The organism is Corynebacterium gallinarum (assembly GCF_014837045.1).
Classification (GTDB): Bacteria; Actinomycetota; Actinomycetes; order Mycobacteriales; family Mycobacteriaceae; genus Corynebacterium; species Corynebacterium gallinarum.
The window spans coordinates 287,194-344,864 of the sequence record NZ_JACSPR010000003.1 but is presented as its reverse complement, the minus strand read 5'-3'; the positions used below and the strand labels follow the sequence as shown (position 1 = coordinate 344,864).

Sequence of the window (57,671 nt, the reverse complement as noted above, 5' to 3'; positions counted from 1 at the left end):
CTCCCCCACGTCACCGTCGGCCTGATCATCTGGAACTTCATCTCCGGATGCATCAAGGAGGGTGCGGACATCTTCATCGACAACGAGGGCCTGATCAAACAGCTGCCCTCCGCCCTGTCGGTGCACGTCTACCGCCTGGTGTGGAAGCAGGCCCTGTTCCTGGGCCACAACCTGGTGATCTGGGTGATCCTCATGCTCGTCTTCCCCCGCCCGCTGGGCTGGGATGTGCTGCTGATCATCCCGGGGATGTTCCTCCTGATCATCAACGGGGTGTGGGTGGCGATGTTCTTCGGGATCATCGCCACGCGCTACCGCGACGTCTCCCCGCTTCTCGAGGCCGGCACCCAGCTGCTGTTCTACGTCACCCCCATCGTGTGGATGACCTCCACCCTCCAGAACCACAGCGAGGAGATCGGCGGCCGTGCGCGCCTGGCGGAACTGAACCCGCTGTACCACTACCTCGAGGTGGTCCGTGCCCCCATGATCGGCTCCGACCTGCCCGCCTACCACTGGTGGATCGTCATCGGCTTCACCGTGGCTGGTCTGGCCCTGGCACTGCTGGCGATGAAACAGTGGCGCTTCCGCGTCAGCTACTGGGTTTAGGAGAGTGTGGACATGGTTTCAATAGATACATACAACGCCTGCGTCGACTTCCCCATCTTCGACGCGAAATCCCGCTCCATGAAGAAGGCCTTCCTCGGCGCGGCCGGCGGGGCGATCGGCCGCAACCAGGACAATGTGGTCGTGGTCGAGGCGCTGAAGAACATCAACCTGCACCTGCGCGAAGGCGACCGCGTCGGCCTCGTCGGCCACAACGGCGCCGGTAAATCCACGCTGCTGCGCCTACTGTCGGGCATCTACGAACCCACCCGCGGCGCAGCGGACATCCGGGGACGGGTGGCGCCGGTGTTCGACCTCGGCATCGGCATGGACCCGGAGATCTCCGGATACGAAAACATTGTCATCCGTGGCCTCTTCCTCGGACAGAGCCGCAAACAGATGAAAGCCAAAATGGAGGAGATCGCCGACTTCACCGAACTCGGCGAATACCTCTCCATGCCCCTGCGCACCTACTCCACCGGCATGCGCATCCGCCTCGCACTCGGCGTGGTCACCTCCATCGAACCGGAAATCCTGCTTCTCGACGAAGGCATCGGCGCCGTCGACGCCGCCTTCATGGCCAAAGCCCGCGACCGCCTCCAGGCCCTGGTGGAACGCTCCGGCATCCTCGTCTTCGCCTCCCACTCCAACGACTTCCTCGCCCAACTCTGCGACACCGCCCTCTGGGTCGACCACGGCGAGATCCGCCAGGCCGGCCTCGTCCCCGACGTGGTGGAAAGCTACGAAGGCAAGGGCGCCGCCGACCATGTCCGCCGCCTGCTCAAGCGCATGGAAGAGGAAAAGCAGGGAATCGAGGCCGCCCCGGAGGGGTAACTGGTCTGTGTGAAAGGGTGCCAACTTCGCCTGGTGTGAAGTTGGTGCCCTTTTTGTTTCGGGTGCTCCCGGGGCGCTGCCGGGGGCATTCTGGGGCCGGGGGCATGCATAACCGCGTCAACTCCCCGCCGGAATCGACCGTTTCGCAGCCAAGCGTGCACCCTTTTGCACCACCGGGGCCAGAATGTGCACAACCGTGCCAACTCGCTGCCCAAACCGACCGTCCCGCAGCCAAGCGTGCACCGTTTTGCACCACCGGGGCCAGAATGTGCATAACCGTGCCAGCTCACCGCCAGAACTGACCGTTTCGCGGGCTAGTGTGCACCGTTTTGCACCACCGGGGCCAGAATGTGCACAACCGTGCCAACTCGCTGCCGGAACCGACCGTCCCGCAGCCGAGCGTGCACCCTTGTGCGCAGCGCTGGCCGCCCCGGAACCACAATCGGCACCTATCATGGCGGCCATGACTACACACCTGGATCACATTGTCATCGCGGCACCGGATCTCAATGAGCTGGTCAGCCGTTTCACCGAACTGACCGGCATCACACCCGTCGAGGGCGGCCGGCACAACACGGGATCGGCAAACGCGCTGGTTCCGCTCTCGCAGCCAGCGGGTTCCTACATTGAGCTGATCGGCCCGGACCCGGAGGCGGAGAAACTCACGGAGGATAATTTCGCTCTCGCCTCGACCACCGCCACCGAGCCCAGGGTGGCCGCGTGGTGTGTCCGCCCGGATGATCTGGATGGCTTCGCGGCCGACAAGCAGGTCGAGGAGATGAGCCGCCAGACCCCGCAGGGCACGACACTCAAGTGGAGGCTCATCAAGCCGACCCCCGGTGTGGATTACGCCCCGGAGCCGTTTGCCATCGACTGGCAGAATTCCGATCATCCCTCCACCGTCGAGGAGCCTCTGGCCAGGGTGGTCAAGCTGACTGTGCAGGGCGCCCAGCTGCCGGGGGATCTGGCGGAGGAGACTGCTGCGGTCGTGGAGGCCCGTGAGGGTGAGCCGTATCTGGAGTTGGTGCTCGATACGCCGATGGGTGAGGTCAATCTGAAGGACATCTAGGGCCGTGGCAAGATGTAGTCCATGGCCAAAACCTCTTCACACCTCCGGGACGGCATTGATGTCGCGGCGGTGATCGTCACGCACAACCGCGTTGAGTTGCTGCGGCACTCGTTGGAGGTCGTCGCTGCGCAGACCTACCCGGTGAAGCACATCATCGTGGTGGATAACGGTGCCGATCCGGCGGTGGAGGCCCTGGTTACGGAGGTCGCCGGGGACAGGGGGGTGTACACGCCGTCGCTGACCAACCTGGGCGGCGGTGGCGGTTTCGCCTATGGGTTCCTCACTGCGCTGGCGCTCGGTGTGGACGCGGTGTGGTGCGCTGATGATGACGGCCGCCCGGAGGGGCCCGAGGTGCTCAAGACGCTTATCGACGCCGCCTCCACCCACCACCTCGAGCAGATCTCCCCCGTGGTGTGCAACGCCGCCGAACCAGACCGGCTCGCCTTCCCGCTGCGCCGGGGTCTGGAGTGGCGCCGTTACCGCAGTGAGCTCATCGATCCCGCCCACCCGGAGGAGACCGTGCTGCCGGGGATCGCCTCCCTGTTCAACGGCGCCCTGATCAGCGCCCATGCCATGGAACGCATCGGGGTGCCGGATTACCGCCTGTTCATCCGGGGTGATGAGGTGGAATACCACCGTCGGCTGGTCCGTTCCGGCCTGCCGTTCGGAACGTGTCTGACCACCGCCTATCTGCATCCGGATGGCTCGGATGAGTTCAAGCCGATCCTGGGCGGCCGGATGCACACCCAGTACCCGGACAATGCGGTCAAGAGGTTTTTCACCTACCGTAACCGCGGGTATCTGATGAACCAGCCGGGGATGCGCCGACTGCTGCCGCAGGAATATGCACGTTTCGGGTGGTTCTTCCTGGTCCAGGAGAAGAGCCCGGGGAAGTTCCTGGAGTGGTTCCGGCTGCACCGCATGGGGCGCCGGGAAGAGTTCGACCGGCCCTAGATCAGTCGCACCAGTTCCTCGTGGTAGCGGCCCGGAAGACACCCGGCCGCCACGATCTGCCGGGCCAGATCCTTGTCCCCCATCTTGGCGCGGAAGGCCATGCCCATGGTGATGCCGTGATCGGGTTCATCCAGGGCCGCAATTTCCGCGCCGGGCATGATGCGCCCCGGTTCGATGACCCGGAAGTAGGACCCCGCCCGGCCGTGTTCGGTGAAGGTCTTCATCCATCCCCGGCGTTCCAACCAGGCGCCGAAGGTGCGGCATGGCCTGCGGGGGACGGAGACCTCCAGCACCGCCCCGCCCACGCGGAAACGCTGGTTGATCAGCACCGTGGAGAGATCGATGCCGGAGGTGGTGAGGTTCTCACCGAAGTAGCCATTGCGGTAGTACGGATCCCAGAAATCGAGTTCCTCGCGTTCGAAGGCGTAGACGGCCTTGTGCATGCCGCCGTGGTGGAGAAAGTCGCCGACGACGTCGTGAAGCACCCCGGAACCGTCACCGTAGTCGGGGCCCGGCGCGAAGACCTCGATGCCCTCAGGCACCGGTCGTTTGTCAATGCCGCTGACGCGGTCGGCTCCGCCCGGGTCGGGTTGTGCGGCACCGACGTTGGTGGTCAGCACGATGCCGGTCATGCGAACACCCGGCGGGTGGCGTGGTAGCGGGAGAAGCCTGCGACCAGGCACATCACGATGCCCACCGGCAGCATGACCAGCATGCCGATGGAGGCGACGGTGGCCAGGGTGTTGGCCAGCGTGAGCAGGCCGCCACCGGTGCCCAGCAGCAGGTTTGCCACCACCGATGACACCCCGGGCAGAGCGATGAGCAGAGCACCGACCAGTCCCACCCAGGTCCGCCAGGTGGAGATGGCTGCTTCGCGGGCGTTGACCACCGCGGTGGCAATCGCCAGCACCGTCAGCGCCATGAATGCAACAAACATCCCGATCGTCAGGTTCATCGGTGCGAACACCAGTGAGATGAGGGCGAAGTAGACGACGCCGGCCAACCCGGTGATCATGGTGATGTTCCAGCTCTTCATGGATGTCACCTTACTTGAAGATCACCATGCGCTGAACAATGAAGTTGATGGTGGTGCCGGTGCCCTGCGCGATGATGAAGGCCACGATAAGTGCAGCCGAGGCGGGCCAGTCCCAGGAGGTGAAGAGGGCGTCGAAAAGCGTCTGCAGGCCGACGTTGACCAGGAACGTCGCCGCGTAGAGCGCCACGACGGCCAGGAAACGGCCGGTGGATTTCTCCGCTTTGAAGGTCCAGCGGCGGTTGATCATGTAGGCGGTGGTGGTGCCGGCGATGAAGGAGATGGTGCGGGCGGCCGGTACGGGGAAGCCGAAGACCAGTTGGAACAGCGCCAGCAGGCCGAGGTCCACGACCGCGGAAATACCACCGGTGACGATGAACCGGAAGGCCTGCGTTCCCAGACCCATCCGCTCGGAAGGGGCGGCACCGGGGACGGAACCGAGGGCGGCAGCCTCGACAGCGGCAGTTTGTTTCTCAGACACGGGCTACACATTAGTCCCGCGGGGATCAAAGCACTAAGCGCGCAGCAGCTCGCGGTAGATGTCGAGACGTTCCACCGGTGCTGCCAGATCGTTGCCGTAGGCACCTTGTTCCGCGAGCACGGCCAGGGAGTCGGCGCAGGCGGCGGTGATTTCGGCGGCGGGTAGGGGGGCACCATCGTCGGCAACCCAGTGGAGGGCGGACATGGTGGAGGTGATCACGTCGTCGAAAAGCTCCCGGTCGCCGAGGCAGGACAGGGCGAGCACGCAGGACCAGAAGGCGTCGCTGCCCTCGGCGCCGCGTTCGCGGGGCAGCGAGCGGCAGAGGCGGACGGTGGGCGCGTCGAGTGGCGTGGGGCAGTGGAGTTCGAGTGCCTGCAGCAGGGGGATGAAATCGAAGACGCCGGTGCGGTCGACGATGTCGATGATCTCCGGGCGGACATGGGTGAGCACCGAGCGGATGGTGTCGGTGCCGGTGAGTTCGGCGTTGATGGCGGCGAGGTCGAAATCGAGGTCGGAATTGTAGGTGAACACCCCGGAACCGCCGATGCACAGGGCACGAGGGGTGCCGCTGTCACGCGGGTAGGTTTCCAGGCAGTGCAGTTCGAACTGCCACAGACCCCAGATGTAGATGATGGTGCCACCGGCATCGAGCATGCGTCCCACGCAGGTGGTGGAATCAAGTTTCCGGCCGCCGGCGTTGGCGAAGAACCACGGCGAATCATCCTCCACACCGAAGGCGATACCGAGGACTTTATGCAGCTCAGTGAGGGTCAGTGCGGCGTCCACCCCGATCTGGCGGTGGACCTCCCGGTCGGCCTGGATGTTGCTCGCCTGGATCAGCAGCGTGCGTTCGGAACCTGTTCCACCGCTCCTCCGCGCACGCGCAGACGCCAGTGAGATGACGTTGTCGTGGGCAAAGTGGGTTGGCATGTGCCCCAGCGTAGTCATGTCCGCGGGGGCTTTTCAGGGCCGGACGTCACCAACGATGCTTGACGACGCCCTATGTCGCCCACATATCTACCTCATAGGTGGCATAGACCGCCGCGGCGTAGAACATGCCAATCACCGTGTACGGCCGGGCGATCCCGCGCCGGCTGAGGAACCGTGCCAGCCGCTTGGTCAGCACCATGTCCAGACGGATGAGCACCGCGAGAAACAGCACGAATAGTCCCACATACAACCAGGTTGTCAGCGGTCCGCGGGCCCCGGAACGATCCGAGGCGGGCCCCGGGGTGATCCCCAGATCACCGAGCTGGTGACGCAGCTGATCATTGAGCAGGGTGGGATCATCGGGGAAGAGATACCGGCCGCCATCCGCCCGGGGAATCATCCCGACCACCCCGACCCCGGCGGCCATGAGCCCCGCATAGGCCAGCGCGCGACGACGGGGACCGTCGAGATAGTCGGTGAGCGCGACCCCGGTGCCCACGAGGAGCGATCCGGTGGCGGCCTGAAGACGTGAAGAGGTGGTGTCCGTGCTGCTGGAATCCATGCCACCAGAGTACCGTTGACACCATGTTCGGCATTTTCAAGAAGAAGCAGGATGCACCCGTCCACATCGCGGCGGAACGCACCCACCTGCCCCTCGATGATTTCATGACCCGTCTCATCGCCCAGGAACTCCCGCTGCTCGACAGCGTGGACCGCTCCCGGGTGTATGAGCTGCTGCGCCTCTACGACGGCCCCACCATCACCTCCCAGGAGGAACTGCCCACCGAGATCCGTGAGATCATGGACCTTTAAGAACGGCCCCTCTAGAACAGCTCCGGTCCACCGGTCCCCCACCTGGAAGGCTTGCGCAGGATGATCACCTTCGACGCGGTATCCAAGCACTATCCCGATGGCTCGGGGGTGTCCGTCGCCGTGGACAATGTCTCCTTCACCGTGGAGGACAATTCCACCGTGGTGCTGGTCGGATCCAGCGGTTCCGGCAAATCCACCCTGCTCAGCCTGGTCAACCGGATGACCGATCCCACCTCGGGCCGGGTACTCATCAACGGGTCAGATGTCGCCGACACCGACCCCGTCCGTCTGCGTCGATCCATCGGGTACGTCCTGCAGTCCGGTGGTCTGCTGCCCCACCGCACCGTGGTGGACAATGTCGCCACCGTACCGATGCTGAAGGGCGAGTCCCGGGGTACGGCGCGTCAGAAGGCCATGGAGTTCATCGAGGTGGTCGGCCTGGATCCGTCGGTGGCGCGCCGCTACCCCGCGCAGCTCTCCGGTGGGCAGCAACAACGAGTGGGAGTGGCCCGGGCCCTGGCCGGCGAATCCGACATCCTGCTCATGGATGAACCCTTCGGCGCCGTCGACCCGATCGTGCGCCTCGACCTGCAGAATGAGGTCAAACGGCTGCAGCGGGAACTGGGCAAGACCATTCTCTTTGTCACCCACGACATCGACGAGGCCTTCAGCCTGGCCGACAAGGTGGTGGTCCTGCGCCCCGGCGGGGTGATCGCCCAGGAGGCCACTCCGGCGGAGCTGATCACCGATCCGGCCGATGAGTTTGTGGCGGATTTCATCGGCCTGCGCTCCGGTTCCCGTGCCCTGCGGGTGGTCGAGGAGGGTGCCGACCGGCTCATCGTCGACGGCACCGGGAGAATCCTGGGGGCGTTGGAGCAGTGAACTGGTTGTCGCAGAACTACCCGTGGGTCATCGAACTGACCTGGATCCACCTGTGGCTGACGCTGCCGGCGGTGTTGCTCAGCCTGGCCATCGCGATCCCACTGGGTTGGACCGCCCACCGGTGGCGCATCGGTGGTGCGCTGCTGCCCCTGGTTGGAGTGCTCTACGCCATTCCCTCCCTGCCGCTGTTCGTGCTGGTCCCGGTGCTGTTCGGTACCGGTCTGCGCTCACCGGTGACCATGGTGGCCGTCCTCACCCTCTACGGCGTGGCGATCCTCACCCGCACGGTGGCCGATGGTTTCTCCTCCGTGCCGCTGCATGTGCGCAAGGCCGCCACCGCCGTCGGTTACTCCACCGCACGTAGGTTCTGGTCTGTGGAGTTCCCGCTGGCGCTGCCGGTGATCATCGCGGGCCTGCGGGTCGTGGTGGTCAGCACCGTCAGTCTGGTCACGGTGGGATCCGTGGTGGGCATCCAGAGCCTGGGCACCCTGTTCACCGACGGTTTCCAGCGCGGGATCATCGCGGAGGTGGTCACCGGGGTGGTGCTCACCATCGCCCTCGCCCTGATCCTGGATGCCTGTTGTGTGCTGGCGCAGCGTCTGCTGCTGCCGTGGTCAACCACCCGGAAAACAACCAGGGCCACCCGACCAGCACGCACTCCCCGACCCGCGGAGGTCGACTGATGGACCTGTTGGCTGCCACCCTTGCCTGGCTGACCGATCCGGGCGAATGGTCCGGTGCCGGGTCGATCCCGCAGCGCCTGGCGGAACACCTCATGGTCACCCTCATCGTGGTGGGGATCGCCGCGGTCATCGCCATCCCGCTCGGGGTGCTCATCGGCCACCACCGGGTGGGTGGGAATATGGTGTCGGCCGTGGTCGGGGCCGGTCGCGCCATCCCCACACTCGGTCTGCTCACCCTCCTGGGGTTGTGGATCGGCATCGGGGTGACCGCCCCCGTGCTCGCATTGATCGTGCTTGCGGCCCCGCCGCTGCTTGCCGGGGCCTATTCTGGGGTGACGAGTGTGGAGGCGGCCACCGTCAAGGCAGCCCGGGCGATCGGGATGTCGAAGCCCCAGATCATCTTCTCCGTGGAGGTGCCCCTGGCATTCCCGCTGATCATGGGTGGGGTGCGGTCCGCGGTGGTGCAGGTGGTGGCCACCGCGACGCTGGCTGCGTACACCGCTGACACCGGTCTCGGCCGCTTCATCTTCTCGGGTCTGAAAACCAGGGATTACGGGGAGATGATCGGCGGTTCGCTGCTGGTGATCGCCCTGGCACTCGTGTTGGAAGCCGTATTCTCGTTCGCCCTCCGCGTGCGGAGATCCCATTTTCTACAAACGACGACCTGATAGCGGGTTACTACTGAAAGGCCAGTCATGAAGACACTGTTACGCACCGGAGTCACCGCCGTGATCGCCAGCGCCCTGCTCGTGGGCTGCGGATCCTCCGACACCCTGGAGGAGACGGACACCACCACGGACACCGCGTCGGAGAGCATCGTGGTCGGATCCCAGGATTACTACTCCAGTGAGATCATCGCCGAGCTCTACGCCCAGGCACTCGAGGCCGCTGATTATGACGTGCAGCGCGATTTCCGCATCGGTCAGCGCGAGGTGTACATGGGTGAGGTGGAAAACGGGTCGGTGGATCTCTTCCCCGAGTACACCGGGCCGCTGCTGCAGTACTGGGAGCCGGACACCGACGCGCGCCTGCCCGACGAGGTCTACAGCGAGCTTGTCGACGCCGCCCCCGACAGCCTCACCATCCTCGACGCGGCACCCGCCACCGACCAGGACGCCTATGTGGTTACCCGCGAACTCGCCGAACAATATGACCTCACCAGCATCCCCGACCTGGCCAACATCCCGGGTCCCTTGGTCCTCGGTGCCAACTCCGAGGCAGAGACCCGACCCAACGGTCCCACCGGTCTGCGGGAGAACTACGGCATCGAGGCCGGTTTCACCCCGATCGAGGACGGCGGTGGCCCCCTGACCATCAAGGCCCTGCGTGACGGTGATGTCCAGTTCGCCATCATCTACACCGCCGACCCCTCCATCACCGACAATGACCTGGTGGTTCTGGAGGATCCGGACGGCATGTTCCTGGCCTCCCAGGTGGTGCCGGTGGCCAGCGATGCACTCGATGAGCAGGCGCAGGACATCATCAATGAGATCAGCGCGGCGCTGACCTCCGAGGAGCTACTGGCCCTGAACTCCCAGAGCGTGAACGATCAGGCACCGGCGGCCACCATCGCCACCCAGTGGTTGGAGGACAAGGGCCTGATCTAGGGACGGGCGCGTGACGGTGTGACAAGCCCGTCCCTCCTGGGGTTTTCGGTAATACCCGTCACGAATCCGTCATGGGAACGGTCATCCGGTTTGAAGGGGGGGTAACCTTGGTACCCGATGAACAGTTCTAACGGCATGTCCAGCACCGGTACTTCGGCCGGTGCCTCCGGGGCCCTTCCACTAGAAGCTCGCACACTGACGGGATGGGGACGCACCGCACCCACCACCGCTGAAGTCCTGACCACCCCGGACCTCGACGTGATCGTCGACGCCGTGCGCCGGGTGGCCGAGCAGAACGAATCCAAACCCGCCTACCTCAGGCGCGGTGTCATCGCCCGCGGCATGGGTCGTTCCTACGGTGACCCGGCGCAGAACGCCGGCGGTCTTGTCATCGACATGCAGCCGCTGAACAAGATCCACTCCATCGATCCGGAGTCCGCCATCGTCGATGTCGACGGCGGTGTGACCCTGGACCAGCTGATGAAGGCGGCCCTGCCCTATGGGCTGTGGGTTCCGGTACTCCCGGGCACCCGTCAGGTCACCATCGGTGGCGCCATCGGTCCGGATATCCACGGCAAGAATCACCACTCCGCCGGTTCCTTCGGTGATCATGTGGTCTCCATGGAACTGCTGGTCGCCGATGGCCGCATCCTGCACCTGGAGCCGGAGGGCACCGCCGAGGACCCGGACGGCACCCTGTTCTGGGCGACCGTGGGTGGCATGGGCCTGACCGGCATCATCGTCCGCGCCCGCATCCGCATGACCAAGACCGAGACCGCGTACTTCATCGCCGACACGGATCGCACCAACAACCTGGATGAGACCGTGGAGTTCCACTCCGACGGTTCCGAGCACAACTACACGTACTCCTCCGCCTGGTTTGATGTGATCTCCCCCGAGCCGAAGCTGGGTCGCTCCACCATCTCCCGTGGTTCCCTGGCCACCCTCGCACAGCTGGAGGAACTCTCCCCCAAGCTGGCGAAGGACCCGTTGAAGTTCAACGCACCACAGCTGCTGACCGTCCCGGACATCTTCCCGTCCTTCACCATCAACAAGTACTCGCTGATGGCCATCGGTGAGGCCTACTACGCCATGGGCTCGCCCGCCCGGAACCAGGTGAAGAACCTCACGCAGTTCTACCAGCCGCTGGATCTCATCGGTGAGTGGAACCGTGGTTACGGTTCCAAGGGTTTCCTGCAGTACCAGTTCGTGGTGCCGATGGATGCCGTCGAGCCGTTCAAGGACATCATCCGCGACATGCAGAAGTCCGGCCACTACTCCGCGCTGAACGTGTTCAAGCTGTTCGGACCGGGCAACCGTGGTCCCCTGTCCTACCCGATGCCGGGCTGGAACGTCTGCGTGGACTTCCCGATCCGTCCGGGCCTGGGCGCCTTCCTCGATGAGTTGGATGAGCGCGTCATGGAATTCGGTGGTCGTCTCTACCTGGCCAAGGAATCCCGCACCAGCGCCGAGAAGTTCCACGCCATGTACCCGGGCATGGAGGGCTGGCTGAAGACCCGCAACGAGATCGACCCCACCGGTGTCTTCGCCTCTGATATGTCCCGCCGCCTCGAGCTGCACTAGTTTTAAGGAACACACCTAAATGCTGAACGCTGTGGGCAAAGCCCAGAACATCCTCCTTCTGGGAGGAACCTCCGAAATCGGAATCTCCATCGTGGAACGTTTCCTCCAGCAGGGCGGCTCCCACGTCACCCTGGCCGCACGCAAGGACTCCCCGCGTATCGACGCCGCCGTGGCCAAGATCAAGGCCGCCGGCGCCGAATCCGTGCGGGTCGTCGACTTCGACGCCCTGGACACCGACTCCCACCCCGCTGCCATCGACGAGGCCTTCGCCGAGGGCGATGTGGATGTGGCCGTGGTCGCCTTCGGTGTCCTCGGTGACAATGAGGTCCAGTGGCGTGACCAGGCCGAGGCCGTGAGTGCTGTCTCTGTGAACTACACCGCCGGTGTGTCCGTGGGTGTGCTCCTGGGCCGTAAATTCGAGGCGCAGGGCCACGGCACCATCGTGGCCATGTCCTCGGTGGCCGGCCAGCGCGTGCGCCGGTCCAACTTCGTCTACGGTTCCGCCAAGGCCGGTTTCGACGGTTTCTACACCCAGCTCGGTGAGGCCCTGCGCGGCTCCGGTGCCAATGTGGTGGTCGTGCGCGCCGGACAGGTCCGCACCAAGATGAGCGCCGATGCCGGTGAGGCACCGTTCACCGTCAACCGTGAGGATGTCGCCGACGCCGTCTACGACGCGGTGGTGAACAAGAAGGACGTCATCTACGTCCACCCCATGTTCCAGTACGTCTCCCTGGCGTTCCAGTTCATCCCGCGGGCGATTTTCCGCAAGTTGCCGTTCTGATCGGAGCCACCAGGCGTCGATAGGCACCACCCACCGAAACCCGTTGTTCACACGCTGATCAACGGGTTTTGTGCTGACCGGGTTCATCCCCCACTTCTGGGGGCCGATGTGACAAACTGCTAGGCATGATGAATTCCTCCGAACCTCACGGAGAGCCACACAGCACCACTGGAAAGACGGGGACCCAGCTGCTGCCCACCCCGGGTGGGCACGATGACACCGCCGTGGAGGTGAATATCTTCTCCCCGGATCAGATGACCCGGGGCAGGACCGTCCTGGCGATCATCCTGGCGGCCGTGGGGGCCTTCGTGTTCACCCTGGCCGCGTGGCTGGTGCTCCGCCAGACCAGCCTCCCGGCCTTCGGTTCCTCGATGGTCACCCGGGCGCTGGCCTCGGCCACCATTGTGCTCGTCCTGGTGGTGGTGGGTCTACTCATGTGGTGGTGGATCCACGATGAGCACAAGGCCGACCCGAGGTGGAACAACGGGACCCAACTGGAGATCAGACGGCCGGCCTGGCGCAAATTTGTCACCCACGCGGTGGCCTACCTCAGCCCCGCCGCGATCGTGGTGGCCGTGCTGGCGATTCCGCTGTCCGCCACCCGCCTGTACCTCGACGGCATCAGCGTGGACCAGGGTTTCCGGACCCAGTACCTGACCCGCCTGGCCGATGACATCGCCATCAGCGACATGAACTACGCGGACATGCCCACCTACTATCCGCCCCTGTGGTTCTGGTTCGGTGGCCGTCTGGCGAACCTGCTGGGCATGCCCGGGTGGGAGGTGTTCCAGCCCTGGGCGATCATCTCCCTGGCAGTGGGCGGTTCCGTCCTGGTGCCCGTGTGGCAGCGTCTGGTGGGGTCCCTGCCGGTGGCCACAGGCATCGCCCTGGTGTCCACGTGTGTGATTCTGGTGATGAGTCCGGATGAACCCTATGCCGCCCTGGTGGCTCTGGGTATGCCGGCGCTGGTGGCGCTGACCCCGCGCATCCTGCGGGGCGACTGGTTCGCATTGATCGGCGGGATCCTCTTCCTCGGATTCTCCGCCACGTTCTACACCCTGTTCACCGCTGTCATCGCACTGTCGGTGGTGGTGGTCACGGCTGTGACCGTCGTGGTGATGCGCAAGGAGTGGAAGCCGCTGGTGTGGCTGGCGGTGCTGGGTTTTTCGTCGATAGGCATCGCGCTGATCACCTGGGGACCGTTCCTGCTCGCCAGCCTGCAGGGCGCGGAGCAGAGCGGGGATACCGCCATGCATTACCTACCCTATGACGGCACCTTGATTCCGTTGCCGATCCTCGCGTCGAGCGTGCTCGGTCTGCTCAGCCTGTTCGGCCTGATCTTTTTCGTGGTCCGGGGCCAGGATCCCGTGGTGCGGTCGATGTGGATCTCCGTGCTCGTGCTCTACGGCTGGATCGTCGCGTCCATGCTGTTCACCGTGCTGGGCAACACCCTGCTCGGGTTCCGCCTGGACACCCTGGTGGTGTTGATGATGACCACCGCGGGTGTGCTCGGCATCGCGGATTTCCGGCTGGCGGGCATCTACCTGCTCTACCCGGAACGCATCACCCCGCGGGTGGCCCGTGGTGTCACCACCATCCTCATCGCGGTTGTTCTGGCCGGTGGGCTGCAGTATGCGCAGAGCATCCCCCAGCGCAACGCCCATGCTATCGACCTGGCCTACACCGACACCGACGGTTACGGTGAACGCGCCGATCGCTACCCCCCGGATTCCGCGCGGTGGTACGGGGAGATCGACAGCCACCTCAAGAATCAGGGCTTCATCCCGTCGGAGACGATCGTGCTCACCGATGAACTGAACTTCATGTCCTATCACCCCTACCGGGGTTTCCAGGCGTTCACCTCCCACTACGCCAACCCGCTCGGGGAGTTCGGCAAACGCAATGAAACCATAGAGCAGTGGGCGGTGGAGAGCTGGGATGAGCTGTCCGACCCGGCTGATTTCGCCGCGGCCATCGACGCCGTGGAGTGGGCCGGCCCGGATGTGTTCATCATGCGGGGCACGGTGCCGGATGACGTGGATGACATTGACGCAGAAGCAACCGATGACGCCGGCTCAGGTGATGTCGGTGGGTGGAAATACGACCTCGCGGAGGACATCTACCCCAACAACCCCAACGTGCGTTTCCGGGGGGTGTATTTCAACCCGGAGGTGTTCCTGGGGGCGGGTGCACCCTGGCAGGTGGAGCAGATCGGGCCGTTCGTCGTGGTGACGCGTGATGAGTGATACCTCACGTGACGGAGGTGAAAGCGGAAGTTACCGCGCCCATACCGTAGACTCGTTGCCTGTGTCGGAAGTAGTTGTGTCTAAAAAAGAACAGGGTGCCCCGGGGTCCAGCCCGGTTGGTGGCACCGAGAAGGTCGCCCCCGGATGGTTGAAGAAGCTGGCCATCACCACGGGCCTCCTGGGTCTGCTGATGTTTCTGCTCACCCCGTTCATGCCGGTCAACCAGGTGCAGTCCTCGGTGTCTTGGCCGCAGAACGATGAGCTCTCCAGCATCAATGCGCCCCTGATCTCCTACGCTCCACAGTCGCTTGAGGCGATGATCCCGCTGACCGCGCTGGAGAACCTCTACCCCGGTCAGACACTCGTGTTCGGAACGCTTCCCCCGGACAGCACCGACGCCACCAACCGTGGGCTGTTCGTCCGCACCATCGACGGTGGCCTCGATGTGGTGGTCACCGGTGAGGTCCTGCTGGAACTCCCCGAATCCGAGGTGGAGGATCTGCCGGCCGGCGCGATGCTGGAGATCACCTCCACCGGCGACAGCACCACCGCCGAGATCACCGGAACGGATTACCTCGGTGAGACCGACGAGGACGCCCGGCCGCACGTCACCGGCGTCTACACCGAGCTTGTCGACGATCCCGCCACCTACTCCACCATGGTCTCCGACGGCCTGGCCGTCGATGTCGAGGTCAACTCCCGATTCACCTCCTCACCGAGCGTGATCAAGTACATCGTGATGTGGACCGGCCTGCTGCTGACCCTGGCCTCGCTCTGGGCACTGCACCGCATGGATATCCTCGACGGCCGCCGGGTGCACCGCTTCCTGCCGGCCAACTGGTACCGGGTGAAGCCACTCGACGGTGTCGTGGCCTTCGTCCTGGTGTTCTGGCACTTCCTGGGCGCGAACACCTCCGATGACGGCTTCATCATGAACATGGCCCGGGTGTCCCACAACGCGGACTACATGGCCAACTACTACCGCTGGTTCGGCGTGCCCGAATCCCCCTTCGGCGCCCCGTTCTATGACCTGCTGGCAGTGATGTCGTATGTGTCCACCGCGTCCATCTGGCTGCGGCTACCGGCGCTGATCTCCGCGTTCATCATCTGGTTCGTCCTCTCGCGGGAGGTCCTGCCACGCCTGGGTGCGCGTGTCGACGGCCGACGTGTTGCCCACTGGTCCACCGCCCTGGTGTTCCTGGCGTTCTGGCTGCCCTACAACAACGGCACCCGCCCCGAGCCGATCATCGCCGCGGCCGCGCTGCTGGCCTGGGTCTCCTTCGAGCGCGCCATCGCCTCCTCCCGCCTGCTGCCCGCAGCGGTGGGTACCATCCTGGCCACCCTCGCGCTGTCTGCTGGCCCGACCGGCCTCATGGCGGTAGCCGCCCTCCTGGTCAGCCTGTCCAGCCTGATCCGCATCCTCTACCGCCGTCTGCCACTGATGGGTGCTCCCCGCGGATCATCCCGGGGCACGGTGTTCACCGCCGTGCTGGCGATGCTGGCACCATTCCTGGCCGCCGGCACCGCCATCCTCATCGCCGTGTTCGGGGACCAGACCTGGGCCACCGTGATGGAGTCCATCTCGGTGCGCTCCGAGAAGGGCCCGGCGCTGAGCTGGTACAACGAGTACGTCCGCTACCAGACCCTGTTTGAACAGACCGTGGACGGATCCTTCACCCGACGTTTCGCCGTGATCATGCTTATCGCCTGCCTGGCGATCGTGGTGGCCTGCATCCTGCGCTACGGCCGTGTCCCGGGCTCCGCCAGCGGGCCGTCCCTGCGCCTGACCCTGGTGGTCTTCGGCACCATGTTCTTCCTCATGTTCACCCCCACCAAGTGGACCCACCACTTCGGTGTGTACGCCGGCCTGGGTGCCGCCGTCGCGGGTCTGGCCGCGGTGGGATTGTCCTATGTGGCCGTGAAATCCCCGCGCATCCGCACCATCTCGGTGGGTGTGTTCCTGCTGCTGTTCGCCTTCAGCCTCGCCGGCACCAACGGCTGGTGGTACACCTCCAGCTACTCCGTACCGTGGTGGGACAAGACCATCCAGATCAACGGCATCGAGGCCTCAACCGTCATGCTCGCCATCGCCGTGATCGTGCTGATCGCCGGTGTGGTTCAGTCCTTTGTCAAGGATGTGCGCGTCGCCCAGGCCGAGAACCGTGACGCCATGGGTGAATACCGCTCCGAGGAGGCCGCCAAGGTGGTCCGCGCCTCCCGCTTCCAGGGCCTGATGGCCTCCCCCATCGCCGTGCTGTCTGCGATCGTGATTCTGGTGTCCATGGGATCCATGGGCAAGGCCTTCGCCGACCAGTACCCGGAGTACAGCGTCGGCCTGGGCAATCTCCGTGCACTCGGTGGACAGACCTGTGGCCTGGCAGCCGATGCCATGCTGGAGACCAACTCCAATGAGTCCTTCCTGACCCCGGTCAACTCCCCCCTCGGTGAATCACTGGAGGCCGATGAGGTCCGCGGGTTCAGCTCCGCCGGCATCCCACCCTTCATCAGCCAGGACCAGGCCTCCACCGCCTCGGTGGGCGCGATCGCCGATTCCGTGGAGGATGACGCCGCGGGATCCGATGATGCCTCCGGTCAGGCGACCGGCAACACCGGTGGCCTGCGTGCCGATGTCGGTATCAACGGCTCCACCGCCCGCCTGCCGTTCAACCTGGATTACACCCAGATCCCGGTGGTCGGTTCCTGGGCGGACGGCACCCAGATCCCCGCCGAGATCACCACCGACTGGTATGAAGTGCCCGAGGCAACCGAGCAGGCACCGATCATCGTCGTGTCCGCCGCCGGCCGCATCGCCCACTTCGACATCAACGGTGTCTTCCAGTCCGGCCAGTCCGTGCTGCTGGAGTACGGCTCCCTGGATGACGACGGTGAGGTCACCGCCCTCGGTGAGCAGATGATGTACGACATCGGACCGGAGCCGTCCTGGCGTAACCTGCGCCTGCCTATCGACGCCCTGCCGGAGGAGGCTGATGTCATCCGCATCGTCGCCACCGACGACAACCTGGACCCCGACCAGTGGGTGGCCGTCACCCCGCCGCGTGTCCCGGACCTGGATTCCCTCAACAACATCATCGGCTCTGAGACCCCTGGTCTGCTCGACTGGGCCGTGGGCCTGCAGTTCCCGTGCCAGCGCACCTTCGACCACTACGCCGGCATCACCGAGATCCCCGAGTACCGCATCTCCCCGGACCACGGTGGCAAGTCGACCCTGTCACCGTTCCAGGACTGGGCCGGTGGTGGCGCGATGGGCACCGCGGAGGCGGTGAACACCGCCTATGAGATCCCGTCCTACCTGCGCAATGACTGGGGCCGCGACTGGGGTTCCATCGAACTCTACGAGCTGCGCACCAATTCCCGCGGTGAGGCACCGGTGGTGGCCGATGTGAACCTGCAGACCATCCAGCGCTCCGGAGTGTGGAACCCCGGTTCGATGAAGATCGGTTAGCATTTTCTGGCTGGTTTGAAGGCGGGAACCCGTGTGGTTCCCGCCTTTTTGTTCCCACCCCCACCCGGTATGAGCTGCGGTGGGAGTACAGGCCCGACCCCCGCATCCCGTTTTGTGGTTTATTCGGGGTATGGGCGAATCAGTTTCCTCCGACAGATACACCCCTCAGCAGCGCACCCGTTACCGGCAGCTGTTGATGGAAGACCTGGAGATCTTCGACCGGCACCTGGAACGGTCCGAATTCGATGATCACGGTTCGATCGGGCTTGAGTTGGAACTCAACCTGGTGGATGCAGATATGCAACCCGCCCTGCGTGGTGCAGAGGTGCTGCGGCATCTCGACGGGGAATTCCAGTCGGAGATCGGCAATTACAATGTCGAGCTCAACCATCCCCCACTGTCGGCGAAACACGATGGCCTGCAGCGTCTTCAGGATGGCATCACCAACCGCCTGAACCGGGTGCATGAGGCCGCCACCACGGAGGGCGTCAATGTGGCCATGATCGGCACCCTGCCCACCATCACCCCGGAATTCCTCGCCGATCCGGCATGGATGACCCAGGAGAACCGGTACCGGGCCCTGAGCAATGCGATCATGGAATCCCGCGGTGAACTGGTCCACATCAACCTCGCCGACCGCGAGCATGTCAAGCAGTCCTTCCACGACATCGCCCCGGAATCCACCTGCACCTCCATGCAGCTGCATCTCCAGCTCGCACCCAATAAGTTCGCCGCGGCCTGGAACGCCTCCCAGGCCATCGCCGGTGCCCAGGTGGCCTTGAGCGCGAACTCCCCACTGTTTCTGGGGCGTCGGGTGTGGCATGAAAGCCGCATCCCCGTGTTCCAGCAGGCCATTGACACCCGCACCTCTGAGCTGGTCAATCAGGGAGTGCGCCCCCGGGTCTGGTTCGGTGAACGGTGGATCACCAGCGTCTTCGATCTCTTCGAGGAGAATGTCCGCTATTTCTCCCCGCTGATCGCCGAGGACCGGGCACTGGCCGGCACCCCGATGATGAAGGGTAGATCCCCCGCCCTGCACTACCTCAACCTCCATAACGGAACGGTGTGGCGGTGGAACCGTCCGATCTACGCCCCCGGCGAGGAGCGGTCGCACCTGCGTCTGGAGAACCGCCTGCTGCCCGCGGGCCCCACCCCGGTGGATATCGTCGCGGATGCCGCGTTCTACTACGGGGTGGTCAAGTACCTGGCGGAGGAGAACCGCCCGGTGTGGTCGCGGTTGACCTTCCCCGATGCCGAGCGGAACTTCCAGTCCGCGGCACGTTCCGGACTGTTCGCGCGGATGACCTGGCCCAGGCTCGGTCAGGTCAACGTCGCCGACCTCGTCGTGGAGCACCTGCTCCCCCAGGCCCGGGAGGGACTGCGCCGACTGGAGGTCGATGACTCCATCGCCGAGCACTACCTCGGGATCATCGGTGAACGCGCCCGGACCCGCCAGAACGGTGCAACCTGGCAGCTGCGGACCCTCAACAAACTGGAGGCGCAGCGGGGACTGCCGGATTCAGGGACCCGCCGTGCGGCCCTGGCCGGCATGCTGAGGCTCTACCTGCAGAACCAGGCCACCGGCGAACCTGTCCACACCTGGGAGATCGGCAGCTAGATCACACCGCCATCGGCATGTCCTGAGGGGTCACGGCAACGGGGAGTGCGGTCTCGCCCATGAGGTCGGCGTCGACGGCGGCGGCACACGCCCGGCCCTCGGCGATCGCCCAGACGATCAGGGACTGCCCCCTGCCATTGTCGCCGGCGATGTAGACGCGGGAGTTGGTGGGGCTGCGGTAACCGGTGTCGCGGATCATGCGGCCGCGGGCATCGAAACCCACGCCCAGCTCGTGGGCCAGCCCGCCCTGTTCGGCGCCGGTGAAGCCCAGGGCCACGAGGACCAGGTCGGCGTCGAAGGGGAACTCGGTGCCCTCGACGGGTTCGCGGCGCCCGCCCACCACCTTGATCTGGCATCCGGTCAGACCGGTGACCCGGCCCTGGTCATCGCCGTGCAGGGAGACGGTGTTCACCGCGAATTTCCGCTCGCCCAGGGGTGTGCCGACGGCGCGGGTGCCCAGGCCCAGGGCCTCGATCTCGGCGACGGATTCATCACCGCCGAGCACATAGGACCCCTCCTCGTGGGCGGTGGCGGTGCGGAACTGGTTGGGGTACATCGGCCACGGGGTCTCCTCAGCGCGCATCACCGGTCCGCGCGGGCGGATGTCGAACTGAGTGACCGAGGCCGCCCCCTGGCGCAGGGCGGTGCCGAAGCAGTCGGTGCCGGTGTCGCCACCGCCGATGATCACGACCTTCCTGCCGCGGGCATCAAACTCGGGCGGCACCGGGCCGTCGCCCTCATTCGCCTTGTTCTGCGCGGTGAGGTAGTCCATCGCCGGGTGGACACCGGCGAGATCCGAACCCGGGATGCCCAGAACACGGGCGACGGGCGTGCCGGTGGCGAGCACGACGGCGTCGAAAAGCGCCAGTTCAGCAGCCCGGGGCGAGATCCCCACGCGGAATTCCGTGCCCTCCGCCCGCATCTGGTCGAGGCGGCGGTCGATCCAGCGGTTCTCCATCTTGTAGTCCGGCACGCCATAACGCATCAGGCCACCCAGGCGGTCGGAGCGTTCGAAGACGGTCACGCGGTGTCCGGCGCGGGTCAGCTGCTGCGCGGCGGCCAGACCGGCCGGGCCCGAGCCCACCACGGCGACCGTCAGGCCGGTGTCCAGGGAGGCGCGCACCGGCTCCACCCAGCCCTCGGTGAAGGCCCGTTCGACGATCTCCAGCTCCACGTTCTTGATGGTCACGGCGTCATCATTGATGTCGAGCACACACGCACCCTCACACGGCGCCGGGCACAGGCGGCCGGTGAATTCGGGGAAGTTGTTGGTGGCGTGCAGGCGGTCATAGGCCTCCTTCCACCGTCCCTCGCGCACCAGGTTGTTCCACTCGGGGATGATGTTGCCCAGTGGGCAACCCTGGTGGCAGAAGGGCACGCCGCAGTCCATGCAGCGGGCGGCCTGCTCCTCGATCTGACCGGTGGGTGCCGCCTCGTAGACCTCGCGGAAGTCCATGAGGCGCAGGGGCACCGGCCGGTGGGCGGGTTCGGCGCGGGTGTATTTCTGGAATCCATGTGGGTCGGACATTAGTGTGCCTCCTCCAGGGTCAGGGTGGACAGTAGAACTCGCTTGTAGTCACGCGGCATGACCTTGACCAGGTCGGTTGCGCGCACCGTGGTGGTGGAACCGGTCAGCGCGACGTGGCGTGCGATGAGCCGGTCGGCCCACAGGGCCTCATCCGGGGTGAGCTTTTCGACGTCCACCAGCCCCCGATTGATTTTCTTCTCCAGGTCCGGTTCGTCGAGGAGGTAGGCAATACCGCCCGACATGCCGGCGCCGAAGTTCTCCCCGACGGGACCGAGGACAAGCACCCGGCCACCGGTCATGTATTCACACCCGTGGTTGCCGATCCCCTCCACCACCGCGGTGGCACCGGAGTTGCGCACGCAGAACCGTTCGCCGACCTCACCGCGGATGAACATCTCACCGCTGGTGGCGCCGTAACCGAGGACGTTGCCGGCGATGATGTCGGGGCTGTTTTTCAATTGTTTCGGTGCACGCTCCGAGGGGCGGATGATGATGCGCCCGCCGGAGAGTCCCTTGCCCACGAAGTCATTGGCATCGCCGGTGAGGTTGATGGTGATGCCGGCGGGGATGAAGGCACCGAAGGAGTTTCCGGCACAGCCGGTGAGGTTGAGGGTGATGGTGTCGTCGTCAAGCCCGGAGGCCCCGGCGGCGCGGGTGAGGACCGAACCCAGCATGGTCCCCACCGACCGGTTGACGTTGCTGACGCGCGTGGTCAGGGTGGTGCGCGCCTGCTCACCGGCGGCGGCGCGGGCGATGGTGTCGGCGGCCTGTTCGATGAACCGGTTGTCCAGCGCTGCCTCCAGGTCATGGTCCTGGGTGGTGGTGCACCGGACATCCTGCTCCGGGAAGTGCGGGGCAATCGGCCTATGGAAGATCGGGGTGAGATCCAGGTGTGCCGCGCGGGAATCCGCGGGGATGTCGGCGCGTTTGCGCAGCACCTGGGACTGGCCGACGGCCTCGTCGAGGGTGCGGAAACCGAGCTGGGCGAGGTATTCGCGGACCTCCTGGGCGATGAAGGTGAAGAAATTGACCACATGCTCCGCCTGGCCGGTGAACTTGGCGCGCAGGTCGGGGTTCTGGGTGGCGATGCCCACGGGGCAGGTGTCCAGGTGGCACACGCGCATCATGATGCAGCCCTCCACCACCAGCGGTGCGGTGGCGAAACCGAATTCCTCGGCGCCGAGGAGTGCGGCGATCATGACGTCGCGGCCGGTTTTCAGCTGGCCGTCGCACTGTACGCGGATGCGGTCGCGCAGGCCGTTGAGCAGCAGGGTCTGCTGGGTTTCGGCGAGGCCGAGCTCCCAGGGACCACCGGCGTGCTTGAGGGAGGTCAGCGGTGAGGCGCCGGTGCCGCCGTCGTGGCCGGAGATGAGCACCACGTCGGCATGCGCCTTGGACACACCGGCGGCCACGGTGCCCACGCCCTGCTCAGCGACCAGTTTCACGTGGATGCGGGCATCCGGATTGGCATTTTTCAGGTCATGGATGAGCTGGGCGAGGTCCTCGATGGAGTAGATGTCGTGGTGTGGCGGCGGGGAGATCAGACCCACGCCGGGGGTGGTGATACGGACCTCCGCGATCCAGGGGTAGACCTTCTCCGGGGGCAGCTGACCACCCTCACCGGGCTTGGCGCCCTGGGCCATCTTGATCTGGATGTCGGTGCAGTTGTTGAGATAGTGGCTGGTCACACCGAACCGTCCCGAGGCCACCTGCTTGATGGCAGACCGCTTCCAGTCGCCGTTGGGTTCCGGGGTGAACCGGCGGGCATCCTCCCCGCCCTCACCGGAGTTGGACATGCCGCCGAGGCGGTTCATGGCGATGGCCAGGACCTCGTGGGCCTCGGCGGAGATGGAACCATAGGACATGGCACCGGTGGAGAAGCGTCGGACAATGGAGCTGACCGGTTCCACCTCCTCCACCGGGATGGGCTGGCGGTCGGTGCTGAACTCGAAGAGTCCACGGATGGTGCCCAGACGGGCGGACTGGCCATCAACCTTGGCGGTGTAGTCCTTGAAGATGGAGTACTGCCCCGTGCGGGTGGCGTGCTGCAGTTTGAAGATGGTCTCCGGGTTGAACAGGTGGTATTCACCCTCCCGGCGCCATTTGTACTCCCCGCCCAGGTCGAGTTCGCGGTGGGCGTGCTCCTCGGGTCGGGGCAGGAAGGCACTGCGGTGGCGGGCCTCCACGTCGGCGGCCACCTCATCCAGGCCGATGCCGGAGATCGGTGAGGGGATGCCGCCGAAGTAGTCATCCAGCAGGGCCTGGTGCAGGCCGGTGACGTCCGCCAGCTGGGCGCCACGGTAGGAGGAGACGGTGGCGATGCCCATCTTCGACATCACCTTGAGCACACCGGTGGTGGCGGCGGTGACGTAGTTGCGGCATGCCTCATCCAGCTCCAGGTCACCGAGCTGGCCCTTCATGCGCAGCTCATCGATGGTTTCAAAGGCCATATAGGGGTTGATGGCATCGGCGCCGAAGCTGATGAGCATGGCCAGGTGGTGGATCTCGCGGGCGTCACCGGATTCCACCACGAGCGAGCACCGGGTGCGGGTGCGCTGCTGCACCAGGTACTGATGGACGGCGGAGGTGAGCAGCAGCGCCGGGATGGGGGCGAGCTGTTCATTGGATTCGCGGTCGGAGAGCACAATGAGGGTCTTGCCCCGGCGGATCGCCTCGGAGACCTCGCGGCGCACCCGGGCGATGGCGGCCTTCATACCGGCGCCGTGGTGCGCCACCGGGTATAGACCGGAGATGACCGCCGCACCGAAGGTGTCCCATTCGCCGTGATCATTGGCGTGGATGAGGGTGGCCAGCTCGTGGTTGTCGATCACCGGTGATTCCAGACGGATGCGTCGTGCCGCCTCCGGGCCGGGGTTGAGCACATCGGACTGCGCACCCAGCAGGGTGTACATGCTGGTCACAGGCTTTTCCCGGATGGAGTCCAGCGGCGGGTTGGTCACCTGCGCGAACCGCTGGGCGAAGAAATCATAGAGCATGCGCGGACGCTGCGAGATCGCCGCGATGGGGGTATCGGACCCCATGGACCCGATGGCCTCCGCCCCGGTGCGCGCCATGGGCAGGATGAGCAGATCCACATCCTCCTCGGTGATGCCGAAGACACGCTGGCGCAGCACCGCACGCTGGTGCGGCATGTACTCATAACGGGTGCGCGGCAGGCCGGACAGGTGCACGAAATTCTCGCGGATCCACTCCCCATAAGGCGCGCTGGCCTGCAGCCCGCGCTTGACCTCGTCATCGGGGATGACCCGGCCCTGGGCCGTGTCGACCAAGAACATCTGGCCAGGTACCAGGCGGGTACGCTTTACGACGCTCGATTCATCCAGATCCAACACCCCCGACTCCGAGGCCATCACCACCAGTCCGTCGCTGGTGATGGCGATACGTCCAGGTCGCAGGCCATTGCGGTCCAGAACCGCACCGACATAGCGGCCGTCGGTGAAGGCCAGGGCGGCGGGGCCATCCCACGGCTCCATAAGGCAGGAGTGGTACTCGTAGAAGTCACGCAGCTCCTGGTTCATCGAGGTGCTGTGCTCCCACGGCTGGGGGATCATCATGGCCACAGCATGGGGCAGTTCGTACCCGCCGAGGTGGAGGAGTTCGAGGGCTTCGTCGAAAAGCGCGGTGTCCGACCCGCCCGGGGTGCACACGGGCAGCACCCGGTTCAGGGGCCCCAGGACGTGGGAATCGATAAGGGCCTCGCGGGCGCGCATCCAATTCTCATTGCCGCGCACGGTGTTGATCTCACCGTTGTGGGCGACCAGGCGGTAGGGGTGCGCGAGGGGCCAGCTGGGGAAGGTGTTGGTGGAGAAACGCGAGTGCACAACGGCGATGGCCGATTCCATGCGCGGGTCCTGCAGATCGCGGTAGAACCGCTCCAGCTGTCCGGTGGTGAGCATGCCCTTGTAGATCACGGTGCGTGCCGACAGCGACGGGAAATACACCGTTGGCCGGTCCCCGGTGGTGCCGAGTTCGCGCTCGCAGCGCTTGCGGATGAAGAACATGATGCGGTCCAGGTCCGTGCCCGAGGTGCCTGGAACGGTGAGGAAGAGCTGGGAGAAACTCGGCATGGCTTCGGCTGCCATGTCCCCGATCCCCCGTGGATCCACTCGGACCTCACGCCACCCGAGCACGGTGGCGCCCTCCTCGGTGGCGATGCGGGCGATCTCCTTCTGGGCATCCAGCATGGCCATGCGCGCGCGTGGGAGGAAGGCGATGCCGGTGGCATAGTGGCCGGGTTCCGGCAGGTCGAAGTCGGTGTCGGCGCGGTAGAGGGCATCGGGGATCTGCAGGAGGATGCCAGCACCGTCACCGGTGGTCTTCTCCGCGCCGGCGGCACCGCGGTGCTCCATGCGGCACAGCGCCTCAAGTGCATTGGAGATGATCTTACGGCTGGCGCGACCGTGGATGTCGGCGACGAAGGCGACACCACAGGAATCGTGTTCGAAGGCTGGGTTGTAAAGGCCCTGTTTCTGCATGCTGGCTCCCCCTAAGGGTTTCTATTAATCATTCGATAATAAGAAAAACAGGTGGGGGCGGGCGCGCGCAAGTACTTTTCGGCTATTTTCGATCAACCTATAGGAAAATGCAAGGTCGCATGACGCCTCTATGCTGCAGATCACACTCTATGATGGCTTTAACACGAGTCCATCCGTTAAAAAGGAGCACGCGAACATGTTCAACTTCGAGGAAACCGCAGCACGCCTCTTCGCCGAAACGCACGAGGCGATCATCTACGCCAGCCGGGACGGCATCATCCAATTATGGAACGGGGGCGCCGAGGAGATGTTCGGCTGGCCCACCGGCGAAGCCATCGGCCAACCCCTGGACATCATCGTCCCCGAGAAGCACCGCAAACCCCACTGGACGGGTTGGGACCGCGTCATGGAGACCGGTGAAACCAAGTACGGATCCGAACCACTCAAGGTGCCGGGACTACGGAAGGACGGGTCAACGATCTCGCTGGAATTCTCGATCACGATCCTCAAGGATGACGCTGGCCAGATCGAGGGGGTGGCCGCCTTCCTGCGGGATGTCACGGCCGACTGGGAGGAGCGCAAGACGCTCAAGCAGCGGTTGCGGGAGCTGGAGAAAACCGCGGGGAACTGAGCGGAAAACCAACACCGGGCCCGGACGGGGCATGGGGTTTAGGGGGCATGGAATAGTCACCCCCATCGGGCTGGAAAACTGACCATTTTTCGCTGGACACTTGTCTAATGTTGTGGCTTGGGTCATACTTTGCTGACCAAAGTGTCGACAATCTCACTTAACTCAGCGAGGAAACATGGTTCAGACAACTATCCAGGCTCCCCCACGCCGGACCCGCACCGCCACACCCGGCCAACAGATCCCGTGGCGCCAGGCAGGCCTGCGCATGGCCGTCATCTTCTTTATCCTGCAGATGCTCAACGAGGTGGGCACCCTCATGGCGATCCCCCTCTACGGGTCGATGGCCGCCTCCCTGCAACTCACCCCGGGCCAGACCGCCTGGGCCCTGATGAGCACCACCCTCATGGGCGCCGCGACGATCACCATCCTGGCCAAGGCCGGTGACGTCTTCGGCCACCGCCGCCTGATGTTCATCAGCCTCGTGGGCATCACCCTCGGTTATGTCATCTCCGCACTCGCCCCGAGCTTCCTCGTGCTGGTCATCGGCCGTGCACTGGTGGGAATCATGGCCGGCCAGGCACTGTGCGTGGGCATCATGAACGACCGCCTCACCCCGGAGAACCGCCGCAAGACCGTGGCCGTCATCGCCGGCGGCCAGGCCATCGGAGTGTTCCTCGGTTTCGCCTTCGGTGGTGCACTGCTGGCCATGGGTGGCGACTGGCGCGATGCCTTCTGGATCGGTGCCGTGCTCACCATCATCAGCGCCATCGGTTTCTACTTCTACGGACTCGACTCCGACGCCCTGCACCGCCGGTATGAATCCAAGCTGAAGGGTGCCACCGAACGCCTCGACATCATCGGTGTGGCCATCATGGGCATCGGCCTGCTCCTGCTGTGCATCGGCATCTCACAGTCGACAGTTTGGGGAGTGTTCTCCGCATTGACCATCGGCTACCTGGTGGCCGGCAGCGCCGCCCTGGTGTCCGTGGTCTGCGGCATCCTGATCAAGCACCGCAAGCCAATCACCACAATCGCCGCGCACTAGATAGAAAAGGACGTCACCTGGAACCGCCATCACCGATGGCGGTTTCTTCCTTTCCCGCTGCAACCGGTTCCGCCGGCTGGGTGGTGGGGGAAGGGGTGGTCGGGGCGTCGATAAGCGCAAGGTCGGCGGTGGTGGTCAGCGCACCCGGCGCGTAGGCGTAGGAATCATCGGCGCGGGCCTCACGCCAGCTGCGCCAGATCAGGTAACCGAACAGCGGGTACATGATCAGGGAGATCACCACGATGTTGATGATGCTGGCCAGATTGGTCTCCCACAGCATGTTCCACGCGAAATGCAGAATAAACGCGATCCCGATCCAACCTGCCGCGACACCGCAACGCCACGCCAGAGTTCTGTGGGCGCGGAAGAGCGCCAGGGCGATGCCGTAGCCCGCGAAAGCGGTGAGGATGGTGTGGATAAGCGGCCCGGCAAGCGTGCGGTAACCCCACATGATCAGGACGCCGTCGATATCCGAATTGGCATCCAGCAGCGCACCCGTGGACCCATAGAGAAGATTCTCATTGACCTCAAAACCCAGCCCCACCAGCGCACCGGTGATAAGGCCATGCCACGGCCGGTTCAGCTGCCGGAACGCCACCAGGATCAACGCGGCCCCGAGCGCCTTGGCGATCTCCTCCGGGTACCCACCCGCCATGCTGAGCATGAAGAAATCCAGATTCAGCTTGACCATCAGATCCAGCAGGGCGGTACTGGTCAACAAGGCGATACCCACCGCTGCCAGACCACCCCACAACAGACACGCCGCCACCCACTGGGCCGTCGACCCGTGCCCGCGACGCTTCTTCCCATCCGGACCCCGGCGATGGGTCCGGAAATCAGGCCACAACGGTGTCCGGCTGAGCACCCACACCACCACTGTCAGATACACCACCGCAAAGACCACACCCAGCACCGAGGCCATCGGATCAATGAAGACTCCAGCTGCCAGGGTGAGAAACAGCATCGGGGTGGACAGTGCGATCACCACCCACAGGGTCACGGAAAATAACCGGTTCATGCTGCCTCCTCCACGGCTGGGGACTGATTCGGGTTGCTACCGGCGCGGATGGCGTCGGGCAGGTCATCATCGGCTGGTTCACTGTCCGGTAGGAGCCCCTCTGGAAGGCTGCCGAAACCGCCGATCCCACCGGGTGGGGTCGCACCCTCCGGTTCATTGAGCCACTCCTCCCAGGGGAACTGATCCCACGGCAGATCCTCCGGGGACAAACCACCAAAGGGATCCGGTTCCATCGGGTATTCCGGCTCATCCTCGGACAACTGCAGCGGGAACTCCTGCTCATAGGGCAGACCACGATCCACCGCCAGGCTCGACCAGATGTGGGAGGCGTAATACTCATTGGACACCCCGTTGACGATGGCCACCGCCGTCACATCCTCATAATCCCCCTGCCCCTGCTGACTGATCGCCACAATGGGAAGGGAAACCAGAAAGCCCTCATCCGTGCCGGGCTGCAGCAGAGCATGTGCCCGGCCATCCTCACTGGCCGCGGTGGGCACAATATCCTCAGGCATCGGAGTGGCCAGGGTCGCGCGGATCATCCGTCGCAGGGTGTTCTCCGGATCCTCCACCCCCTCCACCAACATGGTGACCACAGTGGTGTCCCCGTTGCACTCCCAGTACTTCATGAAGAGATCATCCGAGGTCATCTCACACATCACCGGCGCACCTGAACCGGTGACCACCGGGACCTCCCACTCATAACCAACTGCCCCGATACTCAACTGCCGGTAGCTCTTGCTATTGTCCGGCACCACCGCGTTCACCCCGAGGGGAAGCAGCAGAAGCGCCGCGGCGATTCCCATGATCGACCACCACAACTTCGCTCTTCCCACCGGTTTCAGCTGATACATACCCTGTGTAGAACTCACGTATCAAGGGTACCCGCTGGGTTTCATCCCGGGGTGGGGACGGTGCAGGTGCCTGGTGCGGGCGCCTGGTGCGGGACCTGCTCTGGACTGGTTCTGGACTGGCTCGGGTCGGGGGCAGGCGTGCACAACCGTGCCGGCTTCCTCGCGGGACGGGCCGTTTCAGGAGGCAGTGGGTACGGGTTTGTCGCGTCGGGACCGCCGGAGCGCATAACCGTGCCGGCTTCCTCGGACCACCGACGGTTTCAGCGGGTAGTGCGCACGGTTTTGCCCGTCGGAGCTACAAGCGTGCACAACCGTGCCGGCTTCCTCGCGGGACGGGCCGTTTCAGGAGGCAGTGGGCATGGTTTTGCACCGTCGGAGCCACAACCCTGCATAACCGTGCCGGCTTCCTCGGACCACCGACGGTTTCAGCGGGTAGTGCGCACGGTTTTGCCCACCAGAGCCACAACCCCGCATAACCGTGCCGGCGTCCTCGCGGGACGGGCAGTTTCAGAAGGAAGTGGGCATGGTTTTGCACCGTCAGGACCGCAGGCGTGCACAACCGTGCCAATTCCCCTGGGCCACCGACCGCTCCGGCAGACAACGTGCACGGTTGTGCACCGCCGGAACCGCAACGGGGCAGAACCGTGCCGACTCACTCCCGCCGCAGACCGGTAGCAGGTGAGTTGTCTAGAGTGGGCTTCATGAAGGATCTCTACCGTTATGTCAATGGCCCCTGGCTGGATAGCCACATCATTCCCGACGATCGCGCTGTGGACGGTACATTCCACAAGCTGCGCGATGATGCGGAGGAGGATGTCCATGAGATTGTGAAGGAGGATCAGGGTCGCGCCGGTGCGATCTATGCCTCGTTCATGGATACCGCCGCCATCAATGACCTCGGTGTCAAGGCGATCGACACGGATCTGGACCGGTTGTCGGTGGCGAATATTGATGAGTTCACCACTGTTCTCGGCGAGTTGGACCGGGAGGGGGTGGGTGCGCCGATTGGTTACTGGGTGGAAAAGGACTCTTCCTCGGATGAGTCGATCGCCTATATCCTGCAGTCGGGTCTGGGTCTACCGGATGAGGCGTATTACCGTGAGCCGGCACATCAGGAGACGCTGGCTGCTTATGGGGAGCATGTGGCCCGGATGCTGGGGTTCCTCCACCCGACCCGCCTGTTCGGCCTGGATACCCAGACCGCAGCGAAGCGCGTGATCGCCCTGGAGAAGGAGATCGCCCGCGGTCACTGGGATGTGGTGAAGACGCGTGATGCGGTGGCCACCTACAATCCCACCGAGTTCGATCAGCTGCCCCGCAGGGTGCGGTCCCTGCTCGTTGGGTCACGCCTCCCGGAGTCCAGGCTGGTCAACATGATGCCGTCCTACGCGGGGCACCTGGACACGCTCCTTTCAGCCGATCGTCTGGCGGACTGGCAGTTGTGGGCCACGTGGCACATTCTGCGGTCCCGGGCCGGGTTGTTGTCGGAGGAGATCGTGCAGGCGAACTTCGACTTCTACGGCACGACCCTGTCGGGGGCGACGGAGCAGAAGGACCGGTGGAAGCGGGCTGTGGGGCTCGCGGAGCGGTTCGTGGGTGAGGAGATCGGGCAGCGGTTCGTCGAAACGCACTTCCCGGCTAGCAGCAAGGCCGAGATGCTCAAGCTGGTGGACTACCTGGTGGCGGCGTACCGGGAGCGCATCAGCAACCTGGTGTGGATGACGCCGGCGACGCGCGAGCGCGCGTTGGAGAAACTGGAGAAGTTCAACGCCAAGATCGGTTACCCCGAGAAATGGCGTTCCTATGAGGGCCTGGAGTTCAGTGCCGGTGGCGCGGATCTGGTGGACAATGTCCGTCGCGGTTCGGCGTTCCTGCATGATTATGAGCTGGGCAAGATCGGCAAGCCGGCAGATCGCAATGAGTGGGTGACCACCCCGCAGACGGTCAATGCGTTCTACAACCCGGTGGTCAATGACATCACCTTCCCCGCCGCGATCCTGCGCCCGCCGTTCTTCGATCCTGAGGCCGATGCGGCGGAGAATTTCGGTGCGATCGGCGCGGTGATCGGCCATGAGATCGGTCATGGTTTCGATGATCAGGGCAGCCAGTATGACGGCGACGGCAACCTGAATTCCTGGTGGACGGATGAGGACCGCACGGAGTTCACCAAGCTCACCGAGCGCCTCATCGAGCAGTTCAACGGCCTGGTTCCGGCCGTGTTGAAGAAGCACAACATCGAGACCGACGGCGTCAATGGTGCCTTCACCGTCGGCGAGAACATCGGTGACCTGGGCGGACTGGGTATCGCCGTGGTGGCGTACGGGGAGTACCTGGACGATCAGGGCCTGACGTTTGAGACCTCCCCGCGCGCACCTTTCGCCGCCGACGGTGCCGAACCGGACCTGGCCAACCAGGAGTTCAACGGGCTGCAGCGGTTGTTCCTGTCGTGGGCGCGGGTGTGGCGCACCGCGATCCGCCCGGAGATGGCGGTGCAGTACCTCGCCATCGATCCGCACTCCCCCGCCGAGTTCCGCTGCAACACCATCGCCGGCAATGTCGCGGAGTTCTACGAGGCCTTCGACGTGGTGGAGGGGTCCCCGGTCTACATCAGGCCCGAGGATCGCCTCGCGATCTGGTAAACCACCAGCGCTTGTCGACGCCTCACCCAGCTACCCCTCACCGCCCCAGCGGGAGGGGCAGCCGGGCGTTGACCTGCGCTTAGTCCAGCCAGTTGAACTCGGCGACGAGCAGCTCACGGTCGCTCTCACCGGGGTTGGGTGCCACCAGGCGTAGTGCCGTGGCACTGTGGCCACGGCCGGTGTGGTTGTATCCGGTGAGCACATGCGGTAGTCGGAGCATGAAGTTCCGGTACTTGCCGTTGACCTTCACGGTGCCCAGCGCACGCTGCCGGGTGACCTCGGCGAGCTCAACATCCGCCAGCTCCACCTCGTTTTCCTTGCCGGTGCCACGGATATCAAGGGTGGGCGCGACGCCATCATCACGGGTTGCACCGTCATCACCGGTGAGGATGGTGCGGATGAATTCGCGCACCGCCACCGGATCACCGAGTGCATTGGTCACCCAGCGTTTGCCCAGCACTCCATGCTCAATGGTGGCGAGCGTCTGCTCGGGGTTGATCTCCGAGGGGCGGTAGGTAAAGGGGATCTGCACGTGGCGGCCATCCAGGTCGGTGGCGATGAGCACCTCGATGCCGACCTCCTCACCCACGGTATCCACCAGACGGTAGCTGCCCTTGAGTTCCACCGAGCCTGCCCAGTTGCGGGCAACCTCCTCCTTGGACGGGATGATGGTCGTGTCATACATCTTGGCTACGCCGCTCATGGCACATCTCTCCATAGAAAAATAGTGAGGATAACTCTGTATGTTCAGGGTACGCGTCAACACGGTTTCAGGGGTGGTTCTTTTACTCGTCTGGGGGCTCGCCCTGTGCCCGCGTGGCCTCAGCCGGAGGGATGGTTTTTGTTGGACTTTTCACTCCACAACACCATGTGCGTGCTGCGAACTAAGGTGGTGGTCATGTCTGAGAAGAACAATCGTGAAGAAACCGCAGAGCAGCAGGAACAGCGTTTCCGTGAGGAGTTCGAGGTCGGTGGCATCGACCGCGAGCTCAGCGATGAGGAGCAGCTGGAGCAGCTGGCCTCCTATTTCGACGCCCACTACCCACTCCCCGATTTCACCCCACCGTGGGCCGGTGGTTCCGGTGATCCCGACCCCGCGGACCGCTATGTCGCCCACCTCCCCGACCGCACCACCCACACCGCCATGCTGATGCTGGGTTCAGCCGTGGACCATGCCATGCCGGGTGTGGCCTATATCGGTGAGGTGTCGGTGGATTCCGCACCGGAGGTCGGTGGCGCGGTGTTCGTGCCGTCCAACCCGACCGGCCAGTGGGCGGTGTCCTTCCACAGCGGTGGCTGGTGGCGTGGGTCCGGTGATGCCCTGGAGTTCCAGTGGCGTCCCGAGGTGGCCGCGGCCGCGGAGCTGTCCGGCACCACGATCCTCGACCTGGATTACCCGCTGGCCCCGCACCACACCCTGACAGAGATGAATGAGGCCGTGGCCAAGGCCGTCGGCTACGCCCGCCACCACAACGCCACCTCGATCGCGGGCTGGGGTTATTCCTCGGGTGCGGCGCTGGCGGCGCTCAACGCGAAGCTTTTCGACGCCCTCATCCTCACCTTCCCGGACCTCGCCAGCGTGGGCAAGCTTCCGGAGGAGATCCGGGGTTCGGTGCAGCTCGGTGAAGCCACCGAATGGCCCAGCACCTTTGTGCAGATCGCCACCCACGATGAGGTGGCCGCCCGCCCCGAGGGACTGGACGGTCTGGACCATGTCACCACCCGGGACTATGTTGCCCGCCACCGCATCTCCACCCCGAAGATCGCCCGGGAACGCATCAAGGATGTCGCGGAGTTTTTGAAGACAGTGTCCAAGAAGTCCTAGAAGGTGGCGGCGTCGATGACGAAGCGGTAGCGCACATCCGAGTTGATGGTGCGCTCATAAGCCTCGTTGATGGCGGTGGCGTCGATGAGCTCGATCTCCGCGGTGATGTTGTGCTCCGCGCAGAAGTCCAGCATCTCCTGGGTCTCCGGGATGCCGCCGACGAGTGAACCGGTGAGGGTGCGTCGCTTGGAGGTGAGCATCCGGGTGGGTACCTCCATGGGTTCATTCGGCAGGCCAAGCGCAACGAGGGCACCGTCGAAACGCAGCAGCGACAGGTAGGTGGCGGTGTCGAGGTTGACGCTGACGGTGTTGAGGATGAGGTCGAACTGTCCACCCCAGGTCTCGGCGAAGGCGGGGTCCGCGGTGGACACGTGCTCGGTGGCGCCGAATTTCAGGGCATCCTCCCGCTTGGCGGTGGAATGGGAGAACACCACCACCTCCGCACCCATGGCCACGGCGATCTTCACCGCCACATGGCCGATGCCACCCAGGCCGATGATGCCGACCTTCTTGCCCGGGCCCGCCCCGTGGTGCTTCAGCGGTGAGTAGGTGGTGATGCCCGCGCACAGCAGCGGGGTGGCGGCCGCGGGGTCCAGGGACTCCGGCACGCGGACCACGAAATCCTCCTTGACCACGATCGCCTGTGAGTACCCACCCTGGGTGTATTCACCGTCGGCGTAGCGGTCCTCCGACCCGTAGGTCAGGACCGCCCCGGTGTCGCAGTAGGAATGCTCCCCCGCGCGGCAGGGATCGCAGTGTCCACAGGAGTTGACGAAGCACCCCACGCCGACGCGGTCACCGACCCGGTGTTTGGTCACCGCATCGCCGACGGCACTGACGCGCCCGATGATCTCATGGCCCGGCACCAGCGGGTATTCCCGCTCACCCCAGTCACCGGTGGCGGTGTGGATATCCGAGTGGCAGATGCCGGCGTACTCAATGTCGATGGAGATGTCATCGGCGCGCAGTTCACGGCGGGTGATGGTGAGGGACTCCAGGGGCTGGGCGAAGGCGGTCACGCCCCAGGCACGGACCGGCGTGGGGTTGTGTGGTGTGGTCATGGTGAGATGCTCACTTTCAACGTCGCTGGGCAGAACGTGTCCCAGCTTAACCCCATGGCCGGTGTTGTCACCTGGGTGGCAGCTGTGCAGCGATGGTCTGCAGTTCCCCGGCGGTGAGCCTGTGGTGGGTCATGCGGACCTTCACGCGGGTGCCGTGGGTGGAGGTGATGCCCTCCTCATCCCAGTGCAGGCGCGCACGCTCAGCGACCTGGGATCCGCCATCGGCGCGGACCACCCGCCACCAGGCCACGAGGTGACCGTGGACGGCCATGATGCGCCCGACCTGCCGTGGCCCGGTGCCCACCAGGGTGGCGATGTCACCATAGGTGGCCACCCGCCCGGGTGGGATCAGGTCCACGCAGTCGAGCACCCGGGAGGTCAGGTCATCGAGCTCCAGGCCCTCAGCTGATCCTCCCACGGTGTTATTTGTTCTGGTTGCGGAGCTGTTCCTCGAAGGCGCTGAGGTCCATGCCCAGCAGGTCCTCGGCCTCGCTGACGTCCTCCTCCACGGGTTCGTCCACATTGCACAGGGTGACGGTGGCGCCGGTGGAATCGGAGATCAGTGCCATGCGACCGAATTCGGAGTCCCAGGGTTCGCGGATGACATCGCCGCCGAATTCGGGGGCCTTGGCCACCGCATCATCGACGCTGAGGACACCGAGGTAGGTCTGCCAGAAGCTGGGCACCTGGGGTGGGAACTGGCCCTTGGCGTCGAAGACACCGGCGAAGGCGGAACCGTCGACAAGCGCGGTGGTGTAGCGGAAACCACCCTCGCCCTCCTCGCTGGAGAGCTCCGAGGTCATCCAGTTGAACAGCTCGCCGTAGAAGTCGACGGCCTCGGGGTAGTTGGTCACGGTGGTCAGTTCATGCCAGACCGGGGTGCCCGGTTCACCGGCGGCCACGAAGGATTCCTCGCTGCTGGGTTCGATGAGACCGAAGAGGGCGCCGGCGGGATCGACTGCCAGGACCATGTGGCCGAGGAACACCTCGGTGGGCTGGGCCAGGATGCGTCCACCCAGTTCAACGATCTTGGCGGTCACCTTATCCAGGTTATAGGACAGGAAGTAGGTGATCCAGGTGTCCGGCATGGTGGACTCTTCGGGCTGGTCAATGAACCCGGCGACGGGCAGACCCTGGACGCGTGCCATGCGGTAACCGGGGTTGACCTCGGTGATATCCCAGCCGAGCACGTTCTCATAGAAGTGGGAGGACTTCGCGATGTCCGAGGTGGTCAGGTCGATCCAATAGGGCATTCCTGCCTGTGCCTCAAAAGCTGGCATTACATATTCCTCCACTTTTCGGGGTCGAAGTCATCGTTGGCGGTGGCTTCGTCAAAATAATCGTCTTGGTCCTCGCCGGCGCTCACCTGCGCGCAGGTGTCACCGATGCACACCACATCGCCGTTGCGGAGTGTCTTGCCACGGCGGGTATCCACCTCACCGTTGACTGTGACATCACCGTTGGCGATGGCGTCCTTGGCCTCCCCGCCGGTGGAGACGAGGTTGGCTAATTTGATGAACTGGCCGAGTTTGATGGCTTCGTCCCTGATGTGCACTTCTTCAGGCTGCATGGTGTCTGAGTCTATCCATGTCCGGGGACGGGAGCTAACCCAGGATCCAGCTGCCGATACCCACAACGCCCTGCCAGACCATGAACATTCCGAGGGCTATGAAGATCACCCCCGTGAACAGATCGATCACCGCCGCGTTGCGGGTGATGCGGGCGGCGAAGCTGCGCACCAGCACCGCGAAGCCTAAGAACCACACCAGGCCGGTGAGGATGAGGAAGACGGCGATAAAGACGCTCCACCCCACTCCCATGTCCGGGGTGATGAACTGGGCGAACACCGAACCGAAGAAGAGCACGGCCTTGGGGTTGGACAGGTTGGTGGCGATACCGGTGCGCAGGGCCCGCCGGGCACCAAGGGAATCAAGCCCACCAAGCCCACCAGGGGACCCCTCCGAACCATCCCCCTCCAGCACCCGTTGCACGGCATCCCCCGCCTGCCGGGCGGTGATCCGTTGCCTCCACCAGGAACGCACGGCACCGATGCCCATCCAGATCAGGTAGGAACCACCGACCAGCTGGAGCAACCACAACACCGCGGGTGTGGTGGAGATCAGCACCGACAGGCCGAGCAGGCTGGCGCAGATCCAGATGGCATTGCCCACCATGATCCCGATGGCCGCCCAGATACCATCACTGCGGCTGCGGGAACCGACCCGGATGATCTGCACGAGGTCGGGCCCGGGCGAGACGATCGCGGCGATCCAGACGACGAGCAGGGCAAGCAGGGTGGTGGTGGTCACCCGCTCAGATTGTAGTGCGCCCTGATGGGTATCACCCCGGTGGCCTGCATCAGCGAGAATGCCGCGGTGGGACCGATGTGGGTGAAGCCGAGGTCTTTCAGCTCACCGGCCAGCTGCGTGGAGGCGGGCGTGAAGGTGGGAACCGTGCCGTCATCATTCAGGAAGGGGTGCCCTGCATACCGGGTGAGCACTTCACCCAATGGTTCACGCAGTGCCGCCATGGCCCGGGCGTTGGTGACGGTCGCCTCGATCTTGCGGCGGTTGCGGAAGATCCCCGGATCAGCCAGGAGACGGTCCACCTCCTGCTCGCCATAGGCAGCCACCCGTTCCACGTGAAACCCCTCGAACGCCACGCGCAGGGACTCCCGTTTGCCCAGCACCGCCTGCCAGGTCAACCCGAGCTGGAACACGGTCAGGGCCACCGCCTCCAGCCACTGGTCTGGCATGCCCGGGGGTCTGCCCCATTCCTCATCGAAGTACCGCCAGCAGCCCTCCCCACGGGATGCCCAGCGGGGTCGGCTGCGTCCATCGGCGCACAGGATCAGATCATTGGGGTGGACGGTGAGATCATCAGTTGAAATAGTCATGGCTGCACCATAGAAAGCGCACCGGACATCGCGGGGGTGAATCACCCCTGCTACCCACTGTGAGCTGCGGTTACAGTGCCACCTGACGGATGGTGATATTGATTCTGCCCCGGTCCAGCCCGCACCCTTCCGGCGCGGTATCCGCCTCGATCCGTGGCACCCCGTGGAAGGCGCGACGGTGCTCACCGCCGAAGATGATGAGATCCCCACTGAGCAGGGGCACATCCACCCAGGGCCGGTTGCGGTTCTCGGTGTTCCCCAGCCGGAATATACCGGTGTCCCCGATGGACAGGGAGATCACCGGGGCCTCGGAGAGTTCATTGGCATCCTGGTGCATGCCCATCGTCGACTCTGGCGCGTAGTAGTTGACCAGGGCCGCCTCGGCGCGGTACTTCCCCGACCAGGCCGCCAGCGACGGACTCAGGGATGCCGCATCCGCCAACGCCCGGGCCGCCAGATCGTGGAAGGACGCGGGGATCGGCGGCACCGGCACCCCATCCACCGAGGTGACATACCGGTACGGGTTGGTGGCCCAGTGCTGACCGAGGGAGAGGATGTGCACGCTCATCTGTCCGCTGCGCAGCTGCGGGCGGGTCATCGCCAGTGGGGTGCCCGCCACCGAGCGGGCGATCCCGCGGGCCTCCCCCACCAACGCGGCCTGTTCCCCGAGCGGCAACCAGTCGGGGAGGTGGACCACGCCGCTGGCCACCTCGCGGGAGGGGCGTGGAAAGCGCGCCCCCGGAGCGTCGAAAAGCGTGGGCACTGCCACCTCCGAAACGTGCACAATGGGAGGACATGAACACCTTCGACCCTACTCCCTATGCCTCCTTCGACCGCATGAGCAGCGGACAGTGGTACCTGGCCGTCTCCGATGAACTCGGTGACCTGGCCGGACGCGCAGCCCTGCTCTACCACGAATACAACCAGCTGGGGCCCACCAATCCGCAGCGTTCCAGCGAGATTCTGCGCGAACTGCTCAACCCGGCCAGCGGGACATGCACCATCAAGGCCCCGGCCATCATCGAATACGGCATCAACACCACCATCGGTGAGGGTGTCTTCATCAACTTCGGTCTGACCATCCTCGATATCGCCCCGGTGCACATCGGGGCGCGTTCCCTGCTGGGCCCCAACTGCCAGATCCTCACCGCCGGCCACCCGGTTGATGATGTGGAGATGCGCAGCGGCGGGTGGGAGAACGGTGCGCCTGTGCACATCGGTGAGGATGTGTGGCTGGGCGGCGGGGTGACCGTGGTCGGTGGTGTGAGCATCGGTGATCGGGCTGTCATCGGTGCCGGCGCCGTGGTCACCCGCGACATCCCGGCCGATGCCATCGCGGTGGGCAGCCCGGCGCGGGTGATCCGGATGCGCGATGAGACCCGGTTGGAGCGGGCGGACCTGCCGGACGGGGTGCCTGTCGACGCCCTGGCGGAGCTCCGGGAGCATATGGACGACCATTAGGATGGGTACATCGTGACCTTCCCCAGTGTTTTCCACCTGCCCACCATCGCCGCTGGCCTGCCTGCGCAGACGCTGCTGGATGATCTCAGCGGCACCCTTGCCACCGGCGCCACCAACCTGGTCATCCAGTCCCCGCCGGGTACGGGTAAGACCACGGTGGTGCCCCCGGCGGTGGCCACTGCGGTCCGGAACCACCCCGATCTGTACCCGGCCCACGATGGTCGTGAGCCGGGCCCGGTGCTGGTCACCGCTCCCCGACGGGTGGCGGTGCGTGCCGCCGCACGTCGGTTGGCGCAGCTGGACGGCAGCAGGGTGGGCGAACGCGTCGGCTTCACGGTGCGCGGTGAACACCACCAGGGCTCCCACGTGCAGTTTCTCACCCCGGGTGTGCTCATGCGCCGGCTGCTTGCCGATCCGGAACTGGCCGGGGTTCATGCCGTCATCATCGATGAGGTCCATGAACGGCAGTTGGATACGGATCTGCTCGTCGGCATGCTCACCGAGCTCAGCCAGCTGCGGGATGATTTCGCGCTGATCGCCATGTCCGCCACCCTGGATGCCGAGCGTTTCGCCGAGCTCCTCGGCGCGCAGGTGCTGAGCGCACAGGCCCCGGTGCACCCGGTTGAGGTGCACTATCAGCCCGGCACCGCGCCCCGCCTGACGGAGAAGGGGGTGGGCTGGGAGTACCTGGATCATCTGGCGCGCCTGACCAGTGACGCGGTTGCCCGCAGGCAGGAGTCCGCGCTGGTGTTCCTACCCGGTGTCCGGGAGATCGAGCGCGTCACCGCCACCCTGAGCCGGTTGACCGACCTGGAGGTGCTCCCCCTGCACGGTCGTCTCACCCCGGCGGAGCAGGACCGCGCGCTGACCCCCACCAACCGTCCCCGCATCGTGGTGTCCACCCCCGTCGCGGAGAGTTCCCTGACGGTGCCGGGCGTGCGCATCGTGGTGGATTCCGGACTGTCGCGTTCCCCCCGGCGCGATGCCGCGCGCAATATGACCGGGCTGGTCACCGTCAGTTGTGCGCAGTCCTCGGCGGATCAGCGGGCCGGTCGCGCCGGGCGTGAGGGCCCGGGTGAGGTGATCCGTGGGTATGCGCAGGAGGATTACGCCCATTTCCAGCCGTTCACCACTCCTGAGATCCAGTCCGCCGATCTCACGCAGGCTGCCCTGTGGTTGGCGTGTTGGGGCACCCCGCGCGGTGAGGGTCTGCCGCTGATCACCGCGCCACCCGCCCCTGCCCTGGAGGCGGCCGAAGCCACGCTGCAGGCGATCGGCGCGGTCGACGGGGACGGTGCGGTCACCTCACTCGGCCGACGCTTGTCGACGCTCCCCCTCGCCCCACATCTCGGCGCAGCGCTCGTGGCCCACGGCCCCCAGGCGGCCGGGGTCCTGGCGGTGCTGGCCGATGATCCCCGCGGGGATGTGGAGAAACAGGCCCGCACCTCACGCGGCAACCGGGCATTCGACCGGGAGGTGGCACGGCTGCGTCGATTAGCACCGGACACGGGCACGACCGGCGGGGCGTCAGCCGGTCAGATCATCGGCACCGCCCTGCCCGGACTCATCGCGCGCCGGGAAACCGACACCGACTATCTGCTGGCCAGCGGCACCCGCGCCACCCTGATGGACCGTGAGCTCGCCGGTGCGCCGTGGTTGGCGATCGCGGATATCACCCGTTCCGGTTCCCGTGCCCTCATCCGGGCTGCCGCCCGCATCGAGGAGGCCGCAGCCCTGGAGATCATCGGCGTCCGGGAGACCACCCGAGCCACGGTGAACGGCGGGAAGGTCCAGGCCCGTCAGGTGCGCGCCGCCGGGGCCATCGAGTTGAGTTCCACCCCCACCCGGGCCACGCCGGAGGATGCCGCCCGGGCGGTGACAGCGGCGATCGAACGCGAGGGCCTGGGGTTGTTCACCTTCTCGGACAAGGCCGCTGCCCTGGCGCACCGCCTGCGTTTCCTGCATGAGCGCCTCGGGGAACCATGGCCCGATATCGAGGCCGCTGATGTCCACCTGTGGCTGGGCCCGGAGCTGGAGCAGATCGCCACGGGCAGACCCATTAACAGGATTGATCTCTACCCCGCCCTGCAACGTCTGCTGCCCTGGCCCGAGGCCAGCCGCATGGGGGAACTGGCACCGACCCACCTCACCGTGCCCAGTGGCAACCGCCACCGCATCGACTACGCGGAGGGGCGCCCCGTGGTCCGGGTGAAACTACAGGAATGTTTCGGCCTGGACACCTCCCCGGAGTTGTGTGGCCTGCCGGTGCAGTTCCATCTGCTCTCCCCCGCCGGTCGTCCCCTGGCAGTCACCGATGACCTGGCCAGTTTCTGGTCCGGGCCCTATGCCCAGGTACGGGCGGAGATGCGGGGACGTTATCCCCGTCATCCCTGGCCGGAGGATCCGTGGACCGCACCAGCCACCGCGCGAGTGAAGAAGAGAATGTAAAGCACCCTTGACACCCCGGAGCCGAGGAAAGTAAAGTCTGCTTTACATTCAGTGCTGGTTTACGTCCTCAGTCAAGGAGCACCACCATGACCTCCACCTCCACTCTCGGTCGCCCCAGATTTGGCGGGAGTTCGTTTGCCCTCGGCGCCACGAGCCTGCTCATCGGCCTGATCCTGTCCGGCTCCGTCGGCTACCTCGCCGCCACCCTTCGCGATGAACCCTTCTGGCGCAGCATGACCGTATTCACCCTGTGCACCCTGCCCGTGATGACGATCCTCGCCTGGACCCTCCTGGTGGATCGCAGCTCACTCAGCGGCTTTCTCCGCAACCCGGAGGAATCAGTGGAAACACACTGGTACACCAGTGCCGCCACCGGGGCATTCCATGACATCCTGCTCACCCTCGGCATCACCGTGACCGTCCTGTCCATCACCGGATATGAGATCGACGGTGCCCTCCTGGGCACCGGTGTGCTGCTGCTGGCCATGCTTGATTCCCTGGCCCGATACCTCCTCGCGCAGCGCCGGGGATAGGGGCACCGCCTACCGTGAAGAATTCGCTACCCGCATTCCGGAAGACACTCGGCTGGTCCCAGCAACGCCTGGCCGATGAACTCGGGGTAAGCCGTCAGACGGTGATCTCCATAGAGAAAGGGCGGTTCGACCCTTCCCTTCCCGTGGCCTTCAAGCTCGCGGCCGTGTTCGGGTGTCGCATCGAGGACCTCTTCGAACCCGAGGGTAATTAAGTAATGAAAAAGGGAGCTGGTCGGACGCTGGAGGGCGTCGACAAGCTCCCTGGGGTGGGCTGGGACTAGGACTCGGGCTGAGACTCGGCGAGCTTCCTGCCCAGGCTGAGCACAGATTCCGCGGTGAGTACGGTGGCATCCTCTGGATGCTCATGCGCGCGGGTCTCCGCCTCGCAGAACTGGAAGGTTTCCGGCAACGCATCGGCAATCTCCGCTGCCGCAACCGCCAGTTTGGGCAGGTGGCGGGCGGGGGCGATCACATGCAACTCATCCATACCCAGGATCCGGGCCGAGGACGCCGCGCCTGAGATCAGGGCCGGGAAATCCTCCGGATCGGAGTCCTCCCCCACCAGGACGGTCACCATCGTGGATGCCGTGGAAAGATCCTGGATGATACCGGTGGCGCCCCTCACCTCAGGGTGAAGTGGCAACCCGGTGTCCTGCACCGTACTAGGAGGCTCCTCGGACACTTCACTGAAGTGGCTATCAAGTTGAGTCTTTGTCATGGGCACCAGTGTAGAAACGATTCTTGCGTTTCACCCGGAAGCCACCCGATAATTTCCTGAAATCTGTACCACTTGGTCTAGATACCCTGATACTGCTGCCACCCCAGGTAGCCACACATCACCACCACCAGGGTCAGCAACGCATACCTGATCAACCTGGTCCCACCACCTAAAACAGTGCGCGCACCCAACTGCGCGCCAACCACATTCGCCACCGCGAGCAGCAGTGCCAACTGCCACCACACATGTCCTCCCGTGATGAATACAATCAATGCCCCCACATTGGTGGAGGTATTAACCACCTTCGCCATCGCCGCCGAGGTGAGGAAATTCTGGGACAACAGTGCCGTAAACGCCATGATGAGGAACATGCCCGTGCCGGGCCCGAAGATACCGTCGTAGCCCGCGATCAGACCCACCACACCGACGGCCAACCACAAACGCCACCCCGTCGGCAGGTCACGGCTCTCGCCTGTGCCGAATGACGGCCGGAACGCCACGAACACCCCGACCACCAGCATGAGCACAATGATCAGGGGCCGCATCACCTGTTTGTCCAGCGAACTGGCCGCCAGCGCCCCCAGGCCGGAACACACCAGCGCCACCGGAACGTAGACGGCAAGTAACCTGAGCGGCGGACGAACCCGCCGGACCATGGTGACAGCCGCCGACGCCGTGCCCGTCACCGACGCCACCTTGTTCACCGCCAGCGCGGTCACCGGTGCCAACTGCGGCATCACCGCCAGGATCAGGGGGATGAGCACCAGGCCACCACCACCGATGACCGCATCGATCCACCCGGCCACCGCCGCCCCGGCGATGAGCACCGCCCAACCACCTGCAGCGAGATCCACACCCATGCCCCACACCCTCCACGTCCGGATAAATGAGAAAAGTATAAGCATGGACTTAACCGACCGGGGCGGGTTTCACCGCGGAGGTGCCCACCGGGGCCGGCTGTGCGACGCCTGCTTCACGACGCGGCCCCACCCCGGATGCGCTGACCACGCTGCTACAGTGAAGGCCACCTAAAAACACACATCCCCCATAAGGAGACCGGCCCAGGGTGAGCGATCCGGAACCAGAGGACACATCCCAACCCGCCCGCCGGGTGATCGCGGTGCGGTGGATGATCGTCGCACCCCTGTCCGTGGCGGTGGGGTGGCTGTTCACCTTGTTCAACATCCCGGCCTCGTGGATCCTGGCCGGCATCGTCGTCGCCGGGGCATGTGCCCTGATTACGGGGGAGGATCTGCCCCTGGCCAAGGGGGTGCACATCTTCGGCCGGTCCATCATCGCGGTGCTGGCGGCCCTGCCCCTGATCAGCGCACCGGGGCAGGAACTGCTGCGCTATCTGGCACCCGGTCTGGTCATCTCCTTCTTCACCGTCACCGTGGGCATCATCGGTGGACTGCTGTTATCCCGCTCCCGGCCGGAGATCCTGCCCGAGACCGGCGTGCTGTCGATGCTCGCCGGTGGTGCCTCCGTGATGCCGGTGCTGGCGAAGGACCTGGGCGCGGATTTCCGTTATGTCGCACTCAGTCAGTACCTGCGGCTGCTGGTGGTGTCGGTCTCCCTGCCGCTGGTCACCACATTCTTCGCGCCCTATAGGGCAGGTCCCGATCAGGGGACGGACAGCCCCCTGGCCATGTTCGGGTTGGGTGAGTTCGGGACGTCGACAAGCGTCGTCTCCCTCGCGGTGCTGGCGCTGATCATCCTCGCCGGGGAACCGCTCGGCCGGCTGCTGCGGTTGCCGTCGCCGGCGGTCCTCGGACCCTTGGTGCTTACCGTGACCCTCAGCCTGGTGTTCCCGCTGGAGGTGAACCTCGAGCCACCGTCGCTGTTCAAGATCCTCGCCTTCCTGGCGATTGGGTGGATGTGCGGTGGTGGTCTGAACATGACGGCGCTGAAAGCCTTCTCCCGGCAGCTGCCTGCGACGATTCTGTTCATCGTCGCCCTGCTGGCAGTCTGCGCCGCGGCCGCCGTGCTGCTGGTGTTCTGGCTGGATATCAGCTACTTCGAGGCCTACCTGGCTACCAGCCCCGGCGCCCTGGAGACGGTCCTGGCGCTGTCGTCTGAAGGTGATGCCGGGCCGGTGGTGGTGACTATCCAGATCATCCGTCTGCTGGCCATCCTGCTCATCGCCGGGTGGCTGCCCGGCATCCTGCGCGTGATCCTGCGCCGGGGTTGAGCGCAGGGGTTGAGCACCGGGCTGACCACCGGGAACTGACCCCTTCCGTCACACCCGTTACGCCTATGGGGGCGGTAGTTTAAGCAGGCCTAGTCCAGGATCTGATTGCGGAGAATCGACATCGGGATGCTGCCATAGGACAGGGCGCTGCTGTGGAAATCGGCGAGGGTCATGCCCTGGGTGAGGGCGTCGTCGCGAAGCTGCTGCCACAGGCGCTGACCGATGGCGTAGGAGGCGGCCTGGCCGGGCCATCCGAGGTAGCGGTTGAGCTCGAAGGAGAGGCTGGCCTCGGTCATCGAGGTGTTCTCGCGGAGGAAGCTGCGGGCATAGGAGGCATCCCAGGCACCGGTGGCCTCGGGGTTCTTCTTACCGAGATGTACTCCGATGTCGATGGCCACGCGGGCGGCACGCAGGCGCTGGGCGTCGAGGTAACCCATGCGGGTGCCGGGATCCTCGTGGTAACCCAGTTCCTTCATCAGACTCTCGGCGTAGAGGGCCCAGCCCTCACCGTGGCCGGCGTTCCAGGCCACGAGGCGACGCCACAGGTTGAGGTTGGTGGATTCCGCGAGCGCCTGGGAGATCTGCAGATGGTGGCCGGGTACACCCTCATGGAAGACGGTGGTCAGTTCCTGCCAGGTGTGGAAGGTGCCCTGTCCCTTGGGCACGGACCACCACATGCGGCCCGGGCGGGTGAAGTCATCGCTGGGCGGGGTGTAGAAAATGCCACCGGTGCCGGCCGGGTCGATGAGGCATTCGATGGTCTTGGCCTGTTCGGGGATGGCGAAGTACCGGCCATTGAGGTCGCGGATGGCCTGGTCGGCGATGTTCTGCATCCATTCCTGGAGGGCATCGGTGCCGGTGATCAGGTAGCGCTCATCGGCGTTGAGCTTCTTCAGGGCCTCGCGGACGGTGGTGCCTGCCCCATAGAGCTGGGTGGCCAGCTGCTGTTGCTCCGCCTCGATCTCGCGGAGTCGTTCCAGGGACCAGCGGTAGGCATCATCGAGGTCAACGACCTCACCGACGTGCAGGTGGGAGAACTGTTCATAGCGGTCGCGGCCCACGGCGTCCTCATGCGGGGCGTGGGGGGCGAGCTGCTCACCGAGCCACGCGGCGACACGAGCGAAGGCCTCCTGGGCGCTTTCCACGATGGGATCAGCCTCGGGCAGGCCGAGGCTGTCCAGGAGGGAATCGGGTTCTGCGAGGTCCTCACACTGGGAGATGACCTCCTCCACCTGACGCAGCGCCGCAACGCGACCCTGGCCGGCGGCCTCCGCGAGTGACTCGCAGTAACCGTGGAGAGCATCGGGGACCCGGGAGAGACGCTCCCGGATATTCTCCAGATCCTCGGCCGTGTCATTCGGCATGATCAGGAAGGTGTCACGGATGGTCTGGACCGGGGAGTCTATGTTGTTGAGCAGACGCAGGGTTTCACCCTGGTGGTGGAGGGCGAGATCAAGGCAGACGCGGTCACGCAGGACATCGGCGGTGACGCGGTCGATGTCGTCGAAGTCTTCCTCATCATCATTGTCATCGGTGCCGTCATCGAAGGCATCAACATCGGCGACCATGTCACGGTTGCGTTCGGCGATGGCGTTCCAATAATCGGGCGAAAAATCCTGAAGCTCACCCTCGAAGCCGGGGATACCCCAGGCCGTCGCATCGGTTGGCGACAGCGCCGCCAGATCATGGACGTAAACCTCACATGAGGCGTCCAGCAGGGAAGGAGAACGTTGTACAGAACTCTCAAGAGTCATAGGTTGCTATCGTAGCTACTCCGCGCCCTTAATCCCACCTGGAAGGACCCGTTGTTGCGGATTCGCAATATTTTCTGCGTCTCCCCTTCCGCCCCTGCGCCACGATCAGCCATAATGTCACCTGACGCCTGTACCGTGGCCGCCGGTGCCGCGGACGCCCCCTGCCCGCCCGATCTACCCCACCAGGGTTCAGTGTCTTTGACCTGCGGGCATTCAGGCTCTACCCTTAACGGCATTATTTTCACCACTCCCCCATCCGGGATCCGCGGAGATCGTGCACGGGAGGAGTGGTGACCGGAACGCACCCCTACTTAAGGACCCCTACATGCTGCGCACCATCCTCGGGAGCAAGATCCACCGCGCCACCGTCACCCAGGCCGACCTCGACTATGTCGGTTCCATCACCATCGACGCCGACCTGGTCAGCGCCGCTGGCCTCATCGAGGGTGAGAAGGTCGCCGTCGTGGACATCACCAACGGCGCCCGGATTGAGACCTATGTGATCACCGGTGATGCCGGAACCGGCAGCATCTGCATCAATGGTGCCGCCGCCCACCTGATCAATCCGGGTGATCTGGTCATCATCATGAGCTACCTCCAGGCCACGGATGCCGAGGCCCGCGCCTACCAGCCCAATATCGTCCATGTGGATGCCGATAACCGGATCGTCGCCCTGGGCAACGACGCCGGCGAGCCCATCCCGGGTTCCGGTCTGCTGTCCTCGCGCTCCCTCTAGGGAGCTTGTCGACGCCCAACCCCCCACATGCATTCCTTTGCATGGGTAGCATCGGGGACAACGCATACTGACACAGCTCAGGAGGTTGTCCATGTTCCGCACCGATGTCGCCGAGGGCGTCCATCTCATCCAGCATGCGAACGTCAACTGCTGGCTCATCGAGGACGATGAAGGGCTCACGCTTGTCGACGCCGGCCTGCCCGGCACCTGGGGCCACCTCCAGGATGCGGTGCACACCCTCGGTTATCAGCTGGACAACATCACCGCCCTGGTACTCACCCACGCCCACTTCGACCATGTGGGCATGGCACGTCGCCTGATCCGGCAGACCGGATTACCGGTCTATGCCCACAGCAAGGACCATGAGCTGGCCGCCCACCCCTTCCGCTACGCCCATGAAAGCCCCATCGTGCGCTATCCCCTGCGCTACCCGAAGGCACTGACCGTTCTGGGGCCAATGCTGCTGGCGGGCGTGCCCTTCATCCGGGGTATCGACGACGTGAGATCACTGGCGGTAGGTGAGGAACTGGAGGTCCCGGGTCGCCCCACGGTGATCGCCACCCCGGGCCATACCTATGGACATGTGGCCCTGCACCTGCCGGACCGGGACGCGGTGATCAGTGGCGATGCCCTGGTCACCCTCGACCCCTACACCGCCCTGACCGGACCCCGGGTGGTGGCGGGAGCCGCCACCGCTGATGCCTCCCAGGCACTGAACTCACTGGAGGCCATCGGCGCCACAAAGGCCAGGCACGTCCTGCCCGGACATGGTGATCCATGGAACAGGGGTGCGGCGCGGGCTGCGACGGTTGCGCGTGGACACGGCATGGCCTAGGGGCATGTCAAGGTTTCCTTTTCCAATTTTCTACCCTCTATTAAACCCGGGGCATAACAGCCTTCCGTAGGATGTCACGCTCTTCCCGCAGTTTGCGTACTTCGCGTTCCAACTTTCGAATCTGCTCGGCCTCATTCACCAAGGTTGATGAGGATTTCTCCGCCATGAGACTGTTGGTGCGGGCTCCGGTTCCGTATTTCTTCACCCAGTTGGCTAACGTGGCCCGGTTGATCCCGAGGTCAGTGGCGATGGTCTGGATTGAAGCCCCTGGGGAGTTCTCGTACAGCGTGACGGCGTCGCGCTTGAACTCCTGGGTGTAGGTCTTGCTTGGCATGGTGTGGAGATTACCTTTCAGTCCCAGAATGTTGGGATGTTAGGTGTCTACCAAACGGGGGTCAGGTCCAACCAAACATATGCTCGACTCTAACAAGAGCTATGACGTAAGGGCACAGGTGCCAACATAGACTGCAAGTCTTGCAGCGAAAACTGCTGGGTTGTTTTTAAGAAACAACCTCAAACCTTCGGATGTACCATAAATTAGAGCGTTTCCAGCAGCGGCACTGGCCCATTCTTGGTGGTGATGTACGCGCTGGCGAAATCCCGCCTCACCCTCGGGTTTAGAACAACCCCATCAGACCACGGACCAGCACCACTGCGGCGCCAGCTGCAGCGAGGATGGTGGCCAGGCGTTTGGCCATCGGGGTGGAGATCCTGTCATTGAGGCGGTCACCGAACCAGGCACCGACGAAGATCATGGCCACCGCCGCGATCCACAACCAGGCCGGGGTTTCACCGAAGTTGAGCCCACCGATGAGCACGACCTTGAGCAGGAAGGACACGGTGTTGGCCACCAACAGAATCGGGTGGAGGGTGGCCACGAAATCCCGGTAATCCCACCGACTGAGACGGGCGTACACCGTGAGGGCGGGGCCAGCAATACCCGCGACGGTGGACATGAAACCACCAATAATACCGAAGAGAATCATCGGCCCTTTGGCATGCTCATTGATGCGGAATCGCTCCGTGGGGAACAGTGAAATGCTCAGTGCCAGCAGCACGAGTGCACCGATGACGATGAACAACCAGGGGCCATTGAGCAGATGAACCACCAGCACAGCGGGCAGGGAACCCACCACGAGTGCCCCCGCGAGGATGCGGAATCGCTTCCAGTCGGTGCGTTTGCGCACGGACCAGGCATTATTGACTGCATTGATGATGGACAATCCGTTCACCATCGTGATACCGGCGACCGGGCCGAGCACCGCAGACAACACCGGTCCTGCGACCAGGCCGACCCCCAGGCCGGTGATGCGCTGGAGGACGGCGCCGATGAGGACGGAAATGAGGAGAACGGAGGCGATGGTTAGCACGAGGAATCAGGATAGAGCCTTGAGTGGAAAAACATGCAACTGGATTGTGGTCTCCTTACCCCTTTTCGCGTCGGTCGCGGTGGGTGGGACGTCGATTAGCGCTCGTAGGTGGTCTCGCCCAGCGGGCGCGGGCGCGGGTTGGCCGCCACCCAGGCGGTGGCCAGACGGGGAAGCTTGTCGACGTCCGATTCCGAGGGCTTCCCCTTTCGCACCTTCTTCACCGCAGCCGCGAGCTCCGCGGCCTCATCCTCACCCAGTGGGGTGCCCTGCGCGGTGATATCCAGGAGTGCCCGGGCCATGCGCCGGTGGTCATCATCCCAGTTCACGCCGTCATTCCCGTGGAATTCATCGGCGATGACACCGGCGATGCGGATCGCCTCGCCCTGGAGCGAACGGGGCCTACCCGTCACCGGGACCAGGAAATCCCACGCCGCGATGAACTGTTCCTGCCAGGTCCGTCCCGGCAACGTGATCGGGCTGGTGCCGTCGTGACGCACCGGGCGGGTGGGTTGTTCCTCCTCCGCGACATCAAACACCCCATAGAGGAATGCGAGCTCCCGTGCGACCTGCTCCACAGTGGCCGGGTCATAGGCGTCACGGATGCTCTCGAAGCGGTGGCCCAGGTCGATGACGCTGTCACGTGTGACCTCCAGGTCCCGCTGGATGGACGGATGCGGGTCCAATAACCTGACCACCTGCGCAAGTGCCGGGATCCGGCTCGGCTCCGCAGTCCTGATCGCGGCGATCAGGGGGGTGTCCCCCACCTCGTTGTGGGTGTGGGGATCCGCCCCGGCGCGGATGAGCAGGTCCATCATCTCCGGTGAGGAGACAGCGACGAACGTCGGGTTCTCACCCCGGTTGTTCTCCAGGTCCACATCCGCTCCCCGCTCCAGGAGAAACCGGGGATCCGCCTCCGGGTGGGCGACATGGGTGTGCAGGGGTGTATCACCATCAACATTGCGGGCATTGATATCCGCCCCCTGGTCCAGCAGCCAGGTTTTGATCTCCTCCGGCACCTGTGTCAGATGCAGGGCCGTGTTGCCCTCCCGGTCACGGGCATCCGGGGAGCGGTCATCGAAGACATCCTTCAGGGCCTCCACATCGCGGTTCTCCACGAGTCGGGGGAACCTCTTGGGCAGAGTGTCCTTTAACCTGCGTGCCAATGGGAGCTCCTGAAAATGCGGGGATGAGGGTGGATATGGGTTCAGTCTGATCCTACTGCCCCACCGGGACACTGAGTACGCGGTATAACCTCCAGTTCGGTTGCCCCACGCCCTGATTCTTGAATTCCAGCTCCAGGGTGGCGATACCGGCACCGGTGTCATAGAGGTCCGGGTAGCGCAGATTGATCGGGCAGATCACCCCACGGGGATCCGGTTCGGAAACCAGGAGATACCGCACCCCGGCCCCGGAGGGGTTGTTGAGGATGGTGATGAAATCCTCATCGGAGGGGATCACGAACTGTTTCTGGTTCCCCGAGGCGTTCAGAACCGCGAAGCTCTTGACCACCGAGGTCACCACAGTGCCCTCCCCGAGGTTGAGGGAGTCCAGGTGATCGGCGATATAACGTTCGGTGCTGAAGGTCTTGAGCACCCGGATCCGCTGTTCTTGTTCCGCGGGGGTGCCCTTGTCCGCCAGGGGGATCACCTGGGCCAGGGCGTATTCCTGGGGTGCCCACCGGGCGGATCCCAACCCCGTGGTGGTGACGGCCATGCCGGCCGCAACAAGCAGGAGGACAAACACCTGCACACTGACCCAGGGTGTGCGGGCCCGGGGTCGCTCCCGGTAGAGGGCACCCGGCCGGAGCGTGGGGAATCTCCCGCCCGGTGGCAACAGCTGGATGAGCAGCACAGCGGTCAGGGCAACAGCGATGATGAAAAACCTCATCAGCCCGAAGGTGGAACCCAGGGCGTGGGTGAGGATCTGGAAGGCCAGCACCGTCACCATCATCACCATCGGCAACAGCGGCTCACGGTCCCCGCGCCTTATGGACGCAATGATCACCACGGCCAGGAGTAACGGTAACGCCGGTGAGATGAGGAAGGTGCGGGTGAGGGCGTCGACAAGCGCCTGGAGGCCGGTCTCGCCACCCCCCCCCTGCCCGATGACAGCCGCATTGCCGTACTGCGAGGTGAACTGTGCCAGCAGTTCACCGGTGGACAACCAGCTGGCGCCGGTCCAGGTCACAAACGCCAGGCCGATGGGCCACACCAGGACCAGCATGTCCAGGAAGGCGAAACCCGCCGGGTCATTCCATCCGCGCCGGCGGCGGTCCCACCAGGTCATAGCACCGACCAGCAGCATGACCACGAACGCCATCACCAGGGCGTCATACCTGGCCAGGAACGCCACCGCGAGGGCGAAACCGGCGGTGATGAGTTCATGGACATCATCGGTGGAGGTCCACCGGATCAGACGCCGGGATGCCCACAACACCCCGAAGATGAACGGGGCCTCACTCATGCCCACCGCCCCATAGAGCACAATCATCGGGTGGAGGGCGAACATGACCACCACCGCCACCGCGTACCACCGGGGGATGTCACGCTCAGCTGCGATCAACCACAACTGGCGGCAGGCACCCGCCATGAACACCGCCGACACCACCGCCCCTGCGAGTCCGGTGCGGGTGAGATCCGGGAGGAGCGGCGCGACCGCCGCCAGCGGCAGCTGCGCCAGGGTGGTCAGCGGGGTGAAGATGAACCCCATCACCGACAGGTTGGGATTGCGCGAGTACAAAATGGACTCCGCTGCCTGGGTACGGGAGAGGGCATCACCCAGGTAATACCGGACATCCAACGCCAGCCAACACGCCACTGCCAGGTAGATCACCAGGGTGATCGCAAAGACCGCCACACCCTGCCTGCGCCAGCTTCTCCTGTCCGGGAAACCTGGCACCACCGTGCTGGGTAGGGCCGGGGAGGTCCGGGCAAGACGTGGCATGCGCGCTGCCTGGGACACACCGGTGAGAGCAGGATTCCCACCCACCATCACGCCTCCAGTCCATGGGCGGTCTTCTCCCAGTAGGAGGGACGGGTGATCAGCTGCCACGTGCCCTTCAACGCAGCGATACTCATGAGTAACCAGTACACCGGGAAGGTCAACACCGCCACCACCAACAGGGGATCACGTCCCTCCCGGCATCCGATGAGGTTCATGTACATGGTGGCGGCGTTGCCCAGGATCAGACAGATCAGCGCCGGGTAGTAGACCAAAGGCGGGAACATCGCGGCGATGGTGGCGGGCTGCCCGAGAATCCAGGTCAGCGACAGGTACCAGAAGAGCAGGTTCAATACCGCGACGATCGGGGTGCCGGCCATAAGGAAGGTGAACCGGAGAGCCGGCAACACACCCAGTTCACGCACCAACCACCGCGGGCGGCGCATATACACCAACCAGGTCTGAAGGTAACCCTTGTACCAGCGGGACCGCTGTCGTAACCAGTTGATGGTGTCGGAGTTGGCCTCCTCCCAGGTCACCGAATCCAGAACCGCGGTGCGGTAACCACGCGCGGCGATACGCACACCCAGATCGGCATCCTCGGTGACGTTGTATGGATCCCACGCCCCCAGTTCCCGCAGCACCTCCGTCACCAGATGATTCGAGGTACCACCAAGCGGCACCGGGGCCTGCATGCGCATGATGCCGGGCAGCAGGAAATTGAACCACACGTCATATTCAATGGTGAACCACCCGGTCAGCAGATTCTGCCGGGCATTCCTGTAGGAGAGCCGGGACTGCACGCACACAGTGTTCGCCGGGGAGTTCTCGAAGGCCACCACCACCCGGCGTAACTGCAGGGGATCAGGGATATCCTCGGCATCGAAGATGGTTACGATCTCCCCGGTGGCGAAATGCAATCCGTAGTTGCAGGCCTTCGGTTTGGTGCGTGGCTGAGCCGGTGGCACCTTGATGATGGTGGAGATCTCCCCCAGATTGGCCCGCTCCGCAGCCTCGATGGTGGGCAGGTCATCCTCCTCCAGCAGGAGAAGCACCTGGAGGAGGTGGGGTGGGTAGTCGAAGGAATTCATGGCGGTGACCAGCTGGGCAATCACCTCCGGCTCCCCATAGGCGGGCACGAGAATGGTATAGGACTTCAACCGTTCCACCGGTACGGCCAGGGCCTCCTCATCGGAGACCCGCATGATGGCGTCGGCCCGCAGGCCCTTGCGGAACATGATGAAGCGGTCCGTGAGGGTAACCACATACATCAGGGTGCACAGCCCTGCGATGATGATCAACGCCGCCAGGGGTGCCAGCACAGCGAGCAGGAGGAACGCCAACCCGGCGGCGACGAAGAAGATCTTCTGCCCCCGGGTGAAGGCCACCGCGGCAGACACCAGCGGATCCTGACGCCGGAGGCCATCGATGGCATGGATAAGCGCCCGGCGCTTGTCTTCCTCCGGGGAGTCCAGTGTGAGAATCATTGGTCCCTCTCCCCCATGTCCCTTTCCATCTGCCAGCCGACAATATCGCGGGCGGCAGTGGTCACCAGGTCCATGTCCTTGTATTCAGTCTGGGTGTCCACGGTCACCGCATTACCACGCAACAGGATGGTGAACACCTGCGTGAGCATGAGGACCAGGGACGGCGCCAACTGGGGGAAACGGGCCTCCGGACGGTGGTCATCCACCGCGATCACACTGATGTTCTCCACCACGTTGTCCTCCCGGGTCCAGGAGAACACCAGCTTGGTGTAGGTGAGGAAGTCCGATTCATCCAACACTGTGTACACACGCCCTGAAATCCCGTATCCAAGGTCCACCGTGCGGGACTCTGATCTCCTACCGGTCAGTGTTGAGTACAGGGTTTCATCACCGAAGGCACGGGCCTGGTAGTAATCGGTGGCCAGCAGGGTGTCCACCACCACGGTGCGCACCAACCCGGACTGGTCCCAGTCGGGGTTGTACTGCCGGCTGGTGAGCTCCTGCCTCACCAGGGAGGAACCCGGACCGAAATACCGGCTGGCCCATTCGTACTCCCGGTAACCGGCAACCTCCCAGTTCGGGGGTACAGAAACACCCGGGGTGGAGGGTGCAGCCGGGCCCTCCGGCAGCAGAGCCGGGGACCAGGGACTGCGGGGCACGGGGTTGACGGCCAGGACCACTGCGGCGATGAGGACCAGGATGGTGGCCAAACGGGCATCCTTCACCGTCGGGATACGCCACCGGAGAAAAGACCACTGCCCGGGGTTGCCACGGGAGGTGTTGTACACAATAAGAACAGTGGCCACGATCCCCGGCATGTGAGTGAGGGAGAAGGGCGGAGGATGCAGCAACCACATGACCGTGGCCAGTAACATTCCCACCACCAGGACGAGTGCACCGAAGTAGATCTTCTGAACCAGATCCCGGTGGAGCGCGACCGACACAGCCAGTGCCAGACCGAGCGTATTGGCCATCGCGGTCCCCCACCATCCACCACCGAGCAGGGTGCTCACAATCAGGTGAACCGGTGGGTTGTAGAGGAACAACAATGCCCACCCGGGTCCGAAGTGCAGGGTGGACCGCATGCCATAGAGCAGTCCGGAGGCACCGAAGACGAACAACAGGATGGCGAGGATATCCAACCGCAGGAGGGCATCCCACTCGACGAAGCGTGGCAGCAGCTGAGCCTTGACGGTAATGGCGATGATCAACGCCATGCACCCGATGATGTAATCCACCTCGCGGTCGTGGATGTCCAGGGCACGCGCCCGGGTGCGGTCGAGCCCCATAAACAACACGGCCGCCATCAGCAGCACCAGCAGGATGTCATGTTCGAAGCCGATGAACCCCAACTCCAGCACCCGGGTGAAGGTGTCGTGGAACGCCAGGACCAAGCTGAATACCAGGATCCACCCCCGGAGCGTATATGCCCAGATGCCCGGCTTCCCCCGCAGCCAGCGGGTCGTCGATAAGCTCCGTGCGGGTGGTGTACCTGGGTTGGTGGCCCCCGGGTTGGTGACCTCAGCAGCCATCACCGTCCCCCTATCCCCGTCCGGGTCGGCCCGCACGGCGGCTACCGATTGGACCCTGGCCCCGCTGGGACCGTCGGGAGCTCCGTAACCGCTGCGATACAAGCAGCGTCACGGCAACCACCACCGCGATCACCACAGCGGCCACCGCCACCGCCACCCACGTGGTCACAGTGTTGGTTGATTTATCAGGTCGGTCTGCCACCTCAAGCTCTACAGGTGTGCGGTCTACCACCTGGATCAGGACATCACCGTTCAACCCCACCCAACGGGTGTTATCCTCATCCAGCCACCTGATCACACCATCCAACTGCCGGGAGTTCCGATTGGAGGAGGCCACCATGATCATGCGGCCTGCCTCAGCATCCCAGACCACCTCGAGTCCACCAGCCGACAAATTCGCGGTTGTGGTGAGCTGACGGGCCAGATCCTTCTCCTCCTGTGTCAGTGCATCGGTTGCCACGCCGGATCCATCACGGGTGAGCACCGTGAGGGTGGTCCCGGCTTCCGAGAGATAACGCGGCAGTTCCCGGGCCCGTTGACCTTCGGCATCAATGAACACCGTGGGACGGGTGCTGGTAGCCGCCTCCTCCCAGGTCACCACCTGTGGGCGGATGCGGGTAGTGCTCAGGGATTGCACCCCGGTCAGGAGACTGGCCGCCCGGGAGACATCGGACACGTCACCTTGGGTCATCGCAACATCCACCGTGGGGTGGAAAGCCTGCGGTAACGTCTGGAAACCGGAGAGTATCGGGACATCGGTGTGTTGGGTGGTGATCAGGCTGTCACCGTTGATGGTCAGACCCACTGGTTGGGTGTCACCACAGGTGAGAACACCGGTGGTCTGGTATTCCACCACCAGTTCGGTGTACCGGTCGGCGAGCTCCCCGGGGAGGGTGAATCTCCGGTCGATCTCGCCGGAGTCATCCACGGTGAAATAGTCCAGCACCGTGTCCCCTACCCGGACCCTGATCTGGCCGTTGTTGGAGTCGGGCAGTGGCGTGTAACTACCAGTGAGATGAATGTCAGCAGATTCGACGATGGGCCGGAATCTGGAACGTTCAATACCCACCAGCACAGCGGTGCCACCCACCGATTCGGAGGAGAGATTGTAGTTACCCAGTTCGGTCAGGGTGGCCATGTCGGCGGAGACACCCGGAACCGCCCCAAACCCGGCAACCGTCACCTGCTGGTCGGCTGCCAGGGGAAGAAGCGAATCAGTGAGCAGGCGTGCCTGATCAGCCACCTGGTCATCCCGACCATTGATCCGGAGGTACACATTCTGCTGACCGGGGTTAATCAGCTCCATCCCCGCAATTCCGGTGTCGGTGAGCACGATCTGCCGCTCCCCGCTGCGCGCCGGTGCATTGGGTTGGGCACTTCCCTCCGGCAGGCCCACAACCCGGACCTCCACGCCGGAGGCACGGTAGACGGAGGCCAGGGAGGTGGCCACTTCCAGTGTGGCCTGCTGCACGGCCTCAGAGGGCTGAACCGGGATATAGAGACTCAACGTCCGAAGAACAGGCGGGAGGAAATCTGCGACCACCGTGGGTTTGATGCTCTGCCCGGAATACCGGACCGCCCCGTCCAGGAAGGTCAGCTCCGGGATCTCCCGGCACCACTGGTCCCCGACTACATCCATCACCGCGCGGAGGGTGAAATCCGCACGGCCCTCCTCCACCGGAACCCCGTCGAGGGGGATCTCCACGGCAGCCAGGTTGTCCTGTACCTCCAGCGGCAGGGAGGTGAGCAACCGCTCACCGCTGTACAGCTCGATGACTCCCCCGTTGAAATCAGCCGGAAGCTGGAAGGTGCCGGTCAACGCCTCCGGTGTGGTTCCGGGAGGCACCATGATGCTGAAAGGCACCTTGGTGGTGCGACCGAGAAAGGTTGTGCTCTCCCCCAGTCCGAGATCACCGGTGGTGATGACGGTGCCCTGGGCTTGGTCAGTGTCCTGCTGGCCGGGGTTGTCCTGCGCCAGAGCAGGTACACCGGATGAGACGGACAGCATCAGACCGGTGGCCAGCACAGCCGCGAGGGTGCGGGGAATGGCATGGGGAATAATGCGGGGGACAGCAGTTCGCGGAAGGAACATCGG

Annotated in this window: 51 protein-coding genes and 1 pseudogene (1 of these 52 running past the window's edge); 25 read left to right on the top strand and 27 right to left on the bottom strand. The window is 64.5% G+C overall.

Going from position 1 to position 57,671, the window contains the following annotated elements:
- The 4 genes from wzm to glfT1 form a co-directional block, all read left to right on the top strand.
- On the top strand, positions 1 to 603 hold the 3' portion of the coding sequence (gene wzm, locus H9627_RS06200) for a galactan export ABC transporter permease subunit Wzm/RfbD (RefSeq protein WP_191733139.1). 294 nt of this gene lie to the left of the window's left edge; 603 of the gene's 897 nt are visible here — the last part of the coding sequence; its start codon lies off the left edge, out of view; its stop codon occupies positions 601 to 603.
- A 12-nt stretch (positions 604 to 615) separates the two neighbouring features.
- Positions 616 to 1,434, top strand: coding sequence for a galactan export ABC transporter ATP-binding subunit Wzt/RfbE (wzt, locus tag H9627_RS06195; RefSeq protein WP_191733138.1), 819 nt, complete (start codon positions 616 to 618; stop codon positions 1,432 to 1,434).
- Between the two features lie 463 nt (positions 1,435 to 1,897).
- Positions 1,898 to 2,503 (top strand): VOC family protein, encoded by a 606-nt coding sequence (locus tag H9627_RS06190; protein WP_191733137.1) that lies wholly within the window; start codon positions 1,898 to 1,900, stop codon positions 2,501 to 2,503.
- A gap of 21 nt (positions 2,504 to 2,524) precedes the next feature.
- Positions 2,525 to 3,457, top strand: a complete 933-nt coding sequence (gene glfT1, locus H9627_RS06185) for a galactofuranosyltransferase GlfT1 (protein ID WP_191733136.1) — start codon at positions 2,525 to 2,527, stop codon at positions 3,455 to 3,457.
- Here glfT1 and H9627_RS06180 read toward each other — a convergent pair.
- From H9627_RS06180 to H9627_RS06160, 5 genes are all read right to left on the bottom strand, one after another.
- Positions 3,454 to 4,089, bottom strand: a complete 636-nt coding sequence (locus H9627_RS06180; protein ID WP_191733135.1) for an MOSC domain-containing protein — start codon at positions 4,087 to 4,089, stop codon at positions 3,454 to 3,456. The genes glfT1 and H9627_RS06180 overlap by 4 nt on opposite strands.
- Entirely contained in the window at positions 4,086 to 4,493 is a 408-nt protein-coding gene (locus tag H9627_RS06175; protein WP_191733134.1) for a hypothetical protein, read from the bottom strand. The genes H9627_RS06180 and H9627_RS06175 overlap by 4 nt, the downstream gene beginning before the upstream one ends.
- Positions 4,494 to 4,503: 10 nt before the next feature.
- Positions 4,504 to 4,896 carry a GtrA family protein gene (locus H9627_RS06170; protein WP_191733215.1) on the bottom strand — a complete coding sequence of 131 codons (393 nt, stop codon included), beginning with the start codon at positions 4,894 to 4,896 and terminating at the stop codon, positions 4,504 to 4,506.
- A gap of 108 nt (positions 4,897 to 5,004) precedes the next feature.
- On the bottom strand, positions 5,005 to 5,901 hold the full coding sequence (locus H9627_RS06165) for a hypothetical protein (RefSeq protein WP_191733133.1): 897 nt from the start codon (positions 5,899 to 5,901) through the stop codon (positions 5,005 to 5,007).
- A gap of 70 nt (positions 5,902 to 5,971) precedes the next feature.
- Positions 5,972 to 6,463, bottom strand: a complete 492-nt coding sequence (locus H9627_RS06160) for a hypothetical protein (protein ID WP_191733132.1) — start codon at positions 6,461 to 6,463, stop codon at positions 5,972 to 5,974.
- Between the two features lie 23 nt (positions 6,464 to 6,486).
- Here H9627_RS06160 and H9627_RS06155 point away from each other — a divergent pair, with 23 nt between their 5' ends.
- The 10 genes from H9627_RS06155 (at position 6,487) to H9627_RS06110 (ending at position 19,578) form a co-directional block, all read left to right on the top strand.
- Entirely contained in the window at positions 6,487 to 6,714 is a 228-nt protein-coding gene (locus H9627_RS06155; RefSeq protein WP_191733131.1) for a hypothetical protein, read from the top strand.
- A 60-nt stretch (positions 6,715 to 6,774) separates the two neighbouring features.
- Positions 6,775 to 7,596 (top strand): ABC transporter ATP-binding protein, encoded by an 822-nt coding sequence (locus H9627_RS06150; RefSeq protein ID WP_191733130.1) that lies wholly within the window; start codon positions 6,775 to 6,777, stop codon positions 7,594 to 7,596.
- A complete protein-coding gene (locus H9627_RS06145; RefSeq protein WP_191733129.1) occupies positions 7,593 to 8,279 on the top strand; it encodes an ABC transporter permease in 687 nt (228 codons plus the stop codon). The genes H9627_RS06150 and H9627_RS06145 overlap by 4 nt, the downstream gene beginning before the upstream one ends.
- Positions 8,279 to 8,947 carry an ABC transporter permease gene (locus H9627_RS06140; protein ID WP_191733128.1) on the top strand — a complete coding sequence of 223 codons (669 nt, stop codon included), beginning with the start codon at positions 8,279 to 8,281 and terminating at the stop codon, positions 8,945 to 8,947. The genes H9627_RS06145 and H9627_RS06140 overlap by 1 nt, the downstream gene beginning before the upstream one ends.
- A gap of 27 nt (positions 8,948 to 8,974) precedes the next feature.
- Positions 8,975 to 9,886 carry an ABC transporter substrate-binding protein gene (locus H9627_RS06135; protein ID WP_191733127.1) on the top strand — a complete coding sequence of 304 codons (912 nt, stop codon included), beginning with the start codon at positions 8,975 to 8,977 and terminating at the stop codon, positions 9,884 to 9,886.
- Between the two features lie 117 nt (positions 9,887 to 10,003).
- On the top strand, positions 10,004 to 11,470 hold the full coding sequence (locus H9627_RS06130) for an FAD-binding oxidoreductase (RefSeq protein WP_191733126.1): 1,467 nt from the start codon (positions 10,004 to 10,006) through the stop codon (positions 11,468 to 11,470).
- Positions 11,471 to 11,489: 19 nt separating this feature from the next.
- The gene (locus tag H9627_RS06125; RefSeq protein ID WP_191733125.1) at positions 11,490 to 12,251 is read left to right on the top strand and encodes a decaprenylphospho-beta-D-erythro-pentofuranosid-2-ulose 2-reductase; all 762 of its coding nucleotides are present in this window, start codon (positions 11,490 to 11,492) and stop codon (positions 12,249 to 12,251) included.
- 125 nt (positions 12,252 to 12,376) lie between these two features.
- Positions 12,377 to 14,497, top strand: coding sequence for a galactan 5-O-arabinofuranosyltransferase (locus tag H9627_RS06120; RefSeq protein WP_191733124.1), 2,121 nt, complete (start codon positions 12,377 to 12,379; stop codon positions 14,495 to 14,497).
- A complete protein-coding gene (locus H9627_RS06115; RefSeq protein ID WP_191733123.1) occupies positions 14,490 to 17,960 on the top strand; it encodes an arabinosyltransferase domain-containing protein in 3,471 nt (1,156 codons plus the stop codon). Before H9627_RS06120 ends, H9627_RS06115 begins: the two co-directional genes overlap by 8 nt.
- A 130-nt stretch (positions 17,961 to 18,090) precedes the next feature.
- On the top strand, positions 18,091 to 19,578 hold the full coding sequence (locus H9627_RS06110; RefSeq protein WP_191733122.1) for a glutamate--cysteine ligase family protein: 1,488 nt from the start codon (positions 18,091 to 18,093) through the stop codon (positions 19,576 to 19,578).
- A 1-nt stretch (position 19,579) separates the two neighbouring features.
- On the opposite strand, the gene H9627_RS06105 is transcribed toward H9627_RS06110, so the two are convergent.
- Both H9627_RS06105 and gltB read right to left on the bottom strand, forming a co-directional pair.
- A complete protein-coding gene (locus tag H9627_RS06105) occupies positions 19,580 to 21,106 on the bottom strand; it encodes a glutamate synthase subunit beta (RefSeq protein ID WP_191733121.1) in 1,527 nt (508 codons plus the stop codon).
- Positions 21,106 to 25,602 carry a glutamate synthase large subunit gene (gltB, locus tag H9627_RS06100; RefSeq protein WP_191733120.1) on the bottom strand — a complete coding sequence of 1,499 codons (4,497 nt, stop codon included), beginning with the start codon at positions 25,600 to 25,602 and terminating at the stop codon, positions 21,106 to 21,108. Before gltB ends, H9627_RS06105 begins: the two co-directional genes overlap by 1 nt.
- A gap of 196 nt (positions 25,603 to 25,798) precedes the next feature.
- Here gltB and H9627_RS06095 point away from each other — a divergent pair, with 196 nt between their 5' ends.
- Positions 25,799 to 26,233, top strand: a complete 435-nt coding sequence (locus H9627_RS06095) for a PAS domain-containing protein (RefSeq protein WP_191733119.1) — start codon at positions 25,799 to 25,801, stop codon at positions 26,231 to 26,233.
- Between the two features lie 175 nt (positions 26,234 to 26,408).
- Positions 26,409 to 27,278, top strand: coding sequence for an MFS transporter (locus H9627_RS06090; protein WP_225213527.1), 870 nt, complete (start codon positions 26,409 to 26,411; stop codon positions 27,276 to 27,278).
- Between the two features lie 13 nt (positions 27,279 to 27,291).
- Here the strand turns inward: H9627_RS06090 and H9627_RS06085 are convergent, their stop codons facing one another.
- Positions 27,292 to 28,296: a PrsW family intramembrane metalloprotease gene (locus tag H9627_RS06085; protein WP_191733118.1), complete on the bottom strand. Its 1,005-nt coding sequence runs from the start codon at positions 28,294 to 28,296 to the stop codon at positions 27,292 to 27,294.
- Positions 28,293 to 29,168: a hypothetical protein gene (locus H9627_RS06080; protein ID WP_191733117.1), complete on the bottom strand. Its 876-nt coding sequence runs from the start codon at positions 29,166 to 29,168 to the stop codon at positions 28,293 to 28,295. The genes H9627_RS06085 and H9627_RS06080 overlap by 4 nt, the downstream gene beginning before the upstream one ends.
- A gap of 683 nt (positions 29,169 to 29,851) precedes the next feature.
- Between H9627_RS06080 and H9627_RS06075 the strand changes: the two genes are divergently transcribed.
- A complete protein-coding gene (locus H9627_RS06075; protein ID WP_191733116.1) occupies positions 29,852 to 31,789 on the top strand; it encodes a M13 family metallopeptidase in 1,938 nt (645 codons plus the stop codon).
- Positions 31,790 to 31,868: 79 nt separating this feature from the next.
- Here the strand turns inward: H9627_RS06075 and H9627_RS06070 are convergent, their stop codons facing one another.
- A complete protein-coding gene (locus H9627_RS06070) occupies positions 31,869 to 32,492 on the bottom strand; it encodes a CG0192 family protein (protein ID WP_191733115.1) in 624 nt (207 codons plus the stop codon).
- A gap of 195 nt (positions 32,493 to 32,687) precedes the next feature.
- Between H9627_RS06070 and H9627_RS06065 the strand changes: the two genes are divergently transcribed.
- Positions 32,688 to 33,614 (top strand): alpha/beta hydrolase, encoded by a 927-nt coding sequence (locus tag H9627_RS06065; protein ID WP_191733114.1) that lies wholly within the window; start codon positions 32,688 to 32,690, stop codon positions 33,612 to 33,614.
- Here H9627_RS06065 and H9627_RS06060 read toward each other — a convergent pair.
- The 7 genes from H9627_RS06060 to H9627_RS06030 form a co-directional block, all read right to left on the bottom strand.
- The gene (locus tag H9627_RS06060; protein WP_191733113.1) at positions 33,611 to 34,675 is read right to left on the bottom strand and encodes an NAD(P)-dependent alcohol dehydrogenase; all 1,065 of its coding nucleotides are present in this window, start codon (positions 34,673 to 34,675) and stop codon (positions 33,611 to 33,613) included. The two genes, H9627_RS06065 and H9627_RS06060, sit on opposite strands and share 4 nt — an antisense overlap.
- Positions 34,676 to 34,742: 67 nt before the next feature.
- Positions 34,743 to 35,093 (bottom strand): MGMT family protein, encoded by a 351-nt coding sequence (locus H9627_RS06055; protein ID WP_191733112.1) that lies wholly within the window; start codon positions 35,091 to 35,093, stop codon positions 34,743 to 34,745.
- A 4-nt stretch (positions 35,094 to 35,097) separates the two neighbouring features.
- Entirely contained in the window at positions 35,098 to 35,955 is an 858-nt protein-coding gene (locus tag H9627_RS06050) for a VOC family protein (protein WP_191733111.1), read from the bottom strand.
- A complete protein-coding gene (locus tag H9627_RS06045) occupies positions 35,955 to 36,245 on the bottom strand; it encodes an RNA-binding S4 domain-containing protein (protein ID WP_191733110.1) in 291 nt (96 codons plus the stop codon). Before H9627_RS06045 ends, H9627_RS06050 begins: the two co-directional genes overlap by 1 nt.
- Positions 36,246 to 36,279: 34 nt before the next feature.
- Positions 36,280 to 36,984: a LysE family translocator gene (locus tag H9627_RS06040; protein WP_191733109.1), complete on the bottom strand. Its 705-nt coding sequence runs from the start codon at positions 36,982 to 36,984 to the stop codon at positions 36,280 to 36,282.
- On the bottom strand, positions 36,981 to 37,571 hold the full coding sequence (locus tag H9627_RS06035) for a DNA-3-methyladenine glycosylase I (RefSeq protein ID WP_191733108.1): 591 nt from the start codon (positions 37,569 to 37,571) through the stop codon (positions 36,981 to 36,983). The genes H9627_RS06040 and H9627_RS06035 overlap by 4 nt, the downstream gene beginning before the upstream one ends.
- 70 nt (positions 37,572 to 37,641) lie before the next feature.
- Positions 37,642 to 38,334: an alpha-ketoglutarate-dependent dioxygenase AlkB gene (locus H9627_RS06030; RefSeq protein ID WP_191733107.1), complete on the bottom strand. Its 693-nt coding sequence runs from the start codon at positions 38,332 to 38,334 to the stop codon at positions 37,642 to 37,644.
- Between the two features lie 32 nt (positions 38,335 to 38,366).
- Between H9627_RS06030 and H9627_RS06025 the strand changes: the two genes are divergently transcribed.
- The 4 genes from H9627_RS06025 (at position 38,367) to H9627_RS06010 (ending at position 42,225) form a co-directional block, all read left to right on the top strand.
- Complete coding sequence (locus H9627_RS06025; RefSeq protein WP_191733106.1) at positions 38,367 to 39,032, top strand: sugar O-acetyltransferase; 666 nt, start codon at positions 38,367 to 38,369, stop codon at positions 39,030 to 39,032.
- A gap of 12 nt (positions 39,033 to 39,044) precedes the next feature.
- Complete coding sequence (gene hrpB, locus H9627_RS06020) at positions 39,045 to 41,480, top strand: ATP-dependent helicase HrpB (protein ID WP_191733105.1); 2,436 nt, start codon at positions 39,045 to 39,047, stop codon at positions 41,478 to 41,480.
- Between the two features lie 86 nt (positions 41,481 to 41,566).
- Entirely contained in the window at positions 41,567 to 42,013 is a 447-nt protein-coding gene (locus H9627_RS06015; RefSeq protein WP_191733104.1) for a hypothetical protein, read from the top strand.
- A gap of 14 nt (positions 42,014 to 42,027) precedes the next feature.
- Positions 42,028 to 42,225 (top strand): helix-turn-helix transcriptional regulator, encoded by a 198-nt coding sequence (locus H9627_RS06010; protein WP_191733103.1) that lies wholly within the window; start codon positions 42,028 to 42,030, stop codon positions 42,223 to 42,225.
- A gap of 65 nt (positions 42,226 to 42,290) precedes the next feature.
- On the opposite strand, the gene H9627_RS06005 is transcribed toward H9627_RS06010, so the two are convergent.
- Together H9627_RS06005 and H9627_RS06000 are read right to left on the bottom strand one after the other, a co-directional pair.
- Positions 42,291 to 42,731 (bottom strand): hypothetical protein, encoded by a 441-nt coding sequence (locus H9627_RS06005; RefSeq protein ID WP_191733102.1) that lies wholly within the window; start codon positions 42,729 to 42,731, stop codon positions 42,291 to 42,293.
- Between the two features lie 77 nt (positions 42,732 to 42,808).
- Positions 42,809 to 43,591 carry a TSUP family transporter gene (locus tag H9627_RS06000; RefSeq protein WP_191733101.1) on the bottom strand — a complete coding sequence of 261 codons (783 nt, stop codon included), beginning with the start codon at positions 43,589 to 43,591 and terminating at the stop codon, positions 42,809 to 42,811.
- Between the two features lie 269 nt (positions 43,592 to 43,860).
- On the opposite strand from H9627_RS06000, the gene H9627_RS05995 reads away from it, so the two are divergent.
- Positions 43,861 to 44,922 (top strand): AbrB family transcriptional regulator, encoded by a 1,062-nt coding sequence (locus tag H9627_RS05995; protein WP_225213557.1) that lies wholly within the window; start codon positions 43,861 to 43,863, stop codon positions 44,920 to 44,922.
- An 89-nt stretch (positions 44,923 to 45,011) separates the two neighbouring features.
- Here H9627_RS05995 and H9627_RS05990 read toward each other — a convergent pair whose 3' ends face one another.
- A complete protein-coding gene (locus tag H9627_RS05990; protein WP_191733099.1) occupies positions 45,012 to 46,676 on the bottom strand; it encodes a DUF885 domain-containing protein in 1,665 nt (554 codons plus the stop codon).
- 325 nt (positions 46,677 to 47,001) lie between these two features.
- On the opposite strand from H9627_RS05990, the gene panD reads away from it, so the two are divergent.
- Together panD and H9627_RS05980 are read left to right on the top strand one after the other, a co-directional pair.
- Positions 47,002 to 47,412, top strand: coding sequence for an aspartate 1-decarboxylase (gene panD, locus H9627_RS05985; RefSeq protein ID WP_191733098.1), 411 nt, complete (start codon positions 47,002 to 47,004; stop codon positions 47,410 to 47,412).
- A gap of 91 nt (positions 47,413 to 47,503) precedes the next feature.
- A complete protein-coding gene (locus H9627_RS05980) occupies positions 47,504 to 48,247 on the top strand; it encodes an MBL fold metallo-hydrolase (protein WP_191733097.1) in 744 nt (247 codons plus the stop codon).
- Between the two features lie 58 nt (positions 48,248 to 48,305).
- Here the strand turns inward: H9627_RS05980 and H9627_RS05975 are convergent.
- The 7 genes and pseudogenes from H9627_RS05975 to H9627_RS05945 form a co-directional block, all read right to left on the bottom strand.
- Positions 48,306 to 48,581, bottom strand: a pseudogene (locus H9627_RS05975) (transposase); the annotation flags it as partial.
- 283 nt (positions 48,582 to 48,864) lie between these two features.
- A complete protein-coding gene (locus H9627_RS05970) occupies positions 48,865 to 49,617 on the bottom strand; it encodes a sulfite exporter TauE/SafE family protein (protein ID WP_191733095.1) in 753 nt (250 codons plus the stop codon).
- A gap of 95 nt (positions 49,618 to 49,712) precedes the next feature.
- Positions 49,713 to 50,780, bottom strand: a complete 1,068-nt coding sequence (locus tag H9627_RS05965) for an ankyrin repeat domain-containing protein (protein ID WP_191733094.1) — start codon at positions 50,778 to 50,780, stop codon at positions 49,713 to 49,715.
- Between the two features lie 52 nt (positions 50,781 to 50,832).
- Complete coding sequence (locus H9627_RS05960; RefSeq protein ID WP_225213526.1) at positions 50,833 to 52,560, bottom strand: ABC transporter; 1,728 nt, start codon at positions 52,558 to 52,560, stop codon at positions 50,833 to 50,835.
- A gap of 47 nt (positions 52,561 to 52,607) precedes the next feature.
- Complete coding sequence (locus tag H9627_RS05955; RefSeq protein WP_191733093.1) at positions 52,608 to 54,044, bottom strand: glycosyltransferase family 2 protein; 1,437 nt, start codon at positions 54,042 to 54,044, stop codon at positions 52,608 to 52,610.
- Positions 54,041 to 55,576: a hypothetical protein gene (locus tag H9627_RS14390; protein ID WP_191733092.1), complete on the bottom strand. Its 1,536-nt coding sequence runs from the start codon at positions 55,574 to 55,576 to the stop codon at positions 54,041 to 54,043. Before H9627_RS14390 ends, H9627_RS05955 begins: the two co-directional genes overlap by 4 nt.
- A 10-nt stretch (positions 55,577 to 55,586) precedes the next feature.
- Positions 55,587 to 57,668: a hypothetical protein gene (locus H9627_RS05945; protein WP_191733091.1), complete on the bottom strand. Its 2,082-nt coding sequence runs from the start codon at positions 57,666 to 57,668 to the stop codon at positions 55,587 to 55,589.
- Positions 57,669 to 57,671 lie beyond the last annotated feature (3 nt).

Bases quoted from the DNA above. Each gene is read 5' to 3' on its own strand.
- wzt (WP_191733138.1), top strand. From the start codon at position 616: ATGGTTTCAATAGATACATACAACGCCTGCGTCGACTTCCCCATCTTC.
- H9627_RS06190 (WP_191733137.1), top strand. From the start codon at position 1,898: ATGACTACACACCTGGATCACATTGTCATCGCGGCACCGGATCTCAAT.
- glfT1 (WP_191733136.1), top strand. From the start codon at position 2,525: ATGGCCAAAACCTCTTCACACCTCCGGGACGGCATTGATGTCGCGGCG.
- H9627_RS06180 (WP_191733135.1), bottom strand. From the start codon at position 4,089: ATGACCGGCATCGTGCTGACCACCAACGTCGGTGCCGCACAACCCGAC.
- H9627_RS06175 (WP_191733134.1), bottom strand. From the start codon at position 4,493: ATGAAGAGCTGGAACATCACCATGATCACCGGGTTGGCCGGCGTCGTC.
- H9627_RS06170 (WP_191733215.1), bottom strand. From the start codon at position 4,896: ATGGGTCTGGGAACGCAGGCCTTCCGGTTCATCGTCACCGGTGGTATT.
- H9627_RS06165 (WP_191733133.1), bottom strand. From the start codon at position 5,901: ATGCCAACCCACTTTGCCCACGACAACGTCATCTCACTGGCGTCTGCG.
- H9627_RS06160 (WP_191733132.1), bottom strand. From the start codon at position 6,463: ATGGATTCCAGCAGCACGGACACCACCTCTTCACGTCTTCAGGCCGCC.
- H9627_RS06155 (WP_191733131.1), top strand. From the start codon at position 6,487: ATGTTCGGCATTTTCAAGAAGAAGCAGGATGCACCCGTCCACATCGCG.
- H9627_RS06150 (WP_191733130.1), top strand. From the start codon at position 6,775: ATGATCACCTTCGACGCGGTATCCAAGCACTATCCCGATGGCTCGGGG.
- H9627_RS06140 (WP_191733128.1), top strand. From the start codon at position 8,279: ATGGACCTGTTGGCTGCCACCCTTGCCTGGCTGACCGATCCGGGCGAA.
- H9627_RS06135 (WP_191733127.1), top strand. From the start codon at position 8,975: ATGAAGACACTGTTACGCACCGGAGTCACCGCCGTGATCGCCAGCGCC.
- H9627_RS06130 (WP_191733126.1), top strand. From the start codon at position 10,004: ATGAACAGTTCTAACGGCATGTCCAGCACCGGTACTTCGGCCGGTGCC.
- H9627_RS06125 (WP_191733125.1), top strand. From the start codon at position 11,490: ATGCTGAACGCTGTGGGCAAAGCCCAGAACATCCTCCTTCTGGGAGGA.
- H9627_RS06120 (WP_191733124.1), top strand. From the start codon at position 12,377: ATGATGAATTCCTCCGAACCTCACGGAGAGCCACACAGCACCACTGGA.
- H9627_RS06115 (WP_191733123.1), top strand. From the start codon at position 14,490: ATGAGTGATACCTCACGTGACGGAGGTGAAAGCGGAAGTTACCGCGCC.
- H9627_RS06110 (WP_191733122.1), top strand. From the start codon at position 18,091: ATGGGCGAATCAGTTTCCTCCGACAGATACACCCCTCAGCAGCGCACC.
- H9627_RS06105 (WP_191733121.1), bottom strand. From the start codon at position 21,106: ATGTCCGACCCACATGGATTCCAGAAATACACCCGCGCCGAACCCGCC.
- gltB (WP_191733120.1), bottom strand. From the start codon at position 25,602: ATGCAGAAACAGGGCCTTTACAACCCAGCCTTCGAACACGATTCCTGT.
- H9627_RS06095 (WP_191733119.1), top strand. From the start codon at position 25,799: ATGTTCAACTTCGAGGAAACCGCAGCACGCCTCTTCGCCGAAACGCAC.
- H9627_RS06090 (WP_225213527.1), top strand. From the start codon at position 26,409: ATGGTTCAGACAACTATCCAGGCTCCCCCACGCCGGACCCGCACCGCC.
- H9627_RS06085 (WP_191733118.1), bottom strand. From the start codon at position 28,296: ATGAACCGGTTATTTTCCGTGACCCTGTGGGTGGTGATCGCACTGTCC.
- H9627_RS06075 (WP_191733116.1), top strand. From the start codon at position 29,852: ATGAAGGATCTCTACCGTTATGTCAATGGCCCCTGGCTGGATAGCCAC.
- H9627_RS06070 (WP_191733115.1), bottom strand. From the start codon at position 32,492: ATGAGCGGCGTAGCCAAGATGTATGACACGACCATCATCCCGTCCAAG.
- H9627_RS06065 (WP_191733114.1), top strand. From the start codon at position 32,688: ATGTCTGAGAAGAACAATCGTGAAGAAACCGCAGAGCAGCAGGAACAG.
- H9627_RS06060 (WP_191733113.1), bottom strand. From the start codon at position 34,675: ATGACCACACCACACAACCCCACGCCGGTCCGTGCCTGGGGCGTGACC.
- H9627_RS06050 (WP_191733111.1), bottom strand. From the start codon at position 35,955: ATGCCAGCTTTTGAGGCACAGGCAGGAATGCCCTATTGGATCGACCTG.
- H9627_RS06045 (WP_191733110.1), bottom strand. From the start codon at position 36,245: ATGCAGCCTGAAGAAGTGCACATCAGGGACGAAGCCATCAAACTCGGC.
- H9627_RS06035 (WP_191733108.1), bottom strand. From the start codon at position 37,571: ATGACTATTTCAACTGATGATCTCACCGTCCACCCCAATGATCTGATC.
- H9627_RS06025 (WP_191733106.1), top strand. From the start codon at position 38,367: ATGAACACCTTCGACCCTACTCCCTATGCCTCCTTCGACCGCATGAGC.
- H9627_RS06015 (WP_191733104.1), top strand. From the start codon at position 41,567: ATGACCTCCACCTCCACTCTCGGTCGCCCCAGATTTGGCGGGAGTTCG.
- H9627_RS06005 (WP_191733102.1), bottom strand. From the start codon at position 42,731: ATGACAAAGACTCAACTTGATAGCCACTTCAGTGAAGTGTCCGAGGAG.
- H9627_RS06000 (WP_191733101.1), bottom strand. From the start codon at position 43,591: ATGGGTGTGGATCTCGCTGCAGGTGGTTGGGCGGTGCTCATCGCCGGG.
- H9627_RS05995 (WP_225213557.1), top strand. From the start codon at position 43,861: ATGATCGTCGCACCCCTGTCCGTGGCGGTGGGGTGGCTGTTCACCTTG.
- H9627_RS05990 (WP_191733099.1), bottom strand. From the start codon at position 46,676: ATGACTCTTGAGAGTTCTGTACAACGTTCTCCTTCCCTGCTGGACGCC.
- panD (WP_191733098.1), top strand. From the start codon at position 47,002: ATGCTGCGCACCATCCTCGGGAGCAAGATCCACCGCGCCACCGTCACC.
- H9627_RS05980 (WP_191733097.1), top strand. From the start codon at position 47,504: ATGTTCCGCACCGATGTCGCCGAGGGCGTCCATCTCATCCAGCATGCG.
- H9627_RS05960 (WP_225213526.1), bottom strand. From the start codon at position 52,560: ATGCCACGTCTTGCCCGGACCTCCCCGGCCCTACCCAGCACGGTGGTG.
- H9627_RS05955 (WP_191733093.1), bottom strand. From the start codon at position 54,044: ATGATTCTCACACTGGACTCCCCGGAGGAAGACAAGCGCCGGGCGCTT.
- H9627_RS14390 (WP_191733092.1), bottom strand. From the start codon at position 55,576: ATGGCTGCTGAGGTCACCAACCCGGGGGCCACCAACCCAGGTACACCA.
- H9627_RS05945 (WP_191733091.1), bottom strand. From the start codon at position 57,668: ATGTTCCTTCCGCGAACTGCTGTCCCCCGCATTATTCCCCATGCCATT.